The organism is Thermohalobaculum sp., from assembly GCF_058622915.1.
The window spans coordinates 1-52,302 of the sequence record NZ_JBZSYN010000132.1; the positions used below are offsets into that span (position 1 = coordinate 1).

Annotated in this window: 52 protein-coding genes; 19 read left to right on the top strand and 33 right to left on the bottom strand. The window is 68.8% G+C overall.

Annotated elements, in window-relative coordinates; translation table 11 throughout:
• Window positions 1-631 (top strand): peptidoglycan-binding protein (locus tag AC32QD_RS10120; RefSeq protein ID WP_492010374.1); only part of this gene is annotated, 631 nt, incomplete at its 5' end.
• Window positions 632-765: 134 nt separating this feature from the next.
• Here AC32QD_RS10120 and hemN read toward each other — a convergent pair.
• Window positions 766-2,127 (bottom strand): oxygen-independent coproporphyrinogen III oxidase, encoded by a 1,362-nt coding sequence (gene hemN, locus AC32QD_RS10125; RefSeq protein ID WP_492010375.1) that lies wholly within the window; start codon window positions 2,125-2,127, stop codon window positions 766-768.
• Window positions 2,128-2,228: 101 nt separating this feature from the next.
• Between hemN and fnrL the strand changes: the two genes are divergently transcribed.
• Complete coding sequence (gene fnrL, locus AC32QD_RS10130; protein ID WP_492010423.1) at window positions 2,229-2,975, top strand: transcriptional regulator FnrL; 747 nt, start codon at window positions 2,229-2,231, stop codon at window positions 2,973-2,975.
• Window positions 2,976-3,056: 81 nt separating this feature from the next.
• On the opposite strand, the gene smc is transcribed toward fnrL, so the two are convergent.
• The 3 genes from smc to AC32QD_RS10145 form a co-directional block, all read right to left on the bottom strand.
• The gene (smc, locus tag AC32QD_RS10135; RefSeq protein ID WP_492010376.1) at window positions 3,057-6,515 is read right to left on the bottom strand and encodes a chromosome segregation protein SMC; all 3,459 of its coding nucleotides are present in this window, start codon (window positions 6,513-6,515) and stop codon (window positions 3,057-3,059) included.
• A 165-nt stretch (window positions 6,516-6,680) separates the two neighbouring features.
• On the bottom strand, window positions 6,681-7,292 hold the full coding sequence (locus tag AC32QD_RS10140; RefSeq protein ID WP_492010377.1) for a DsbA family protein: 612 nt from the start codon (window positions 7,290-7,292) through the stop codon (window positions 6,681-6,683).
• 24 nt (window positions 7,293-7,316) lie between these two features.
• The gene (locus AC32QD_RS10145; RefSeq protein ID WP_492010378.1) at window positions 7,317-7,856 is read right to left on the bottom strand and encodes a DUF721 domain-containing protein; all 540 of its coding nucleotides are present in this window, start codon (window positions 7,854-7,856) and stop codon (window positions 7,317-7,319) included.
• 131 nt (window positions 7,857-7,987) lie between these two features.
• Here AC32QD_RS10145 and mutY point away from each other — a divergent pair, with 131 nt between their 5' ends.
• Window positions 7,988-9,001, top strand: a complete 1,014-nt coding sequence (gene mutY, locus AC32QD_RS10150; RefSeq protein ID WP_492010424.1) for an A/G-specific adenine glycosylase — start codon at window positions 7,988-7,990, stop codon at window positions 8,999-9,001.
• Between the two features lie 113 nt (window positions 9,002-9,114).
• Here the strand turns inward: mutY and AC32QD_RS10155 are convergent, their stop codons facing one another.
• On the bottom strand, window positions 9,115-9,585 hold the full coding sequence (locus tag AC32QD_RS10155) for an RNA polymerase sigma factor (protein ID WP_492010379.1): 471 nt from the start codon (window positions 9,583-9,585) through the stop codon (window positions 9,115-9,117).
• A gap of 311 nt (window positions 9,586-9,896) precedes the next feature.
• Here AC32QD_RS10155 and AC32QD_RS10160 point away from each other — a divergent pair, with 311 nt between their 5' ends.
• Window positions 9,897-10,268 (top strand): CBS domain-containing protein, encoded by a 372-nt coding sequence (locus AC32QD_RS10160; protein ID WP_492010380.1) that lies wholly within the window; start codon window positions 9,897-9,899, stop codon window positions 10,266-10,268.
• Here AC32QD_RS10160 and AC32QD_RS10165 read toward each other — a convergent pair whose 3' ends face one another.
• The 19 genes from AC32QD_RS10165 to AC32QD_RS10255 form a co-directional block, all read right to left on the bottom strand.
• Complete coding sequence (locus tag AC32QD_RS10165) at window positions 10,269-10,745, bottom strand: MgtC/SapB family protein (RefSeq protein ID WP_492010381.1); 477 nt, start codon at window positions 10,743-10,745, stop codon at window positions 10,269-10,271.
• Between the two features lie 95 nt (window positions 10,746-10,840).
• On the bottom strand, window positions 10,841-12,805 hold the full coding sequence (locus AC32QD_RS10170; RefSeq protein ID WP_492010382.1) for an aconitate hydratase: 1,965 nt from the start codon (window positions 12,803-12,805) through the stop codon (window positions 10,841-10,843).
• 59 nt (window positions 12,806-12,864) lie between these two features.
• Window positions 12,865-13,005 carry a hypothetical protein gene (locus AC32QD_RS10175; protein ID WP_492010383.1) on the bottom strand — a complete coding sequence of 47 codons (141 nt, stop codon included), beginning with the start codon at window positions 13,003-13,005 and terminating at the stop codon, window positions 12,865-12,867.
• 132 nt (window positions 13,006-13,137) lie between these two features.
• Window positions 13,138-13,476 carry a DUF190 domain-containing protein gene (locus AC32QD_RS10180; RefSeq protein WP_492010384.1) on the bottom strand — a complete coding sequence of 113 codons (339 nt, stop codon included), beginning with the start codon at window positions 13,474-13,476 and terminating at the stop codon, window positions 13,138-13,140.
• 2 nt (window positions 13,477-13,478) lie between these two features.
• Window positions 13,479-13,967, bottom strand: coding sequence for a CrcB family protein (locus tag AC32QD_RS10185; protein WP_492010385.1), 489 nt, complete (start codon window positions 13,965-13,967; stop codon window positions 13,479-13,481).
• A 7-nt stretch (window positions 13,968-13,974) separates the two neighbouring features.
• Entirely contained in the window at window positions 13,975-14,373 is a 399-nt protein-coding gene (gene crcB / locus AC32QD_RS10190) for a fluoride efflux transporter CrcB (protein WP_492010386.1), read from the bottom strand.
• A 13-nt stretch (window positions 14,374-14,386) separates the two neighbouring features.
• On the bottom strand, window positions 14,387-15,514 hold the full coding sequence (locus AC32QD_RS10195; RefSeq protein ID WP_492010387.1) for an ABC transporter ATP-binding protein: 1,128 nt from the start codon (window positions 15,512-15,514) through the stop codon (window positions 14,387-14,389).
• Window positions 15,515-15,519: 5 nt separating this feature from the next.
• Window positions 15,520-16,188 (bottom strand): molybdate ABC transporter permease subunit, encoded by a 669-nt coding sequence (gene modB / locus AC32QD_RS10200; protein ID WP_492010388.1) that lies wholly within the window; start codon window positions 16,186-16,188, stop codon window positions 15,520-15,522.
• Between the two features lie 4 nt (window positions 16,189-16,192).
• Window positions 16,193-16,984, bottom strand: a complete 792-nt coding sequence (modA, locus tag AC32QD_RS10205) for a molybdate ABC transporter substrate-binding protein (protein WP_492010389.1) — start codon at window positions 16,982-16,984, stop codon at window positions 16,193-16,195.
• 68 nt (window positions 16,985-17,052) lie between these two features.
• Window positions 17,053-17,418 (bottom strand): winged helix-turn-helix domain-containing protein, encoded by a 366-nt coding sequence (locus AC32QD_RS10210; RefSeq protein WP_492010390.1) that lies wholly within the window; start codon window positions 17,416-17,418, stop codon window positions 17,053-17,055.
• Between the two features lie 31 nt (window positions 17,419-17,449).
• Entirely contained in the window at window positions 17,450-18,661 is a 1,212-nt protein-coding gene (locus tag AC32QD_RS10215) for a M24 family metallopeptidase (protein WP_492010391.1), read from the bottom strand.
• A gap of 4 nt (window positions 18,662-18,665) precedes the next feature.
• Window positions 18,666-19,655 (bottom strand): cyclodeaminase, encoded by a 990-nt coding sequence (locus tag AC32QD_RS10220; protein ID WP_492010392.1) that lies wholly within the window; start codon window positions 19,653-19,655, stop codon window positions 18,666-18,668.
• Window positions 19,645-20,649, bottom strand: a complete 1,005-nt coding sequence (gene eutB, locus AC32QD_RS10225) for a hydroxyectoine utilization dehydratase EutB (RefSeq protein WP_492010393.1) — start codon at window positions 20,647-20,649, stop codon at window positions 19,645-19,647. The genes AC32QD_RS10220 and eutB overlap by 11 nt, the downstream gene beginning before the upstream one ends.
• Before the next feature lie 3 nt (window positions 20,650-20,652).
• A complete protein-coding gene (gene ehuA, locus AC32QD_RS10230; protein ID WP_492010394.1) occupies window positions 20,653-21,471 on the bottom strand; it encodes an ectoine/hydroxyectoine ABC transporter ATP-binding protein EhuA in 819 nt (272 codons plus the stop codon).
• 71 nt (window positions 21,472-21,542) lie between these two features.
• Complete coding sequence (locus AC32QD_RS10235) at window positions 21,543-22,310, bottom strand: hypothetical protein (protein ID WP_492010395.1); 768 nt, start codon at window positions 22,308-22,310, stop codon at window positions 21,543-21,545.
• A 93-nt stretch (window positions 22,311-22,403) separates the two neighbouring features.
• Window positions 22,404-23,072, bottom strand: a complete 669-nt coding sequence (gene ehuD, locus AC32QD_RS10240; RefSeq protein ID WP_492010396.1) for an ectoine/hydroxyectoine ABC transporter permease subunit EhuD — start codon at window positions 23,070-23,072, stop codon at window positions 22,404-22,406.
• Between the two features lie 3 nt (window positions 23,073-23,075).
• Window positions 23,076-23,741 (bottom strand): ectoine/hydroxyectoine ABC transporter permease subunit EhuC, encoded by a 666-nt coding sequence (gene ehuC / locus AC32QD_RS10245; RefSeq protein ID WP_492010397.1) that lies wholly within the window; start codon window positions 23,739-23,741, stop codon window positions 23,076-23,078.
• Window positions 23,742-23,812: 71 nt separating this feature from the next.
• Window positions 23,813-24,664 (bottom strand): ectoine/hydroxyectoine ABC transporter substrate-binding protein EhuB, encoded by an 852-nt coding sequence (ehuB, locus tag AC32QD_RS10250; RefSeq protein ID WP_492010398.1) that lies wholly within the window; start codon window positions 24,662-24,664, stop codon window positions 23,813-23,815.
• Between the two features lie 213 nt (window positions 24,665-24,877).
• Window positions 24,878-26,140: a Zn-dependent hydrolase gene (locus AC32QD_RS10255; RefSeq protein ID WP_492010399.1), complete on the bottom strand. Its 1,263-nt coding sequence runs from the start codon at window positions 26,138-26,140 to the stop codon at window positions 24,878-24,880.
• A gap of 209 nt (window positions 26,141-26,349) precedes the next feature.
• Between AC32QD_RS10255 and AC32QD_RS10260 the strand changes: the two genes are divergently transcribed.
• Genes AC32QD_RS10260 through AC32QD_RS10280 form a run of 5 tightly spaced genes read left to right on the top strand, consistent with a single transcriptional unit; the run spans window position 26,350 to window position 32,536 of the window.
• A complete protein-coding gene (locus AC32QD_RS10260; protein ID WP_492010425.1) occupies window positions 26,350-27,885 on the top strand; it encodes an ABC transporter substrate-binding protein in 1,536 nt (511 codons plus the stop codon).
• A gap of 55 nt (window positions 27,886-27,940) precedes the next feature.
• Window positions 27,941-28,888 (top strand): ABC transporter permease, encoded by a 948-nt coding sequence (locus tag AC32QD_RS10265; RefSeq protein WP_492010400.1) that lies wholly within the window; start codon window positions 27,941-27,943, stop codon window positions 28,886-28,888.
• The gene (locus tag AC32QD_RS10270) at window positions 28,885-30,807 is read left to right on the top strand and encodes a dipeptide/oligopeptide/nickel ABC transporter permease/ATP-binding protein (RefSeq protein ID WP_492010401.1); all 1,923 of its coding nucleotides are present in this window, start codon (window positions 28,885-28,887) and stop codon (window positions 30,805-30,807) included. Before AC32QD_RS10265 ends, AC32QD_RS10270 begins: the two co-directional genes overlap by 4 nt.
• Complete coding sequence (locus AC32QD_RS10275; protein ID WP_492010402.1) at window positions 30,804-31,784, top strand: oligopeptide/dipeptide ABC transporter ATP-binding protein; 981 nt, start codon at window positions 30,804-30,806, stop codon at window positions 31,782-31,784. Before AC32QD_RS10270 ends, AC32QD_RS10275 begins: the two co-directional genes overlap by 4 nt.
• The gene (locus AC32QD_RS10280; RefSeq protein ID WP_492010403.1) at window positions 31,781-32,536 is read left to right on the top strand and encodes a FadR/GntR family transcriptional regulator; all 756 of its coding nucleotides are present in this window, start codon (window positions 31,781-31,783) and stop codon (window positions 32,534-32,536) included. The genes AC32QD_RS10275 and AC32QD_RS10280 overlap by 4 nt, the downstream gene beginning before the upstream one ends.
• A gap of 173 nt (window positions 32,537-32,709) precedes the next feature.
• Here the strand turns inward: AC32QD_RS10280 and AC32QD_RS10285 are convergent, their stop codons facing one another.
• On the bottom strand, window positions 32,710-33,078 hold the full coding sequence (locus AC32QD_RS10285) for a DUF488 domain-containing protein (protein WP_492010404.1): 369 nt from the start codon (window positions 33,076-33,078) through the stop codon (window positions 32,710-32,712).
• Complete coding sequence (locus tag AC32QD_RS10290) at window positions 33,062-33,769, bottom strand: 5-formyltetrahydrofolate cyclo-ligase (RefSeq protein WP_492010405.1); 708 nt, start codon at window positions 33,767-33,769, stop codon at window positions 33,062-33,064. The genes AC32QD_RS10285 and AC32QD_RS10290 overlap by 17 nt, the downstream gene beginning before the upstream one ends.
• Window positions 33,770-34,270: 501 nt before the next feature.
• On the opposite strand from AC32QD_RS10290, the gene AC32QD_RS10295 reads away from it, so the two are divergent.
• From AC32QD_RS10295 to cls, 4 genes are all read left to right on the top strand, one after another.
• Window positions 34,271-35,509, top strand: coding sequence for a quaternary amine ABC transporter ATP-binding protein (locus tag AC32QD_RS10295; protein ID WP_492010406.1), 1,239 nt, complete (start codon window positions 34,271-34,273; stop codon window positions 35,507-35,509).
• Between the two features lie 15 nt (window positions 35,510-35,524).
• A complete protein-coding gene (locus AC32QD_RS10300; protein WP_492010407.1) occupies window positions 35,525-36,451 on the top strand; it encodes an ABC transporter permease in 927 nt (308 codons plus the stop codon).
• A 115-nt stretch (window positions 36,452-36,566) separates the two neighbouring features.
• Window positions 36,567-37,622, top strand: coding sequence for a glycine betaine/L-proline ABC transporter substrate-binding protein ProX (gene proX, locus AC32QD_RS10305; protein WP_492010408.1), 1,056 nt, complete (start codon window positions 36,567-36,569; stop codon window positions 37,620-37,622).
• A gap of 501 nt (window positions 37,623-38,123) precedes the next feature.
• The gene (gene cls, locus AC32QD_RS10310) at window positions 38,124-39,551 is read left to right on the top strand and encodes a cardiolipin synthase (protein WP_492010409.1); all 1,428 of its coding nucleotides are present in this window, start codon (window positions 38,124-38,126) and stop codon (window positions 39,549-39,551) included.
• Here the strand turns inward: cls and AC32QD_RS10315 are convergent.
• Complete coding sequence (locus AC32QD_RS10315; protein ID WP_492010410.1) at window positions 39,518-40,288, bottom strand: endonuclease/exonuclease/phosphatase family protein; 771 nt, start codon at window positions 40,286-40,288, stop codon at window positions 39,518-39,520. The genes cls and AC32QD_RS10315 overlap by 34 nt on opposite strands.
• A gap of 149 nt (window positions 40,289-40,437) precedes the next feature.
• On the opposite strand from AC32QD_RS10315, the gene AC32QD_RS10320 reads away from it, so the two are divergent.
• The 4 genes from AC32QD_RS10320 (at window position 40,438) to AC32QD_RS10335 (ending at window position 43,901) form a co-directional block, all read left to right on the top strand.
• Window positions 40,438-41,322: a complex I NDUFA9 subunit family protein gene (locus AC32QD_RS10320; protein WP_492010411.1), complete on the top strand. Its 885-nt coding sequence runs from the start codon at window positions 40,438-40,440 to the stop codon at window positions 41,320-41,322.
• Window positions 41,323-41,372: 50 nt separating this feature from the next.
• Window positions 41,373-41,591 (top strand): dodecin, encoded by a 219-nt coding sequence (locus tag AC32QD_RS10325; RefSeq protein ID WP_492010412.1) that lies wholly within the window; start codon window positions 41,373-41,375, stop codon window positions 41,589-41,591.
• A gap of 64 nt (window positions 41,592-41,655) precedes the next feature.
• The gene (locus tag AC32QD_RS10330) at window positions 41,656-43,122 is read left to right on the top strand and encodes an NfeD family protein (protein ID WP_492010413.1); all 1,467 of its coding nucleotides are present in this window, start codon (window positions 41,656-41,658) and stop codon (window positions 43,120-43,122) included.
• Window positions 43,123-43,124: 2 nt separating this feature from the next.
• Window positions 43,125-43,901 carry a slipin family protein gene (locus tag AC32QD_RS10335; RefSeq protein ID WP_492010414.1) on the top strand — a complete coding sequence of 259 codons (777 nt, stop codon included), beginning with the start codon at window positions 43,125-43,127 and terminating at the stop codon, window positions 43,899-43,901.
• 130 nt (window positions 43,902-44,031) lie between these two features.
• On the opposite strand, the gene AC32QD_RS10340 is transcribed toward AC32QD_RS10335, so the two are convergent.
• From AC32QD_RS10340 to AC32QD_RS10365, 6 genes are all read right to left on the bottom strand, one after another.
• The gene (locus AC32QD_RS10340) at window positions 44,032-45,333 is read right to left on the bottom strand and encodes a peptidoglycan DD-metalloendopeptidase family protein (RefSeq protein WP_492010415.1); all 1,302 of its coding nucleotides are present in this window, start codon (window positions 45,331-45,333) and stop codon (window positions 44,032-44,034) included.
• A gap of 36 nt (window positions 45,334-45,369) precedes the next feature.
• Window positions 45,370-46,071: a protein-L-isoaspartate(D-aspartate) O-methyltransferase gene (locus AC32QD_RS10345; RefSeq protein ID WP_492010416.1), complete on the bottom strand. Its 702-nt coding sequence runs from the start codon at window positions 46,069-46,071 to the stop codon at window positions 45,370-45,372.
• Between the two features lie 5 nt (window positions 46,072-46,076).
• Window positions 46,077-46,862, bottom strand: a complete 786-nt coding sequence (gene surE / locus AC32QD_RS10350; RefSeq protein WP_492010417.1) for a 5'/3'-nucleotidase SurE — start codon at window positions 46,860-46,862, stop codon at window positions 46,077-46,079.
• A gap of 66 nt (window positions 46,863-46,928) precedes the next feature.
• Window positions 46,929-48,221, bottom strand: a complete 1,293-nt coding sequence (gene serS, locus AC32QD_RS10355; RefSeq protein ID WP_492010418.1) for a serine--tRNA ligase — start codon at window positions 48,219-48,221, stop codon at window positions 46,929-46,931.
• A gap of 67 nt (window positions 48,222-48,288) precedes the next feature.
• The gene (locus AC32QD_RS10360) at window positions 48,289-49,101 is read right to left on the bottom strand and encodes an ABC transporter permease (protein WP_492010419.1); all 813 of its coding nucleotides are present in this window, start codon (window positions 49,099-49,101) and stop codon (window positions 48,289-48,291) included.
• Window positions 49,098-49,691 (bottom strand): ABC transporter ATP-binding protein, encoded by a 594-nt coding sequence (locus AC32QD_RS10365; RefSeq protein ID WP_492010420.1) that lies wholly within the window; start codon window positions 49,689-49,691, stop codon window positions 49,098-49,100. Before AC32QD_RS10365 ends, AC32QD_RS10360 begins: the two co-directional genes overlap by 4 nt.
• A 226-nt stretch (window positions 49,692-49,917) precedes the next feature.
• Here AC32QD_RS10365 and AC32QD_RS10370 point away from each other — a divergent pair, with 226 nt between their 5' ends.
• Window positions 49,918-51,015 carry an efflux RND transporter periplasmic adaptor subunit gene (locus tag AC32QD_RS10370; RefSeq protein WP_492010421.1) on the top strand — a complete coding sequence of 366 codons (1,098 nt, stop codon included), beginning with the start codon at window positions 49,918-49,920 and terminating at the stop codon, window positions 51,013-51,015.
• The coding region (locus AC32QD_RS10375) for an efflux RND transporter permease subunit (protein ID WP_492010422.1) at window positions 51,012-52,302 on the top strand (1,291 nt) is incomplete at its 3' end. The genes AC32QD_RS10370 and AC32QD_RS10375, both read left to right, overlap by 4 nt.

A 52,302-nucleotide genomic window follows, 5' to 3' on the forward strand; every position in this document is an offset into this window, starting at 1 on the left:
ACAGCGGCGCGTGGCGGCGCTGAACGCCCAGCTGCTCGAGCTTCGCAACCAGCTCGGCTCGCTGCAGTCGCTGCTCGACGACTACAAGACCCGCGACTCGAGCCAGAAGATCAAGATCGCCGACCTCGGCGCCCGGCTCAACCAGGCCCTGGCGCGAAAGGTCAGCGAGCTGAGCCGCTACCAGTCGGTGTTCTTCGAGAAGATGGACAAGGTGCTGGGCGGACGGAAGGACATCAAGCGCGTCGGCGATCGCTTCGTGTTCCAGTCCGAGGTGCTGTTCGCGCCCGGCTCGGCACAGTTGCGGCCGCAGGCGACGGCCGAGCTCGACAAGCTCGGCGAGGTGCTGCGCTCGATCGTGAAGGAGGTGCCCAAGGATCTGCCCTGGATCCTGCGCGTGGACGGACACACCGACAAGCGACCGATCGCCAGCGGCAGTCGCTATCACAACAACTGGGAGCTGAGCACCGCGCGCGCCGTCTCGGTGGTGGAGTACCTGATCGACCACGAGAACGTGCCGCCCAAGCGCCTCGCCGCGGCCGGATTCGGCCAGTACCAGCCGGTCGCATTGGGCGATTCGCCCGAGGCGCTGGCGAAGAACCGGCGCATCGAGTTCAAGTTCACCGAACGCTGAGCGGACAGGCGCGGCCGGGCGGAATTCGCCGGCGGTCCTGCCGGGTGGTCCTGCCCTGTGGTCCTGCCGGGCGGTCCTGCCGGTCCTGCCCGAAGCGCACGACGCCTCGGCGGCCGGTTACTGCTGCAAGTCCCTCACACGGCGAGGCTGTGGCGGGCCGGCGTCCGGCCGAAATAGGCGTCGAACTCGGCGGCGATCAGCCGGGTATGGCTGCGCCAGGCCTCGGCGATGGTGAAGCCGCCGCGCCAGGGTTCGAGCGCCCCGGCAGGCGCGCTGGCCACTAGCGCGGCCGCCGTCTCTGCCAGCGGATGCGCGAAATCGCCGTAGCGGCGCTCGAGCTCCTCGATGTCCAGCCGGAAGTGGCACAGAAGCTCCTCGATGGCGTCGCCGCGCACCTGGTCGTCGAGCGTCAACGCGATGCCGCGCCTGGTCGCCAGTCCCCGGTCGAGCGCGCGTAGCTGGTAGGCCGCCGTGATCGGATCGTTCTGCACGTAGCCCTGCGGCAGCAGCCCGATCGCCGAGGCGCCGAAGCCGATCAGCGCATCGCCCTCGTCGACCGTGTATCCCTGGAAATTGCGCCGCAGCCGGCCTTCGTCGCGCGCCGTCGCCAGGGCGTCGCCGGGCAGGGCGAAATGGTCGATGCCGACCGGCGTGTATCCGGCCTCGACCAGCATCCGCGCCGCCCGCGCGGCCTGCACCTGCCGCTCGGCGGGGCCGGGCAGGTCTGCCTCGTCGATCATCTTCTGCCGCTTGGCCATCCAGGGCACATGGGCGTAGCCGAACAGCGCGATGCGGTCGGGCGCCAGCGCGATCACCTGCTCGAGCGTATGAGCGAGGCTCGCTTCGGTCTGCCTGGGCAGGCCGTAGACCAGGTCGACATTGATGCCTCGAACGCCGATGTCGCGCAGCCCCTCGATCACCTCGCAGGTCAGGGCCCGGCCCTGCACCCGGCCGATGGCGTGCTGCACCGCCTCGTCGAAGTCCTGGACCCCGATCGAGGCACGGGTGATGCCGGTGTCGCGGAACGCGGCGAGCCGCTCGGGGGTCATGTCGCGCGGGTCGATCTCGACAGCGAACTCGGAATTTTCTGCGCCCGGAAATCGGCTGTGCACATGGCGCACGAGCCGACGAATGTCGCCCGGCGCAAGCACAGTCGGCGACCCCCCCCCCCAATGCACCCCCGCCACCCGCTGGCTGCCGCCGACAAGTGCCGCTACCGTATCGATCTCGCGCTCGATGGCCTGAAGGTAGCGGCTGACGGGGTAATAGGCCGTCGTGCCTTGCGTGCGGCAGGCGCAGAACCAGCAGAGCTGGTCGCAGAACGGGATATGGAGATAAAACGATATCGCCGCGTTGGCTGGAAGCTCACTGAGCCAACGCCCATATGTCTCGACATCGACTTCCGGCGAGAAGTGCGGTGCCGTCGGGTAGCTGGTATACCGCGGGACACCGCGGGCGAGTGCATTGCTGTCGAAAGGGGCGGAACGAACTGTCATCGTGTGATATTGTTCTGGATCGTCCACTAGGTCATTGATGCATGTCAATGGACATGAAATTGAGCGCTGACACGGAGAAACCTATGCCGGCAATCGCGAAGCTGAAGCTGCGCGACTCCCAAGAGTTGCGCGAACGCTGCGTCGACTGCACGATTCGTCACCGGGCAGTCTGCTCCTACGCGGCGCCGAACGAGCTGGATTTGCTGGATTCCATCAAGTTCTACAAGAGCTTCGAGCCGGGGCAGGAAATCGTTGCCGCCGGCGAGCACACCGATTTTCTCGGCTCGGTGGTCGATGGGGTGGTTGCCCTTTCGAAGACCATGATAGACGGACGGCGCCAGACGGTGGGCCTGATGTTTCCATCGGACTTCGTTGGCCGGCCGATGCGGCCCATTGCGCTTTACGATGCGACCGCCGTGACCCCGGTGAGGCTTTGCCTCTTCGTACGCAGCCGGTTCGAGCAGCTGGTGCGCCAGATGCCATCGCTCGAGAAGCGGCTTTTGGAGATGACGCTGGACGAGCTCGACGCGGCGCGCGACTGGATGCTGCTGCTGGGCCGCAAGACGGCGCAGGAGAAGATCGCGACCTTCCTGACCATTTTGGCGCGCCGCGCCGCGGCGTTGGAGAACAAGCCGGCGGAGGACGGGCTGAACTTTCAGCTGCCCTTGAGCCGCGAGGCGATCGCCGACTATCTGGGCCTGACCATCGAGACGGTCAGTCGCCAGATCACAGCCCTCAGGAAGGCCGGGGTGATCGACCTGATCGACGCCCGCAGCATCCGTGTGCCTGATTACGCGGCCCTGCTCGAGGCCGCCGGGGAGGACGCCGACGGCGGCTGGATCGACTAAGCCGAGGAGGCCGCGAAAGCGGCGGCACGAAGGGGACGGCTCGGCAAAACCGTCGGTGCGGTCCGACAGCAGCCCGTAGCCTCACGCGTCGGCCAGTTCTTCGGCCTTCTTCAGGTCCACGGAAACCAGCCGGCTAACGCCGCGCTCGACCATTGTCACACCGAAAAGCCGGTCCATCCGGCTCATGGTGATGGCGTGGTGGGTGATGATCAGGAAACGCGTCTCGGTGAGCCGGACCATCTCGTCGAGCAGTTCGCAAAAGCGGGTCACGTTGGAATCGTCGAGCGGCGCGTCGACCTCGTCGAGCACGCAGATCGGTGCGGGATTCGACAGGAAGACCGCGAAGATCAGGCTAAGCGCGGTCAGGGTCTGCTCGCCGCCCGAGAGCAACGACAGGGTCGACAGCTTCTTCCCCGGGGGCTGGCACAGGATTTCGAGCCCGGCATCGAGCGGGTCCTCGGATTCGACCATGACCAGCCGCGCCTCGCCCCCGCCGAACAGGTGGCGGAACAGGCGGGCGAACTTCTCGTTGACCTGCTCGAAGGCGGTCAGGATGCGCTCCCGGCCCTCGCGGTTGAGCTCGCCGATGGCGGTGCGCAGCCGCTGGATGGCGGCCTCGAGGTCGTCGCGCTCGGCGCCGATGCGCTCGCGCTCGGCCCGCACCTCGGCCGCGTCCTCCTCTGCCCGCAGGTTGACGGCCCCCAGCGCGTCGCGTTGCCGGCGCAGGCGGGCGACCTCGATCTCTGCCTGATCGGGCGAGGGCAGGTGGTCGGCGCCGTCGATCGAGTCGCGGAGTTCGCTCGGGGTGGCGTCGGCGTCCTCACGGATCCGATGCTCCGCTTCCTCGCGCCGCCCAGCGGCGTTCTCCAGCCGCGCGTCGAGGCGGGCCCGTGCCTCTCGACGCTCCGATGCCGTGCGCTCGGCCTCCCGCTCGGCGGCCTCGGTCTCGCGCAGCCGTGTCTCGCCTTCCGCCAGGGCATCGGCGGCGGTTCGGCGGCGGCCCTCGGCCTTGTCGATCTCGGTGGCCAGCCGTTTGCGCTTTTCGGCAAGTTCGCCCGGCACGACCCCGGCAGCCGCGCGTGCCTCGGCGGTCTCGCCGACGCGCTTTTCCAGCTCGCGCATGCGGCTTCCGGCGTTGTTCAGACGCTCGGCCCAGGAACAGCGCTCGCGATCGATCTCGGCGATCCGCTTGTCCCGCGAGAGGCCCTCGCGGCGCAGCTCGTCGGCGCGGGTGCGGGCGGCCAGCATGGCGGTGCGGGCTTCGTCCACGGCGCCGCGCTTTGCCTCGACGGCGGCGCGGGCCTCGCCGACGTCGTCGAGCTGGGCAAGGGTCGCCTCCGCCTCGGCCAGGGCATCTTCTGCATCGCTGCGCTCGGCCTGCCTGAGCGCCAAAGCGTGGCGCTGTGACTCGCGCTGGCCGCGCCGCATCTCCAACGCCGACTCGGCCTTCGAAAGCGCGCGGGCGGCATCGGCCAGCGTCTGGTCGGCAGTGCGCCGGCGCGCCCGCGCGGCGCTCTCACCGGTTGCCGCCGACTCGAGGGCGCGGCGAGCCGCGCCATGTTTCTCGGCCGCGGCCGAGCGTCGCGCCTGGTGCTCGCTGAGCGTCTTGGTCAAGGCCTTCAACCGGTTGCGCTGCTCGAGGCGCAGCGCAGCGGAAGAGGAGGCATCCGCCGCGCGCATCCGGTAGCCGTCCCAGCGCCACAGATCGCCTGCGCGGCTGACGAGACGCTGACCCGGCGCGAGCGCGGCCTGGAGGGCATCGCCCGCCTCCGGCGCGACCACGCCGACATGCGCGAGACGCCGAGCCAGCGCCGGCGGCGCCTTCACATGGCCTGCCAGCGGCTCGCTCCCCTCGGGCAGGCCGGCAGCATCGGCATAGGCGGAAAGCGTCGCCCAGCCGCTTGCCGCTGCACCGGGCTCGAGCTCGGGGGCCCGCAGGTCGTCGCCGAGCGCCGCGCCCAGCGCGGCCTCGTGGCCCGGGGAGACGGTGACACGGTCGATGAGCTGTTCGGTCTCGCCCGAGTCGTGGGCGATCAGGCGCTCGAGCGCGGTGACCTCGGAGCTGAGTGCGGCGACCTCTCCCTCGGCAGCGGACACGGCCGCGCGGGCCTCGGCCTCCGAGCTCTGGGCGGCGGCGCGGGCGGTTTCGGCGGCCTCGAGCGCCTGTTCCGCCAGGCTTGCCTCGGCGCGGGCATTTTCCTCGGTGGCGCGGGCCTTACCCAACGTCAATTCGAGATTGGCGATTTCGGCCGCCAGCGCCTGTTCGGCTTCGCTGGCCTTGGCGATGTCGGCGTCGATGTGGGCGAGCGTCGCCCTGGCCTCGTCGCGCCGGCGCTCGGCGGCAGCGGCGCGGGCAGCGAGTCGATGCGCCTCCTCGGTCAGGCGGTCGAGGTCCGACTCGTCGGAATTCAGCGCTTCGGCGGCAGCACGCGCGGCGTCCTGGGCCTCGGCCAGGGCAGCGGCGTGGCCCTCGCCGGTGGTTCGGAGTCGGGCTTCCTCGGCATCGAGCCGCTCGACTGAACCCTTGGCATCATGCTCGAGGGCCTCCTCGCGCTCGAGATCGAGCGCGAGCTGGCGGCCGCGGGCGGCGAGCGCGTCGATCTCGGCTTGAGCCTGGGCCGCGCGCTCGGCAAGCTGGTCGTGCTCGATCACAAGGCGCTGGTGCACGGCCCCCGCGACATTGGCCTCGTCGCGCAACGGGGGCATCGCCGCCTCGGCCTGCTCGCGGGCGCGCTGGGCGGCGCGGGCCGTCGCCTCGGCCGTGGCAGCGGACCGGGTGCCCTCGGCGAGCGCGCGCTCGGCCTCCGCGTGCTCGGCCTCAGCAGCTTGCCAGCGCAGGAGCAGGAGCACCGCTTCGGCGCGCCGAAGCTGACTGGCGATTTCGCGGTACCGGCGCGCCTGGCCAGCCTGCCGGTCGAGGCTGCGCAGCTGGGTATCGAGCTGCTCGATCAGGTCGGCGACGCGGGCGAGGTTGCTCTCGGCGGCGCCGAGCTTGAGCTCGGCTTCGTGGCGGCGCTGGTAGAGTCCGGAGATTCCTGCGGCCTCCTCGAGGATCCGCCGGCGGGCCTTGGGCTTGGCGTTGATCAGCTCGGCGATCTGGCCCTGACGCACGAGAGCGGGCGAGTGCGCGCCGGTCGAGGCATCTGCGAACAGCATATGCACATCGCGGGCGCGCACCGTCTTGCCATTCACCGTGAAGGCCGAGCCGATCTCACGGGTGATGCGGCGGCTGATTTCCAGCGTATCCTCGGCATTGAATGCAGCCGGCGCCAGGCGCTCGCGGTTGTCGATCAGGATCTCGACGGAGGCGGTATTGCGCGCGGGTCGCGTCTCGGAGCCGTTGAAGATCACATCTTCCATGCCCTCGCCGCGCATGGCGGTGGGCCGGTTCTCGCCCATCACCCAGCGCAGGGCTTCCAGCAGGTTCGACTTGCCGCAGCCGTTCGGCCCAACAACGCCCGTCAACCCCGGCGTAATGACGAGCTCGGCGGGATCGGCAAACGACTTGAAGCCGTCGAGTCTGAGTTTAGCGAACTGCACGCGGCCTGCCTGCCTCTGTTCTTTTGCGCAGAGTGTGCGGGAAGGCGGGCGCCCATGTCAACGACGTTGGACGTCTATCTGGGGGTTATCCACAGATGAGACACAAGACCTAGGGGAATCGGCGTCGGAACCGCGGACAGCCGTCCGGCGCTGCCCCGGCCTGCTTCAAAGCGCGGCATCGATCAGCTTGGCGAACTGGTCGTAAGGCATTTCGCCGGTATGCTTCTTGCCGTTGATGAAGAAGGTGGGCGTCGCCGTCACGTTATCCTTGGCGGCGTTCGTCTGGTACTGCTGGATCAGGGCGTGGGCGTAGTCCTGGTCCGAGAGGCACTTCTTGATTTGCGTGCTCGAGAGCCCGTTCAGGCGGCCGATCTTGGCGATTTCGTCGCCAATCTGATCCTGTGGCACCCCAAGCCAGACCTTCTGCTTTGTCAGGAAGGTCTCGGCCAGCGGGTAGAACGCCTTGGGGCCGCCGCAGCGCGCCACCATCGACGCCCACAGGCCGTACTTGTCGAAATAGACCTCGCGCAGGATGAACTTCACCTTGCCGGTGTCGATGTAGTGCTGCTTGAACTGCGGAAAGTCTTGGCGCGCAAAGTTGCCGCAGTGCGGACAGGTGAACGAGGCGTACTCGATCACGGTGACCGGAGCGTTCTTGTTCCCCAGCGGAATGTCGCCCATCACCGGGTCGGCGAGCGCCGCGACGGGCAGCGCGGCCAAAGCGCCGGCAACGGCGGCGGCGGCGAGAAGGCGGCGGCGGTCGAGCATCAGCGGCATCGGAGTCTCCTCGAATCGAACAGGTCAGGCGGAGGCGGGCCCGCGCCGGCGCGCGAGCACATGGGCGCCCAAGCGGGTCAGCGCCGCGCGCAGGTCTTCGTTCTCGATGCCGCTGGCGAGTTGCGCGGCGCGGCGCTCCTCGGCCTTGCCCGGCACGACGGCGGGCACGGCAAAAACGGGTGCCGGCTCCGCAAATCCCGGAGCGGGAGCCGTTTGGGTCAACTTGACGCGAGCGACGGCGCGGTAGCCGCAGAACTGGTTCACGCGTTCGCGCACGCGCGGCGCCAGATGCTCGGCTTCGGTCGCCCGGGCCCCCTCGGCATGGATCACAAGCGTCGCCCCGACGCTGCGGTCCCGGGCGTAGGAAACCTTCACCGGTCGGCAGAGGCCGGCCAGATGATCGCCGACGATCTCGTCCCAGCGGGTCAGCACCTGCGGCTCGGCGAAGCCGCGGCCCGCCGCCGCCTCGCCGACCGTTCGCTGGGCGCATGTGGCAGCGGCGAGGAAGCCGCCGGTGCAGCGTTTGTGGGTTCCGGACTTGCCGCGGGCCTTCGCCAAGGTCATGCTCCCGATCCCGGACTCGGTCGCCTTTTGCACGGGCGATCCGGAGGGTTCCGTCTCCGGTTACGACAGATCGCGCGCGAAGGAAAGACGGCGTGAACGAAGAGCCGATGACGAAGGCGCAGGCGCGAAACATGGCCCGGCGGCTGCTCGCCTGGTACGACCGGCAACACCGCGTGCTGCCCTGGCGCGTTCCGCCGGGCGCGGGCGTGCGGCCCGATCCGTATCATGTCTGGCTGTCGGAGGTGATGCTGCAGCAGACGACCGTCGCGGCGGTGCGCGACTATTTCCTGGCCTTCACGCAGCGCTGGCCCACCGTCGAGGCGCTGGCGGCGGCGCCCGTCGAGGACGTGCTCGGCGCCTGGGCGGGGCTCGGCTACTACGCCCGGGCGCGCAACCTGCACCGCTGTGCTGTCGAGGTGGCGCGCCGGGGCGGGAGATTCCCAAGTGACGAGGCGGAACTTCGTGCGTTGCCGGGGATCGGGCCCTACACGGCGGCGGCCGTGGCGGCGATTGCCTTCGATCTGCCCGCGACCCCGGTCGACGGCAATGTCGAGCGGGTGATGGCGCGTCTCTTCGCGCAAACCGATCCGCTGCCGGGCGTGAAGGAGGGGCTGCGGGCCCGGGCTCAGGCATTGAACCCGGAGCGACGCCCGGGCGACTACGCACAGGCCGTGATGGACCTCGGGGCCACCGTTTGCACGCCACGCCGGCCGGCCTGCGGTATCTGCCCATGGCGGGAGAGCTGCCGGGGCAGGGCGCTGGGAATTGCGGAAACCTTGCCGGTACGTGAGGTCCGACGGGCCAAGCCGGTGCGACGAGGCTGGGCCTATGTGGCGTTGGACGCGAATGACCGGGTGCTGACCGTGCGGCGGCCCGACAGCGGCCTGCTGGGTGGCATGCTGTCGCTGCCTTCGAGCGACTGGGGGGCCGAATTGCCGGAGCAGGCGCCACCCCTCGCCGCGACTTGGCACGACGCGGGCGAGGTGCGCCACACCTTCACTCATTTCCACCTGCGCCTGACGGTATTATGGGGCCGGGTCGGCCGGCTTGACGCAAACGCCGTCCCGCTGGAACAGGCGGACCAGGCCATGCCGACCCTGTTCGCAAAGGCGCTGCGACTGGGCCGCTCGGCGGCGACCGCGTGAGTGCTGCAGCCCCTGGCGGGCGGGTCGCCGCGCCCTCGCCGCAGAGGTCGGAATCCGGGCACTCGAACTCCTGCGGTTGCAGGCACGGAGACCCTGCGCCCAAGACTATGGAATCAAGCCGCCAGTGCCCGCCGCGCGCGTGAGAGACGACTCTTCACGGTCCCGGTCGCGACATTCATGCGCTGCGCGATGCCATCATGGCTGAGGCCGGAAAGCACGCTGAGCAGCACCACGCGGCGATCGCAGGGGCGAAGCTGGCGCATGCGCGCCTCGACCTCGCCCAGCCGGTAGTGGAAGTACTGGGACTCCGGCGTCGCGGTTTCTCCGTTCCAGTCTTCGATGGGCAGGTGATGGCCGCGGCGGGCCGCCTTGCGCCGGCCATCGATGTGAAGGTTACGCAGGATCGTGAACAACCAGCGCCGCAGGTCGGTGCCCGGGCGGAACTGTTGCTGGCGCGCCAGGGCACGCTCGAGGCAATCCTGCACCAAGTCTTCCATGTCGGCGCGGTTTCGGGTCAACGCGCCGGCATAGCGCCGAAGATGGGGAATTTCTTCCTGGATCTGTAGCGAGAGGTCGCTCTGCATGCTTCTTCTTTCGCCTCCGCTCGTTGTTTCTAGATGCACGGCTGCACGCCTGTGGGAGTCAGATAATCGACCAGAGGTAAAGTCAACGTATGTGCAGGGTTTCATAACGAAAATTTCATCGGCAAGTAACAATCACTGTTTGCAATACAACAAATGTATACAATGTCCCAATGTCGAAAAACGCATCTATTGTATATAATGACGCAGATTGTAAAGTTACTCATAATGTGTATGCGGGCAGGGATGGCAATCCGGAACCGGCCTGACGGGGCAACGTTTCTGCCTAACAAGAGCTGCATGCGAGGCCGAAAATGACGCAGGCGAAGGATATCATGCACCCGGCCGCCGCCATCGTTTCGGTTGATCAGGCTATTGGCGACGCCGTGGCGACGGTTCTGGGCAAAGGAGGCGGTCATGTCGTGGCCGTCGACGGTGACGAAGTGGCCGGGGTGCTCGACCCTGCGATCCTGTCTCAAGTCGATATGAGGTCGCCGCAACTCAGTCAGGAGATGGTCGGCAACCTGGTGAGCCTGACTTTCCGCACCTGCCGTCCGGACGACACCACGAGCACGATCCGGGACGTGTTCGAGCGATCCGGTGCGGGCGCCATCGTCGTCGTCGAGGGCCATGGGCACGTCGAAGGCATCATCGCGCCGTCGGATCTGCCCGGCATGGCGCGCTGATCATCTCAGTGTGCGCTCTTCGACCAGGCGCACCAGCGACAGCACGCCCAAGGCGAGGAACGCGCCCAGGAAGCCGAGCCCGAAATAGCCCCTGCCACAAGCCATGCCGAGCGCGCCGGCCAGCCACAGGCCGGCGCCTGTCGTGATGCCTCGCACGCCTTCCCCGCGTCGGATAATGGCGCCTGCGGCGAGGAAGGCGACGCCGGAGGTAATCGCCTCGAGCAGGCGCAGGGGGTCCGAGCTGACCCGGGGGGCGTTCCTTTCGACTTCCCCGTAGATCTGGAAGGCGATGATGGTGAACAGCGCCGAGGCAAGCGCGACGATCATATGCGTCCTGAGCCCGGCCGGCCGGTGACGGCTCTCGCGCTCGACACCGATGATGGCCCCGCAGGCGAGCGCCGCCATCAGGCGCAGCAGCGCGTCCGAAAAGCTCAGGTCCAGGGCCCAGACCTGATCCCATATGCTAAATGCCGGCATGGTGGCGTCCTCTTCCGCTGGGTCTCCTGCCGACGAGCCCGGCCGGGGCGGTTCGTTGCCACGGTTATTCGCTGCGCGGCCGGTGCGCCCCCGCACTACGCCTTGCCGGCCTTCCCGTCCTCTTTGGCGCGGAACCGGTTGATCACGCCGCCGGCGGCGAGGAGGGCACGCTCCTCGTCGCTGAGGTCCAGGACGAGTTCGAGCTCCTCGTCATCGGGCTTGAGCGTGACCGTGATGCGATCGGACCCGGCGATGGCGTCGTCAAGACCGGTGAACTGCAGCCGCGTCTCTTGTGACAGCCGGTCGCGGTCGTCAGGGTCGGCGAAGGTCGCCGGCAGCACGCCATAGCTGATCAGGTTGCGCCGGTGAATCCGGGCGAAGCTTTTTGCGATGACGACACGCAGCCCCAGATAGCGCGGCGCAAGAGCAGCGTGCTCGCGGCTCGAGCCCTGGCCATAGTTTTCGCCCCCTATGATCGCGTGGCCTCCCTCGTCCTTCGTTTCCTTGGCGTGCCCCACATAGTCGGGGTCGACATCGCGGAAGGCGAACTCGGCAATGCGCGGGATGTTGGAGCGGAACGGCAGCACCTCGGCGCCTGCAGGCAGGATTTCGTCGGTGGAAATGTCGTCGTCGGCAACGAGGATGACCGGAACCTCGAGCTCGTCGGGTAAGGCGTCCAGCTCGGGCAGGGTGGCGATATTCGGTCCCTTGACCAGCTCGACCTTCCGGGCCTTCTCGGGCGGCAGAGGCTCCTCGAAGGAGTCGCGCGAACGCGTCGGTGTCTCCGGCGGCTCGGTGCTGCGGATGTCAGCTTCGATTTCGCGCGGATCGGTGATACGGCCCGAAAGCGCTGAGGCCGCCGCTGTCTCCGGGCTGCACAGGAAGACACTGTCCTCGCGTGTTCCCGAGCGGCCGGGGAAGTTGCGCGGCACCGTGCGCAGGCTGTTTCGGCCGCTGGCCGGGGCCTGGCCCATGCCGATGCACCCGTTGCAGCCCGACTGGTGCAACCGCGCCCCGGCGGCCAGCAGGTCGAAGAGCTGACCGGTTTTCGCAAGATCGGTGACCAGATCGCGGGTCGTCGGATTGACGTCTAGGGAAACCTGTCTGGGAACCTGGCGCCCGTGGACCATCTCGGCCACGACAGCGAAATCGCGGAAGCCGGGATTGGCGGACGAGCCGATATAGGCCTGATAGATCTCCTCGCCTGCCGCCTCGCGCACGGTGACCACGTTGCCGGGACTGGAGGGCCGGGCGATCATGGGCTCGAGGGCGGACAGGTCGAGCTCGTCCTCGTAGTCGTAGGCTGCATCCTCGTCCGCGACAATTTCCTGCCAGTCGTCCGCCCGCCCCTCGCGCTCGAGAAAGTGGCGGGTCGCGTCGTCGGAGGGGAAGACGGTGGTCACGGCGCCCATTTCCGTGCCCATGTTGGCGATCACGTGCCGGTCCATCGCCGCGAGGCTCTCGAGCCCCGGCCCGTGATATTCGACGATGCGCCCGTTCATGCCGTCGACGTCGTGGCGGCGCAGCATCTCGAGGATCACATCCTTGGCGCTCACCCTGTCGGGCAGTTCGCCGGTCAGCCGGACGCCGTGAATTTCGGGCATCAGGATCTTGTAGGGCTCGCCGGCGATGGCCATGGCCACGTCGATCCCGCCGGTGCCGATCGCCAGCATCCCCAGCGAGCCGGCGGCGCAGGAGTGACTGTCCGAGCCCAGCAGGGTCAGCCCCGGTTTGCCGAAATAGCGCATGTGCAGCGGGTGGCTGACACCGGTTCCGGGGCGCGCGCACCACAACCCAAAGCGCTGCGCCGCGCTGAGCAGGAACAGGTGGTCGTCCGGGTTCCTGTAGTCCTCCTGGATCAGGTTGTGATCGATGTACTGAGTCGACAACTGGGTGCGCGCCCTGTCGAGGCCGAGCGCCTCCAGGGTCAGCATCACCAGGGTGCCGGTAGCGTCTTGCGTCAGCGTCTGGTCGATCGTCAGCGCGATCGGCCGACCCGCACGCATCTCACCCTCGGCGAGATGGGAGGCGATCAGCTTCTGGGCAACGCTGTGGGCCATGGTGCAGCCTCTCGTGGCTGGATTGCGGTTCGGCACGCCCGGCGCTGAGTCGGTGGCCGTCAGATCGTGTTTGCGATGGCGATCAGCGCGAAGAGGATCGAGACGAGCACAAGTCCGAACAGGCGGAATCGCCAGGCTTCGGAACTTTCTTGCTTGGTCGCTGTCTCCTGCTGCTCACCCGGTGTCACGAAGTCTTTCATTGGTCATCTCCCCAGTCGCTTCCGGAGAGGTCGTCTCGATGATTGTCCGAGAAGTGGATCCGGTTCGTGTACGACCGTCTCCATCCGTCACTGCACCAGACCAACGAGCGGGCAGGGGAGCCGGTTCCGCTGTCAGTCCTCGCCAAGCCCGTATCTGAGCACGCGGACCTTCTCGAGCGTTACAAGGCCGCTTTGCATGATGCTTTTCAGCACGGGAAGGAAGGCGTCGATATTCTTTTCGCTGTCGACGATCTCGATCACGATGGGCAGGTCATCGGATAGGCGCAGGATTTTTGCGGTGTGCAGGTGGCTGGAATGGCCGAACCCCAACGGTCCGCGCAGGACCGTGGCGCCGGCGAGATGCTGCTCGCGCGCCTTGAGCACGATGGCCTCGTAAAGCGGCGTTCCCTCGTGGCGGTCGTCCTCGCCAAGGAAGATGCGGAGCAGCACGGCGTTCTCGGGAATCTGCATGGTCATCGCCCCCCGGGTCGGTTGAGCCGCCAGGCCAGAAGGTGCCCCAGCCAGGCGGCAACGAGCCAGGCGGCGACCGAGACGACCACAGTGAGGGCCGCTCGCGCCGGCTGGCCGGAGTGAAGGAAACGCACCGTCTCGACGCTGAAGACGGAAAAGCTCGTGAAGCCGCCGCAGAAGCCGGTCATCACGAACTGGCGCTGTCGGGTCGACGACAAGAGCCGGCCGTCGGGTCCCGCCAGCGTCGCGTAGAAGCTGATGATGAAAGACCCCACGACGTTGACGAACAGCGTCGTCCAGGGAAACCAGGACGCGCCGAACGGAAGGAAGGAGGCCAGCGCACGAAACGTGCCGCCGATCGACGTGCCGAGGGCCACGAAACCGTAGAGGGCAGCGCTTTTGCGCATGGCGCGCCATCTGAGGCGGCGGATGCGGCGGCGACGCTTTGTCGCACGCCGCGCCTCGGTGTCCTGTGAGGGCCGCTGCTGCATGCCCGTCTCACCCGCCGGTCGCGGCGAGCGCCGCCGCGAGGGCAAAGCCGGTTGCGGCGGCGGTCAGGCAAAGCACGAGCGAGAGGGCGATGTTGCCCATCGCCTGTTTCAGCTCGCCATCGCGCGCCAGCGCCAGCGTCTGCAGGCTGAAAGACGAGACGGTGGTGTAGCTGCCCAGAAATCCCGCTGCGGCCAGATGCCACAACGCAGGGCCGAGCGCGCCTGCATCCGCCCAGGCCGCGAGCGCGCCCAGGGCGAGCGAGCCCGTGACGTTCACCGTCATCGTGCCCCAGGGAAAAGTCACGCCGATGGCGCGGGCGACAAGGCCGGACACGAAGAAGCGGCTCGCGCCGCCCAGCGCGCTGCCCAAGGCCACCCAGGCCAGTCCGACGATCAGGTCAAGCATGGGCCCCGACTTGTCAGAGTTTTCCCGCGTTGTCACGCGAATGTCCCGAAGCACCGGACATGACGTGGATGCCTGCGGCCAGAAGCGATACGGCTGCCGCGACGCCCGGTGCGATGCCGTTCCTCGCCGCGACGTGGCGGGGGACCGAAAAGTGGATCGGCAACCGGGGATCCGCACCGGGGCGCAGTGTGAGGTGCGCCGTCTGGCCGATCACGAGCATCGAGCCGATCGTGCCGCGCACCGGGTTTTCGCGCTCGCCGCGCGAGGGCCGATCACGGCGGTGCAGGATGACAAAGCCGTCGGGGATGGCCCACGGCACATGGGCGCCCGGGGCAAGATCCGGCCGGGGCGCGGCCTCGAGCCTCGTTCCCGCCCAGTCAAGCCATGTGCGTTCGGGTTCCTGGCCCAGGACGGTCGCCTCGAACACGTTGCGCATATCGATGAGTCGGGCCACCTCTGGCGAGGCGGGACGGGTGGTCACCTCCTCGGGCGTGCCCGTCTGCAGGATGCGCCCGCGGTGCAGGACCGCGAGCCGGTCCGCCAGCATCGTCGCCTCTTCCAGGTCGTGGGTCACCAGCACGACGGGCATGGAGAGTCCGCGGCGCAACTCGGCGATCTCGCGGTAGAGGCGCTGGCGGGTGGCGCGGTCCACGGCCGAGAAGGGCTCGTCGAGCAGCAGCACGCGCGGCTCTCGCGCCAGCGCCCGGGCCACGGCCACGCGCTGCTGCTGACCGCCCGACAGCTCGGCCGGGTAGCGCTCCTCGAGGCCCGCGAGGTGGACGAGGACGAGGATTTCGCGCGCCCGCGCGGCGCGCTTCCGGGCGGGCAGGTGCCCCATCGCGGCGGTGACGTTGGCGAGCGCCGTCATGTGCGGGAACAGGGCATAGCTTTGAAACACCATGCCGGCCGCACGGCGGTGGGGCGCCAGCCTCAGGTTGCGGGCGGTGTCGAGCCAGGTCTCGCCGTTGACCGCGACGCGGCCCGTTGCCGGGCGGTAGGTGCCGGCAATGGAGCGCAGGATCGTGGTCTTGCCGCTTCCCGAGGGCCCGACCAGCGCCATGGTCTCGCCCGGCCCGCAGTCAAAGGCGGCGGCGAGCGGGATCGGGGCGTCCTGCGCCACAGCGACCTCCAGCCCCGCCATTTGCGTCATCCCAGTCGCCGCCCGATTCGCCGTGCGAAGACGAAGGTCAGCGCGATGGTGGTGAGCGAAATGGCCATCAGAAGCGCGGACATGCGTGCCGCGGCAGCGTCGTCGAATGCCTGCACGCGGTCGTAGATGGCGATAGCGATGGTGCGCGTCTGGCCAGGGATCGAGCCGCCGACCATCAGCACGACGCCGAACTCGCCCAGCGTGTGGGCGAAGCTGAGCACCGTGGCTGTGAGGATGCCGGGCCAGGCCAGCGGCAACTCGACCCGGACGAGTGCGCGCCATGGCGACATACCGCAGCAGGAGGCGGCCTCGCGCACCTCGCGCGGGATCGCCTCGAAGGCGCGCTGGATCGGCTGTACGGCGAAGGGAAGGTTGAAGATGATCGAGGCCAGCAGGAGCGCCTCGAAGGTGAAGACGAGCGGCTGGCCGAACACCGCCTGCCAGAGCCGGCCGATCGGCGAGGCGTGGCCGAAGGCGACCAGCAGGTAATAGCCGAGCACCGTCGGCGGCAGCACGATGGGAAGCGCCACGAGCGCTTCGGCAATGCCCTTGCCGCCGAAGCTGCGATAGGCGAACGCGCGCCCCAGGGCGATGCCAACGGGAACCAGTATTAGGACCGTCAGGACGGCCAGCCTGAGCGACAGGGCGAGCGCGGTCCAGTCCACGGTGTCAACTCCCTTGGCCGGGCAGCGAAAAGCCCCAGCGCTTCAGGATGGCGCGGGCCTGTGGTCCTTCGAGAAATTTGTAGAAGGCTTCGGCCGCGGGTCCGGCTTGCCTGGTCAGTGCCATGCGCTGCCTCAGCGGGCTGTGCCAGTCCGCCGGGATCAGGGCGGAGTCCGCCTTTGCCCTGATTTTCGGCGCCATGGTGAGAGACTGGGCGACGATGCCGCCGTCGGTATTGCCCGAGACGGCGAACTGGGTCGCCTGAGCCACGTTTTCGCCAAGCACGAGCTTGGGCCGGATGGCCTTCCACAGGCCGCGGTGGCGCAGCGCTTCCTCGGCGCGCTTGCCATAGGGCGCGTGCGCCGGATTGGCGATGGCGAAGCGCGTGACGCGGCCCGCGTGCAGTGCTCGGGCGAGGTCGTCGAGGCTGCCGTCGGGCTTGAGCGGGGAGCCGTGCGGCACCACCAGCGCGATGCGGCCGAGCGCATAGACCGCGCCTTTGCCGCGCGTAAAGCCGTCTGCGGCGAGACGCAGCACGTATTGCTCATCGGCCGAAAGGAACAGGCCGAACGGCGCGCCCTGGCGGATCTGTCGCGACAGGTTGCCCGAGGAACCGAAGCTGATCCGTACGGTCTCGCCGGTCTTCTTCTCGAAGGCGGCGACAATCTCGGGCAGGGCGAACTGGAGGTCGGCGGCCGCCGCGACGATCAAGCTTCCCGCAGCAGGTGCGACCCGGGGCAACAGGGTCGCGGCGGCAGTGAAGCCGGCGGCGTGGAGGAACAGGCGGCGCGAGATCATCTTTGCCTCGGCTCGGGTTTCGACATGTTTGCTTATACATATCGGGTGAGAAAGGCCGCCCGCAACCGTCAATCGGGCAGGTCGGCGAGCAAGGCGCGCAACGCTTCCATCTCCGGCCCGACGGCCTTGGCGGTGCGCCGCTCCATGCGGCGGTAGATGGAGAGCACCTGCTCGCCGGTGGCGGTCAGCCTGGCGCCGCCATGCGAGGGGCCGCCGCGCTCGGTGGCGACCAGCGGCTCGCGAAACAGCTGGTTCATGGTCTCGACCAGCAGCCAGGCGCGCTTGTAGCTCATGCCCATGCGCCGGCCGGCGGCGGCGATCGAGCCGGTCTCGCGGATGCCTTCGAGGATGTCGGCCTTGCCCGGCCCGATGGCGATGTCCGGCTCGAGCACGACGCGCAGCCTCGCGCCTCGGGTCCTGTTTCCGACCTTCATGCGCTAAGTCTAGTCGTTGCCCGAAAGCCGGTCACCGTTCGGGGAAGTGCGGCGAGCGCGTCAGCACCTCCGGCCCGTCCGGGCCCAGCAGCACGGCGTTGGAGAGGAAGAAATCGCCCTGGCCGGTGCCCATGAGCCAAGAGAGGATGTGAAAGCTCATGCCCTCGCGGATCTCGAGATCGGAGTCGTGGCGCAGCCCCGTCACCGTGTTGCCGCCCGTCCAGGATGGTGGAAAGCCGATGCCCACGCAGTAGCCGCAGTGATGCCGGCGATAGTGCGACAGACCGGCCGCGTCCACCACGCCTTGCCAGGCGGCGTAGACGTCGCGGGCGAGGGTACCCGGGCGCAACGCGCCCAGCACCGCCTCGAAGGCCTCTTCGGCGATGCCGCCCATGCGGCGGTCGGCCTCGGGCGGCGCGCCGATGTGCACGAGCCTGCCAAGCGGCGCGTGGTAGCGGCTGATGCAGCCCGAGAGCTCGAGGAACACGGGCTCGCCGGTTCGGTAGCTGCCCTCGCCCCAGGTGGCGTGCTCCTCGCCGAGGCGCGAGCCCGGGCGGATGAAGGGGCCGAAGCCCGGCGTGTCGCCGCCGGCACGGATCATCGCGGCCACGCACTCGGCAGCGACGTCCGTCTCCTTCGCGCCGTCGTGGATGGCCGCAATGGCGGCCTGGGCCGCGGCGTCCGAAATGCGGGCGGCGGCGCGCATCAACTCCTGCTCGGCGGGCGATTTCACCCGGCGCAGGCGGTCGATCACGCCGGTGATGTCGACCCACTCGACCTGCGGGAAGGAGGCGCGGATGGCCTGCCCGAAGCCATAGCTGTGCGCGCTCGACCAGGTTTCGACGCCGATTCGGGTCGGGTGCCCGGGGTGCTGTCCGAGGGCCTCGTGGACCTCGCCCAGCACCGCCTCGCCTTGGTGGCGCGCCTTCTCAGCACGATCGAGCAGGCGGATGGTCATGTCGGCGGCGGTCTCGCTGTCCTCGTGACCGGCAAACAGCGCGTTGCGGACCTGGTGGTTGATCGAGACCCGCTCCATGGCGCGCGTGACCAGTGTCATCTGTCCCTCGGCCGGCACGACCAGCAGGTGCGTGGCGAAGTAGCCCCAGTGGTCGAGGCCGATCAGGTAGAAGATGTTCTCGGGTGTCGAGACGAGCACGGTGTCGAGGTCCTGCTCGGCCATCTCGCGCCGCACGGCAGCGAGCCGGGCCGCGAGTTCGTCGTCCGTGAAGGGGTTCTTGTGCATGGGCTCATGCCTGGATGACTGTGCCGGCACCCTGACGCTTCGCCAGCGCGAAGACATAGGCCGCGATGGCGGTGTCCTGGGCGCCGGTTCCCGTGAGGTCGGCGATGGTGATGTCGGTGGGCGCGCGGCGGCCAAGCGCGGGATCGCGGATGACCTGGCCAAGCTCGGGGATGCGCTCGGCCTGCATCAGCCTCGCGGCAAGGGCGGAGCGCAGCTCGCCCAGTTTCTCGCACTGGCTGATCCGGTCGGCAACGTAAATATCGGCGCGGGCCAGGGCCGCGGGCTCGATCTCGTTCTTGCCGGCCTGGTCCGAACCCATCGCCGTGATATGCAGACTGGGGTGCAGCCACTCGGCCTTTAGGATCGGCTCGCGCGCCGGCGTGGTCGTGACCACCAGCTGGCTTTCCGCGACGACGCGCGCCGGGTCGGCCTCGGCTGTCGCCTCGATGCCGAGGGTTGCGGAGAGGTCCTCGGCGCAGGCCCGCGCCTTGTCCGCGTCGCGGCCCCACACCAGGGCGCGGCCGAAGCGGCGCACGAGATGCGCCGCCTGCAACTGCAGCCGCGCCTGCACGCCGCTGCCAAGGACCCCGGCGCACTCAACCTCGGGCGCGAGGTGACGTGCCGCCACCGCCCCCGCGGCGGCGGTGCGCACATCCGTGAGATAGCCGTTGTCGAGCAGCAGCGCCTCCACCAGCCCGGTTTGGGCGGAGAACAGGATCATCAGCCCGTTCAGGCTGGGCAGGCCCAGCTTGGGGTTGTCGAAGAAGCCGGGGCTGACCTTGATAGCGAAGCTCTCGAAGCCCGGGATATAGGCGGTCTTGACGTCCACCTCGCCGTGGGCGTCCGGTATCTCCATCGACAGGATCGGCGGCATCACCACGCCGCCCGTGGCCAGCGCGGAGAAGGCGCGCTCGACGGTGTCGACGGCGGCGAGATCGAGACGGACCAGCGCGCGCAGCTCCGCCTCGGTCAGCACCAGGATGTCACGCGGCATAGGGTCGGCCCTTGATCGTCAGGTCTCCCAGGGCCACGTCGCGGCCCTGCATGATGTCTGCATGCACGCGCATGTCCAGGTTGCGCCCGGTCACGATCGTCGCCGCAGGGCCCGAAAGCGACAGCTTGCCGGACTGGACCGCGGCGACGCCCACCGCGCTGGCGCCCTCGCAGACGATGCGGTCCTCGTGGTAGACGGTCTGCATGGCACGGTAGATATCGTCCTCCGTGACCAGCACGATCTCGTCGAGAAGATCGCGGCACAGCCCGAAGGTCAGCCGGTTGTCCAGCCCGATGCCGCCGCCCAGCGAATCGGCCAGACTCGCCACCTCCTCGACCTCGACCGGGTGCCCGGCGCGCAGCGACTCATGCATCGCTGCGCCCCGATCCATGGTGATGCCGATGGTGCGCACCTTGGGATTGATCGCCTTGGCCGCCAGGGACACGCCGCCCGCCAGCCCGCCGCCAGAAAGCGGGATCAGGATCGCGGACAGGTCGGGTCGCTGCTCCATCAGCTCGAGCCCGATGGTGCCCTGGCCGGCGATCACCAGCGGGTCGTCGAAGGGGGAGATCTCGATCAGCCCCTCCTCCTCGACCAGGCGCAGGCTCTCGCGCAGCGCGTCGTCCTGGCTGCGGCCGACGATCTTGACCTCGGCCCCCAGCGCCCTGATGCCCTCGACCTTGGCCTTCGGCACCAGCGCGGACATGCAGATCACCGCGCGGATGCCGCGGGCGCGCGCGGCATAGGCAACGCCGCGGCCGTGGTTGCCGGTGGAGCAGCAGGTCACGCCCGCCACGCCGTCCGGCAGCCGCATCACGGCGTTCGCCGCGCCCCTGAGCTTGAACGCTCCGATGGGCTGAGTGATCTCGAGCTTGAGCAGGAAATCGTGCCCGGCAATCCCCTCCATGAAGGGGGAGGGCACCAGGGGCGTCTCGATCGCCACGCCGGCGATGGTGCGCCGCGCGGCGATCACGTCGGCCAGCGTCATTCCCATGCCTCAGCCCGCCTCCAGCACGGCGGAGAGGAACTGCTTGGTGCGCGGGTTCTGCGGCTCGGTGAAAAGCTGGTTGGGCGGTCCCGCCTCGGCGATCTTCCCGGCGAAGAAGAAGCAGATCCGGTGCGAGATCTCGCGCGCAAACCCCATCTGGTGCGTGACCATCAGCATGGTCTGCTTGTACTCGTGGGCGAGCGTGCGGATGACCTCCAGCACCTCACCCACCACCTCCGGGTCGAGCGCCGAGGTCACCTCGTCGAACAGCATCACCTTGGGCCGCATGGCCAGGGCGCGCGCGATGGCGACGCGCTGTTGCTGCCCGCCCGACAGCCGCGTTGGGTGCTGGTCCTTCTTGTCGGCCAGGCCGACCATTTCGAGAAGCTGCTCCGAGCGCTCGCGCGCCTCCTTCTTCGGCAGCCCCAGCACGTGCACCGGCGCCTCCATGCAGTTCTCCAGCGCGGTCATGTGCGGGAACAGGTTGAAGTGCTGGAACACCATGCCGATCTTGCCGCGCATGCGGCGCAGGTGCTTGTTGTTGGCGGGCACCAGCTTGCCGCCGCGCTCCATGTGGGTCAGGGGCTCGCCGTCGACGTAGATCACGCCCTCGTCGATCGTCTCGAGCGTCATCAGCATCCGCAGCACGGTGGTCTTGCCCGAACCCGAAGGGCCGATGATCGAGATGATCTCGCCCTCGGTCACATCGAGGTCGAGCTCGTCGAGAACGGTCAACTCGCCATAGCGCTTGCTGACCTTGGAGAAGCGAACCATCGGCGCGTCCGAGCCCAGCTTCGCCGGGAAGTCGTTGGTTGAGTATTCCTTCATGTCTTCTCCATCCCCCGGTCCATGGCCGGCGCGCGTCCTCGTCCGGTTGCCTTATCTCGCGACGTGGTCGGTCACTTCATCTTCTTCATGATCGCTTCGGCCTGATCGAGGCGTTGGCGCACAAGCCTCGGATCGAACACGATGGGCGGCGGCATGACGCCGGGCCATGACTGCCGGATCAGCACCACGACATTGAGCAGATCGGCCTGTCCCGGCCGCGAGGCGAGCGCGCCGGAATGGCGGACCAGCGCTTCGGCCTGGGTCACGAGGCCCCGTCCGGTCTGGTACTTTTGCAGGTTATTCACCTCGTCGTTGTTACTGACGGCCGCATCGTAGTCGGCGACGGCGTTGCGCAGGAGCCCCCCGACCAGGGCGAGCACCGACTTTGCGTCCAGCGCTCCCGTTTGCGCGAAGCTGCCGTTGATGGCGTTCACCGCCGACTCGATCGCGGGAAGCGCGCGCGTCCGTTCCAGGCTCGACGCGTTCTTGAGCTCGCGCAGCGTGCCCTCCGACAGCGGGGCATCGCGCTTGGCCAGCGGATCGGCGATTCTCTGGTAGATCTGCTCCAGGGCGGGGCCCATGTGATACTTCGCGCCCGGCAGGCCCAGCTGGACCAGCTCGCGTGCGACGCTCAGGTGTCCCCGCATCTCGAGCAAGGCCAGACGGTAGGCATTGACGGGCGAGAGCTCGACCTGTGGGGCGCCTGACTGCGCGCCGCTGCCGGCCGCGGCCGATCCGGTCTGGGCCGGAGCCAGCGCCGGCACCGCGAACAGGGCTATCGCCACGGCCGTGCCAAGCCACTTCGCCGTCGCCGCGATGCTGAACAGGCGTGGTCGCATAGCTCCTCTGCAGGCGGCTTTTCGCCGATTCCGCGTCTCGTGCCTGAGAGGGTAGTCCTGCATCAACATGGCGCAAGAACTCACTGGTTTGGTTTACTTGCTCATCCCCAGCGCGATCCGGACCCGCCGCTCGAAGGCCCGGATGGCCGCGGCCGTCGGCAGCGAGATGGCGAGGAAGATCGCCCCGACCATCGTGTAGGGCTCGAGAAAGCGGTAGCTCTCCGATCCTATCGCATTGGCTTCGTGCATCAGCTCGGCCACGCCGATCACCGAGAGCATCGGCGTGTCCTTGAAGATGCCGACGAGGTAGTTGCCCATGCCGGCCAGGGCCGGCGGTAGCGCCTGTGGCAGGACGATGCGGTAGTAGGTGCGCACCGTGCTCAGGTTCAGCGCCTTGCATGCCTCCCACTGGCCGCGGGGCACGGCGTCGATGCCGCCGCGGTAGACCTCGGAGAGGTAGGAGGCATAGTGCAGCCCGATGGCGATCAGCCCCGCGGTCCAGGGCGACAGCCGCACGCCGAACTGCGGGCCGACATAGAAGACGAAGAAGATCTGCAGCACCAGCGGCGTCGAGCGCACGACCTCGACCAGCTCGCGCACCGTACGCCCGAGCCCGGGAACCGGCGTGCGCTGGGCCAGCGCAAATATCAGGCCCAGCACCATGGCGATGCCGTAGCCGCCGCCGGCCGCGAGCAGCGTGTTCCCGGTGGCCTCGATCAGCCGGGGCAGGATCTGGAGAGCGAAGTCCCAGCGCCAATGCATGGCTCAGGCCCTCCCCATCTTGCGCGCCAGGCCATGCTCGAGCCGTCGCACGCAGGGCGAGATCACCCCCCGCGCGAGCACGTAGTAGATGATCAGCGCCGTGCCGAAGGCCTGCGCCGAGAGGAAGGTCGAGCCGTTGATCTGCTTGGAGACGAACATCAGGTCGGCGACCGAGATCAGGGCCACCAGCGCGGTGCCCTTCAAGAGCTCGATCAACAGGTTCCCCCAGGGCGGCAGCATGTTCAGCAGCGCCTGCGGGAAGATCACCCGCACCATGCGCTTCGTGGGCGACATGTTCAGCGCCGTGGTCGCCTCCCACTGGCCCTTGGGCACGGACAGGATGCCGCCTCTGACAAGCTCCGCCCCGTAGCCGGCGATGTTCATCCCGACGGCGACGAAGCCGGCGGTGAACTTGTCGAGCGTGAGCCCGAACAGCGGCAGGACGAAGAAGATCCAGTAGAGCTGCACCAGCAGCGAGGTGCCGCGAAAGATCTCGATGTAGATGGTGGCAAAGCCCCGGACCAGGATGTTGTGCGACATCCGCATCAGGCCCATGAGGAAGGCGATCGAGACGGCTACGAGGATGGCCAGCACCGTCTGCTCGATGGTCGTGACGGCGCCGGAGACGAAGCGGGTGCCGTACTGCGATAGGAAGTCGGTATAGGACATCGGCTCCCCTGTTTTCCTGTCGGCGGCCCTGCCGGGCCGCCGAACCGTTGTGACGGATCAGTCGCGCCGGGTCAGCGGTGCTCGCAGACCCACTTGGCGGTGACGTCCTTGGCCGGGATGTTCGACTTGTCGTAGCCGTACTGCTCGACCGACTTCATCATCTCGGGCGAGCCCATATAGCTGGCCAGCGCCTTGTTGAACGCCTTGAGGAATGCTGTGTCGCCCTTGCGGAAGGCGATACCCGCCCAGTTGCGCGTGTAGGCGGGCAGCTTGCTCGGATCGGTCACCTGGACGGTGCCGCCGCTCTGCTTGGCGAGGTTCTTCGCCGTGAAGTAGGTCACGCCGCCGGCGTCAGCCCGGCCGGCGCGAACGGCGGCGAGGATCTCGGTCGGCCCCGGCACCGTCATGATATGGCTCTCGGGGATACCTTCCTTCTTGGCCACCTCGATGATGTTGTAGCCGGCCCCGGTGACCAGCGTCGCACCCTTGGCCTTGATGTCCTTGTAGGTCTCGATGCCCTTCGGGTTGCCTTTGGGCACGATGAAGGCATCGCCGACCGCGGCCACGGGTGCCGAGAAGGCGACGTTCTCGCAACGGCTCTTGAGGATGTACATGCCGCCGGTGATCAGGTCGAAGCGTTTCGCCTGCAGGCCGGGGATCAGGCCGCCCCACTCGGTGACGACCGGCTCGATGTTCTTGATGCCCATCTTGTGCAACACGTCGACCGCAATGGCGTTCACGAAGCCCAGCGGCTTGTTGTTGTCGCCCGGATAGGCCCAGGGCACCTCGTTGGCGAAGCCGATGCGAATGGCTTCACCCGCCTTGGCCTTCTCCAGCAAGGTCTTGGCGGAAACCGCCGTCGCGGTGAGGCCGAGCGCCAGGCCCGTCGCCGCCGCGATGGTCTTCAGAAGGGTACGACGCATGTTTCTCTCCCTGATCGGTTGCCCTCGTTCGTCGTCGCAAGGTGCCTAGAGCAGCACAGCCGCGCCGTCCGAGTCAACGAAAGCCCCGATTTGGCCTCCGCGACGGAATGGAACGGGCCGGCGACCAGGCATTGCCCCCTTTCTTGGCGCGGATCACAGGTCGCCGGATGCCCGGGTGCGGCTATGACAGGGCCGGAAGCGACGGCCAGGGCGTCAGGCCGCGAGCCGCGCGATACCGCGGGCGAGCAATGCCGCGCCGCGCTCCACGTCCCTCCAGTCGGTGCGTTCCTCGGGTGCGTGGCTGATGCCGCGAACCGAGGGCACGAACACCAGCGCCGATCGGGTGACGCTTGCGAAGGTTTGCGCGTCATGCCCTCCGCCCGAGGGCATGGTCCTGTGCGCAAGGCCGAGCTGCCCCGCCTCCGCGCGCAGCATTTCGGCGAGCCCGGGGTCGAGTGCGACCGGCGCCAGCCAGCTGTGTTCGCGGATCGCGACGGCGAGGCCGTGCGCCTCGGCCGCGCGGTGAATCTCCTCGCGGCAGGCCTCGCCCAGGCGCCGCATCGCCTGCTCCTCGATTTCGCGGCCGATGATCGAGAACTCGGCCTCTCCGGCCACCGTGTGCGGGAAGTTCGGGCTCAGCGCCACCTTGCCGACGGTGAGCTTTGCCTCCCGCGTGCCGGCCCGCGTTACGACCCCGTCGATCGCCTCGCCGAAGGCGGCCAAACCGCGGAAGGCGTCGCGGCGCATATCCATCGGGGTCGAGCCCGAATGGTTCGCCTCGCCCGTCAGCGTCACCGTCCAGTTGAACACGCCGGAGATCACGTCGACCACGCCGACCGCCCCGCCGGCGCGGTCCAGCACCGGCCCCTGCTCGATGTGCAGCTCCAGGAACGCCGCAATCTCGGCCGGATCGCGCGCCGCGGTATCGGCGGCGTCGGGGTCCAGACCCTGGGCGCGCATGGCGTCGACCAGCCGCATGCCGGTCTCGTCCGCAGCGGCCTCGATCCAGGAGGGTGTGACCTGACCGCAGATCGCCTGCGAGCCCAGCATGCCGCCGAAGCGCCCCTCCTCGTCGGAGGTGGCGACCACCTCGACCGGCCGGGCCGGCACGATGTCCGCCTCCTTCATGGCCCTGACCGCCTCGAGCGCCGCGACCACCCCCAGCGCCCCGTCGAGCGGACCGCCCATCGGCACCGAGTCGAGGTGCGAGCCGGCCAGCACCGCCGGGCCGCCGCCGCAATCCCATCGGCCGAAGACGTTGCCGACCGCATCCATGTGCACGGAAAGCCCCGCCTCCTGAAGCCGCTGCATCAGCCAGCGCCGCCCGGCCATGTCGGCGTCCGACAGGCTCACGCGGTTGATGCCCGGCAGGCCCTCGATAGTGCCGATTCGGTTCACCGCGGCGAGGTCGGCCCGCAGCCGGTCGAGGTCGATGGCGAGAGCGTCGAGCGGTGAATTCCCTTTGCTTTCAGCCATTCACTTCCTCTCTGGGCGGCTCACCCGGCCCATGCGGCAAATTATCATGATCAATAATTGCATTTTGCGTATTTATCATGAATATTTTCAGGGTGTCCAATCACGCGCCGCAAAGACCGGCCAAGGCTAAAAACAGGGAGGCCGCCCCGATGTCCAGCATCTCCGGATTCCTCCGCCTCGTCCTCGCGCGGAGCTTCGCGCCTTGCGCGATGGCCGTCGTCGCATTCGCAGCGACCCCGGCCCGATTGCCCGCCCAGACGCCGCCCGGTGTCCTGATCGTCGCGCAGATCGCCGAGCCGAAGTCGCTCGATCCGCAGGTGGATACCGCGGTCAACGACTTCCGCATCCTGATGAACCTCTACGATGGGCTGGTGCGCTACAAGTCCGGCACGCTCGAGGTCGAGCCGGCGCTGGCCAAGGACTGGACCGTGAGCGACGCCGGCAAGGTCTACACTTTCCATCTGCGCAAGGGCGTGAAGTTCCACGACGGCACGCCGTTCAACGCGCAATCCGTGGTGTTCAACTTCGAGCGCATGCTGAACAAGGACAACCCCTACCACGACACGGGGCCTTTCCCGCTCAGCTTCTTCTTCAGCGCCGTCGACAAGGTCGAGGCAGTTGACCCGCACACCGTGCGCTTCACGCTGAAGGAGCCCTACGCACCGTTCCTGTCCAACCTCGCCTATCCCACCGGGCTGATCGTCTCGCCAGCCGCGGTGAAGAAGTACGGCAAGGAGTTCGGCCGCCACCCGTCGGGCACCGGCCCCTTCCGCTTCGTCGAGTGGAAGTCGAACGAGCGCGTGGTGGTCAAGCGCAACCCCGACTACTGGGACGGCGCGCCGAGCCTCAAGGCGGTCGTGTTCCGCCCGATCACCGACGCCAACACCCGGGTCGCCGAGATGCTTTCGGGGGGCGTCGACCTGATGGTCGAGGTGCCGCCCGACTCCGTCGCGCAGTTCCAGAAAAGCCCCAACTACAAGGTGCACGAGCAGGTCGGGCCCCATGTCTGGTTCCTGATCCTGAACTGCAAGGACGGGCCGATGGCGGACAAGCGCGTGCGCCAGGCGGTCAACTATGCCATCGACAAGAAGGCGATCGTCAACAATGTGCTGCAGGGCACTGCGGCGGTTGCCGCCGGCCCGATCGCGCCGGCCTTCTCCTGGGCCTATGACACCTCGCTGAAGCCCTATCCCTACGATCCCGCGAAGGCGAAGCAACTGATCAAGGAGGCCGGGGTCGAGGGCGCCAACCTGACCTTCTACGTCACTCAGGGCGGCTCGGGCATGCTCGACCCGGTGGCGATGGGCACGGCGATCCAGGCCAACCTCGAAGCCGTGGGCTTCCACGTCAAGATCGAGACCTACGAGTGGAACACCTTCCTCGGCAAGGTGAACCCCGGGCTCGAGGGCAAGGCCGACATGGCCGAGATGGCCTGGATGACCAACGACCCCGACACGCTGCCCTATCTCACGCTCAGGACCGGGGCCTTCCCCTCGAAGGGCGGCTTCAACTCGGGCTACTACTCGAACCCCGAGGTCGACAAGCTGCTGGAGCAGGCCCGGCGCTCGACCAATCGGGATGAGCGCGCCCGGCTGTACAAGAAGATGCAGGAGATCGTGCACGACGACGCGCCCTGGGCCTTCGTCGCCAACTGGAAGCAGAACGCGGTGACGAACGCGCGGGTGAAAGGCTTCAAGCTCCAGCCCTCCTTCTTCCTGCTGCTGCACGACGTGTCCAAGGACTGACGGGGGAGGGGGCGGCCACGGGGTCGACCGGCCCCGCGCCGCTCCCACTCGGCGCATGTGGGCCTATATCGGCAAGCGGCTGCTGGCCACGATCCCGATCCTGTTCGGGCTCTCTGTCATCGTCTTCTCGATGATGGCGCTGATCCCGGGCGACCCGGCGACGGCCATCCTCGGCGCCTACGCCACGCCCCAGAACGTGGCGCGGCTGAATGCGGAGCTCGGGCTGGATAAGTCTCTGCCCGAGCAGTACCTCACCTGGGCCGGCAACCTCTTGCACGGCGACATGGGCCGCAGCTACGCGCTCGACCGGCCGGTCGCCGACGTGGTGTTCGAGCGCTTCGGCGCGACGCTGATCCTCGCCGCCACGTCGCTGCTGCTGTGCTCCTTCTTCGGCCTGATCGGCGGCGTCGTTGCCGCGGTGCGCCAGTTCACCTGGACCGACCGCATCGTCACCTTCCTGGTGCTGATTGGCATCTCGATGCCCTCGTTCTGGCTCGGCCTGCTGATGATCATGCTGTTCGCCGTCGACCTCCACTGGCTGCCGGCCTCGGGCATGTTCGAGGTCTATGGCGGCGCCGGTCCGGCGGATCTTTTGCGCCACCTCGCCATGCCGGCCTTCACGCTCGCGGTGGTGGCCACCGGGGTGATCGCCCGGCTCACCCGTACCGCCATGCTCGAGGTGCTGCGGCAGGACTACATCCGCACCGCCCGCGCCAAGGGCGTGGCCGAGCGCGGCGTGATCTACCGCCACGCCTTCAAGGCGGCGCTGGTCAGCGTCATCCCGGTGATCGGCATCCAGGCCGGCTTCGTGATCGGCGGTGCGGTCTATATCGAGACCGTGTTCCAGTGGCCGGGCATCGGCCGGATGCTGGTCAACGCCATCTCGACGCGCGACATCCTGCTGGTGCAGGGCGGCGTGCTGGTGGTGGCGGCCAGCTACGTGTTCTTCAACCTGCTCGCCGACATCGCCCAGACCGTGCTCGACCCGCGGCTCAGGTCATGACCCAGGCCGCGAGCCTTCCCGCCGGTGCCCGGGCCGCCAGCGGCCGGCCGAGCGCCTTGCGCCTCCTGGTGCGCAACCGTCTGGCCGCGCTGGGTCTCGTCGTGCTTGCCGTGATCGTGCTCCTGGCGCTGCTCGCGCCCGTGCTGCCGCTCGCCAATCCCGACGCGACCGCGCCGGCCGACCGCCTGCTGCGCCCCGGGGCCGCGGGCCACCTGCTCGGCACCGATCAGCTCGGCCGCGACCTGCTCTCGCGGCTCCTGTGGGGCACCCGGGTCTCCATCGCCGTGGGGCTCAGCGCCACCGCGATCGCGGCGCTGATCGGGTCGCTGATCGGGCTCGTCGCGGGCTATGCCGGCGGGCGGGTCGACGGCATCCTGATGCGCTGCATCGACCTGGTGATGGCCTTTCCCTACATCCTCCTGGCGCTGGCCATCGTCGCGGTGCTCGGCCCCGGCCTGCTCCACGCGCTCTACGCCATTGCCATCGTCAACATCCCCTTCTTCGCGCGCAGCATCCGCGGCGTCACGCTGGGCTTCGCCCGGCGCGAGTTCGTCGACGCCGCCCGCCTCTCGGGCGCGCGGCCCAGCCTGATCCTGTTCGGCGAGATCATGCCCAACGTTCTGCCGACCATCGTCATCACCATGACCACCACGCTCGGCTGGATGGTGCTGGAGACCGCGGGCCTCAGCTTTCTCGGGCTGGGCGCCCAGCCGCCGCAGGCCGATCTCGGCTCAATGCTGGGCGAGGGCAGGAAGCTCCTGTTCACCGCGCCATTCGTGTCCATCGTCCCCGGCCTGATGATCTTCGCGCTGGTGATGAGCGTGAATCTCCTGGGCGACGGCATCCGCGACTTTCTCGACCCACGGCTCAAGTCCGGCGCGCTGGTCGCGCCCAGCGCGGCCACCGCCGTCGCCCGCGGCCGCGCCGCGGGCAAGCCCGCCGGCGACGGCCTCCTCGTCGTCGACGGCCTCCGCACCGAGTTCCACGTCGGTCCGCGTGTCCACAAGGCCGTCGGCGGGGTCGATTTCACCATCGCTCCGGGCGAGCGCCTCGGCCTCGTCGGCGAATCCGGCTCGGGCAAGTCGGTCACGGCCCTCTCGCTCATGCGCCTGGTGCCCACGCCGCCGGGCATGATCGTCGGGGGACAGGTCCTGTTCGACGGCTCCGACACGCTGACACTGGGCCGGCGCGAGCTGCGCCGCCTGCGCGGCGGGCAGGTGGCCTATGTGTTCCAGGACCCGCTGACCACGCTGCACCCGCTGTTCACCGTGGGCGAGCAGATCGCCGAGGCGCTGCGCGCGCACCGCCCGCTGTCGCGCCGCGAGGCCGGCGAGGCCGCGGTCGACCTGCTCGAGAAGGTGCAGATCCCCGCGGCCCGCCGGCGCTTCGGCGCCTATCCGCACGAGCTCTCGGGCGGCATGCGCCAGCGCGTGTGCATCGCCATGGCGCTGGCCAACGACCCCGACCTGATCATCGCCGACGAGCCCACCACCGCCCTCGACGTCACCGTGCAGGCCCAGGTGCTGGAGTTGATGCGCCGGCTGGCCGCCGAGCGGGGCTCGGCCGTGCTCTTCATCACCCACGACTTTGGCGTCGTCTCCGAGCTGTGCGACCGCGTCGCGGTAATGTATGCCGGCCGCGTCGTCGAGATCGGCCCCACCGAGGCCCTTCTTCGGGCGCCTTCGCACCCCTACACCGAGCGCCTGATCCGCTGCGTCCCGGTGCTCGGCGATCCCGGGCGGCGGCTGGAGGCCATCGAAGGCATGCCGCCTGCCGTCGACCGGCTCCCCCAGGGCTGCCACTTCGCTGACCGCTGCCCCTATGCCGAGGCGCGCTGCCGCGAGGGCGAGATCGCTCTCGACAAGGTGGGCGAGGGCCGCGCCGCCCGCTGCGTCAAGCCGCTGTCGAGCCAGGCATGACCGCGGCCGTCGAAACCAACGGGCTCACCCGTGTCTTCGGCGGCGGCCGCACGCTTTGGGGCACCGAGCGCCAGGCAGTGCACGCGGTGACCGACGTGGACCTCGCGGTGGCCCGGGGCGAGACGCTCGGCATCGTCGGCGAGTCCGGCTGCGGCAAGTCCACGCTGGCGCGCATGCTCATCGGCCTCGACCGCCCCACCGGCGGCAGCATCCGTCTCGGCGGCGACGACATGGCCGAGCTGGTCCGACGCGAGCCGCGCTCGATCCCGCGCCGGGTGCAGTATGTCTTCCAGGACCCGGTCTCCTCGCTCAACCCGCGCAAGACCATTCGCCAGGCGCTCGAGGCGCCGATGCGCCGCTTGCTCGGCCTGCCGGCCCCGAAGCGGCGGGTTCGCCTCGCCGAGCTGATGCACGCCGTCGGGCTGCGCGAGGAGTTCCTGGTGCGCTACCCGCACGAGTTCTCCGGCGGCCAGGCCCAGCGCATCGCCATCGCCCGCGCCCTGGCGGCGCAGGCATCCACCATCGTGCTTGACGAGCCGGTCTCCGCCCTCGATGTCTCGATCCAGGCGCAGGTCCTGAACCTGCTGGCCCGGCTGAAGAGGGAATATGGCCTGACCTATATCTTCATCAGCCACGACCTCAGCGTGGTCGAGAGCGTCTCCGACCGCGTCGCGGTGATGTATTTCGGCCGCGTGGTCGAGACCGGCCGCGCCCGCGACCTGTTCCGCAGCCCGCGCCACCCCTACACGGCGCTCCTGATGCGCTCGGCACCGGTGCCCGGCTCCCGCCGCATCGAGCCCGAGCGCGCCCCCGCCGAGTTGCCCGACCCGACGCAGCCGCCGCCGGGCTGCTCGTTCGCCTCGCGCTGCCCGCGCGTGGTCGAGCGCTGCCGCGCCGAGCGGCCGGCCCTGACGAACGGGGAGGGCCGCACCGAGGCCGCCTGCTGGCGCCCCCTCGACCAGGGGGGCGCGCGATGACCGAGGCCGCCATCCCGCGTCCTCGCCGCCACGACTCGATCTCCGAGAAGATCAAGGAAATGATCGTCGCCGACGGCCTGAAGCCGGGCGAGCGGCTGCCCACCGAGCGCGCGCTGATCGAGATGTTCGGGGCCTCGAAAAGCTCGGTCCGCGAGGCGCTCTCGGCGCTTTCCGCCCAGGGCCTCGTGCGCTCGCGCACAGGCCCCGGCGGCGGCCTGTTCCTGGCCGAGATTGCGCCCGCGCGCGCTATGGAGCTCCTCTCCAACCTGTTCGTCTTCGACCCGCCCAGCATCGCCGAGATCTACGCCGTGCGGCGCGAACTCGAACCGCTGATGGCCGCGGCGGTGGCCGAGACCATCGCCGAGGCGGACTTCGCCCGCCTCGAGCGCGTCATGCACCTCTACGACGCGCCGCCCAAGGACGCCGGCGAGGAATACGCCCAGCGCCTCGCCGAGCTTGACTTCCACACCGTGCTGGCCGAGCTGTGCCCGAACCGGCTCCTGGGCTTCTTCTGCGGCTTCCTGCAGACGATGCTGCGCGAGATGGCCGTGTGCCGGCGCATCTATGACGCCCCGAACCCGGAGCTGCGCGACACCGCGCTGCATTACCAGCTCCGCCTGCTTCGCGCCCTGCGTGCCCATGATGCCGCCGCCGCGCACGAGATCATGCGCGAGCACATGCTGGCGGCGCAGGCCTACATGGAGCGCGTCGAGGCCGAGGTGAAGCCGCGGTTCCTGCGGGTGCGGCGTTAGGAAAATCGGTGTTCGCTAGGCCGTATGAGCGTTAACCATAAATGCCGTCCAAATGCGGACTGTAATGAAATCAATGGCTTGACCTATTGTCCACGTGTGGACACTTTCGGCGGCGGCCGAGACGATGGCCTTGCCCGCCTCCGTGGCGGGCATCGGGTAGATCTGGCCGAGAGTCATTCCTTGCCCTTGTGCTCTAGGTACTCCTTCAGCGCCACGGCGTTATTGTAGCGCGCCTCCCGCGACGAGAAGACCAGCGTTGCCGGGCCCGCGCCGACCGCCGCGCGCAACTCGGCGACGGCCTCCAAGTTGCCGTCGAGCTCGGCGAAATAGCGCCGCCGGAACTCCTCCCAGTGCTCGGGGTCGTGGCCGTACCACTTGCGCAGTTCCGTGCTCGGGGCCGCTGCCTTCGACCAGTGATCGATCGCGGCCTTCTGCTTGGTCAGGCCGCGCGGCCAGATCCGGTCGACCAGGATGCGCCGCCCGTCTCCCGGCGCGGCGTCCTCGTAGGCCCGCTTCACGCGGATGTCAGCCTTGCCCGCCATGGCCACCCCCGACACCCGCGCGCCAGCGCACCGCGCCCGCGCCGGTCACGATCACGTCCATCGGGATGTCGTGCGGCTGCGGATGGATCGTGCGCAGCGCCGTCAGCGGCAGGCCGACGCCGATCACCAGCCGCGGCCTGGGGATCGCCGCCAGCGTCCGGTCGTAGAACCCGCCGCCATAGCCGAGCCGGTAGCAGCCCGGGTCGTAGCCGACCAGCGGCGCGATCACGATGTTGGGAACGATCTGCGGGCTCTCGGCCGCCGGGATCGGGATGTTCCACACCCCGCGCTCCATCTTCGTGCCAGGTCCCCATTCGCGGAACACCAGCGGCTGTCCCTTCGCGACTACCAGCGGCAGCGCCGCCTTTGCGCCGCGCCCGATGGCGCTCCTCAGCCATCCCCGCAGGTCCAGCTCGCCGCGGAACGGCCAGTAGGCGCTGACCACCGCTCCCGCGGAGATCTCCACCAGCCGGTCCAGCTCGTGCCCGATGGCATCGGCCGCCTCTGCCCGCTCGGCCGCCGGCACGGCCAGGCGCGCCGCAATCAGCCGCTCCCGCTCGGCCCTGCGCCAGCGCGCCACCTCGCGCGGGTCGCTCAGGCTCTCCCCGCCCGCCGCGTAGCCGCGGTCCACCTCGTGCAGGGAACAGGCAGGCGAGGCGTAGCCCTTGGCGTCGTCGCTCTCATGCGTCATCTGGCCAATCCTCCAAGGGTCGGTCCCACCCGATGCCTAGCGCATCCGCCCGCCGCAGACGAGCCTCGGCGGGCGCGACGGATCGGCGCGAGCCTCGCGCCCAACCGGCGGTTGACAGCCGCGCCATCCCCATTACCTAGTCCGACATCGGCGAGCGTGTCTGTCTCGCAGCGGGTGCCCGAGAGGGGCCGCTGCGTCTCAAGGCGGACGTCGGCGAGGGGCCGGGCACCCATGGTGCGCCTCCGGTTTCCGTCGCTCGAAAGCGGCGGTTATGCCGCGAGCCCCCATTTCGCCCGGTCCGAGCCCCGAACTTCCGCCAACGTCATAGGCCGCACCGTGCTGCGCGACCAGTCCCTCCGCCGGTCGCCCGTTCACTTTGGGGCGGGCAGCGCGCGACCCCGTCGACCGTAGCCTACGGAAGGTTCCGTTCCGGGCGACGTCGGTCGGCGAAACGAAGAAACAAGACGGCAGGAGACCTGCCGCGAAGGCGAGAAGAAGCGAATGACCAAGAAGGTATCGGCCAGGAACGTCTACAAGATCTTCGGCTCCGATCCGAAGCGCGCCCTCGCGATGCTCGAGGAGGGCCGCAGCAAGGACGAGATCCTCGCCCGGACCGGAATGACCATCGGCGTTCAGGGTGTCTCGTTCGACGTCGAGGCGGGCGAGATCTTCGTTGTGATGGGTCTCTCCGGTTCGGGCAAGTCGACGCTGGTGCGCATGCTCAACCGGCTGATCGTGCCGACGTCGGGGGAGATCCTGATCGACGGCGAGGACGTGGTCAGCGCCGATCGCGAGACGTTGCGCAGAATCCGCCTCGAGAAGGTCTCCATGGTCTTCCAGCACTTCGCTCTTTTCCCGCACATGTCGGTCTGCGAGAACGCCGAGTACGGCCTGAAGATCCGCGGCGTCGCCTCGGACGAGCGGCGCGAGCGCGCACTCAAGGCCCTGGACCAGGTCGGCCTCAAGGCATGGGCCGACCGTCTGCCGAAGGCGCTCTCGGGCGGGATGCAGCAGCGCGTCGGACTGGCGCGCGGGCTGGCGACCGATGCCGAGGTCCTGTTGATGGACGAGCCCTTCTCGGCGCTCGACCCGCTGATCCGGCGCGACATGCAGCACGAGCTGCTGCAGCTCGAGCAGGAGTTGCAGAAGACCATCATCTTCATCACCCACGACCTGCACGAGGCGCTGATCTTGGGCGACCAGATCGCCATCATGAAGGAAGGCCGCTTCGTTCAGGTCGGCACCGCCGAGGACATCGTGGCCAACCCGGCGGACGACTACGTCGCAGACTTCACCCACGACATCGACCGCTCGCGGGTCTTCACCATCGACAGCGCCATGGTCGAGCCGGAGGCGCTCGACCTCGCCAGCGACACCGTTCAGACCGCGCTCGCCCGCATGGAGAAGCTGAAACGTGACGCGCTCTACGTCATGGAGGGAGACAAGCTCGCCGGGCTCGTCACCTACCGCGACCTCGCCCGGGCACAGCGCGAGCACGGCGGCGGCCTGGCCGGGGCTGTGATCCGCGATTACCCGCGAGCCGAGACCGGCACGCATCTCTACCGGCTCTACCGGCTTTGCGCGAATGGACTACCGGTCGCGGTGTTCGACGGGAACGGCAGCCTTGCCGGAGTTGCCGAACCCGACGCGGTCTTCGCCCAGATCGCCGCTCAGGACAGGCGAGGTGAGGAAGACCCCGAGACCGACCAGCCCCCGGTTGCCATCGCGGCCAGCGGATAAAGGGGAGGCTTGGACATGTGGAGACCCTCGGACTACGTCCAGATCCCTTTAGGAGACTGGGTGAACAGCTTCGTCAACGGATGGCTGGTGCCGAATTTCCGCGGCGCCTTCCATGCCATCGAGTGGCCGGTGGCGCAGGTGCTCGATGCGCTGAACTACTTCCTTCAGGCGATCCCGATGCCGTTGTTCACGGTGGTCGCGGCGCTGATCGCCTGGGTCGCTGCGGGACGCGGCGTCGGGATCTTCACCTTCGTCGCCCTGATCTTCCTCGACCTGATCAACGTGTGGGACCAGACGATGACGACGCTGGCGATGATCGTCACGGCGGTGGTGTTCTGCGCCGTCGTCGGCATTCCTATGGGGATTGCCGCGGCGGGCAGCGACCGCTTCGCCAAGATCATGCGGCCGATCCTCGACATCATGCAGACGATCCCGTCCTTCGTGTACCTGGTGCCCATCGTCATGCTGTTCGGCGTCGGGATGGTGCCCGGGATCATCGCCACGATCATCTTCGCGCTGCCGCCGATCATCCGGCTGACGAACCTTGGCATCCGCAACGTCTCGGGCGAGCTGGTGGAGGCGGCCTATGCCTTTGGCTCAACCCGCCGGCAGGTGCTGTGGGACGTGCAGATCCCGCTGGCGCTGCGCACGATCATGGCGGGCCTGAACCAGACGCTGATGCTGGCGCTGTCGATGGCGGTGATCGCCGCCTTGATCGGCGCCGGCGGGCTGGGGCTGACGGTCTATACCGGCCTGGGTCGGCTCGATGTCGGCGCGGCCACCAAGGGCGGCGTGGGCATCGTGCTGCTGGCGATCATCCTCGATCGCATCACCCAGGCGCTGGGCGAGCAAAGCGAAGTCAAGACGCCGTCGCTTTTGGAGACGCTGAAATCCTTCTTCCGGACGGGCCCCGGGCGCGCGGACGCTCGCGCGCGCAAATAGCCGGGGACCCGGGGGAGGACCGCCGCGGCGCGGTTGCCGCGGGACCGGCTTCTCGCCGCCGGCAGATTCTGGCGAGGCCAAAGTAAACACGCCGACGAGCGAAAGGAGGTCAGACATGACTATCGGCAAGCTGATCGGCCGAGCAGCCGCAACCGCGGTTGCTGCCGCGCTGTTCGCCGTGCCGCTCTCCAGCGTGGCGCAGAACACAAACATGCCCGGCAAGGGCAAGACCATCAAGATGGCCCGTGCGACCTGGGATACCGGCTGGTGGCAGGCCGAGGTCTACCGGCAACTGTTCGAGAAGCTGGGCTACAGTGTTCCGCGCATCACCACGCTGGACAATCCGCCTTTCTACCAGGCGGTGGCACAGGGCGACATGGATCTGTGGGTCAACGGCTGGTTCCCGCTGCACAACACCTATGAGAGCACCTTCAAGCACGGGGCCCAGAAGATCGGCTACGTCGCCAAGGGCGGTGCGCTTCAGGGCTACCTGATCGACAAGAAGACGGCGGTGAAATACGACATCAACTATGTCTCCGACCTGACCAAGCCGAAGATCCAGAAGCTGTTCGATTCCAATGGCGACGGAAAGGCCGACCTGGTCGGCTGCCCGCCCGGCTGGGGCTGCGAGAAGATGATCGCGTTCCAGATGAAGGCCTATGGCTGGGACAAGCACTTCAACGTCATCAAGGCCGGCTACGCCGCCTCGATGGCCGATGCGATCGGGCGCTACAAGAACGGCAAGCCGATCTTCTTCTACACCTGGACGCCGAACTGGACGGTCGGAATCCTCAAGCCGGGCAAGGACGTCGTCTGGCTACAGGTCAAGAAGACCAAGCTGCCGCCCGACGAGGCGAACCTGGTGAACGACACCAAGGTCGCGCACCTCAAGGGCTGCCGCGGCCCGCAGCCGTGCAACCTGGGCTGGCCGGCCAATGACATCCGGCCGGTGGCGAACACCAAGTTCCTCAACGCGAACCCGGCGGTGAAGAAGCTGCTCGAGGAGGTCCGTATCCCGATCCAGGCCATCTTCGCGCAGAACGCCAAGATGAATGCGGGTGCCGACAGCCCGCAGGACCTGCACAATCAGGCCGCCGCCTGGATCCAAAAGAACCACGACAAGGTCCAGAAGTGGCTCAATGACGCGCGTGCCGCGGCGGAAGCATCGTGATGACCCGCCCGGCGCAAGCCGACTGGAGCCCGGCTGTCCGCAGCCGGGCTTCTCTTGCCGCACGGCTGGCCGCCAGGGCGAAGTGGTCCGCCGCCGCCGAGCGGCAGCGCCCGCCAGGGATCCGGGCGCGAGCATTGGGGAATCATGCTGTGCACATTGCACAAACTAGCAAGCAATTGAATTAAATAGATTTTTTATTAACCACTTGGCCTGCACACATGCACCCCGTGGCGCCTCGAGCGGACGCGCAGGGGCTGGGGCGCTCCCGGCCCCGGCGATTCGCGCGCTTGTCCTTTGGGCCATGTCCCGCGCGTCGGCGGGACGAAACGGATCGGGGTGGCCGCATGCGCGCATTGCGCTGCCTGCGGCCAGCATTGCCATTTCCGCCCAGTTCATGTCTTGAATGGCAGGCCGCCGGGGCAGGTTTGAGCGGCCGGCCCCGATCGATCGGTCCGAGGCCCCGTTCGGCGCGGCCCGAGCCCACGCGAAGGGACGCGCGACATGGATGTTTCGTCGTTTCTCCTGATCTTGGCCCCGGTGGTCTACGGGCTTGGCATCGCGGCGTCGGTCCACGCAGTGATGACGGCGCGGACCTCGCAGGGGGCGGTGGCCTGGGCCTTGTCGCTGGTCTATGTGCCCATCGTCGCGCTGCCGCTCTACGCGATCTTCGGACGCGGCCGCTTCGTCGGCTATGTCGAGACCCGGCGCTCGTCGAGTGACGAGTTCGAGGCCTACGGTCGCTCGCTCTCAAAGGCGGCGCTCGACCTGCGCACCCCAAAAAACGAGGGCTTTACCGGGATCGCGGCCTGCGAACGGCTGGCGGGCATGCCGGTGATGTCGGGCAACCGCGTCGGGCTGCTGATAGATGGCGAGGCGACCTTCGATGCGATTTTCTGCGCCATCGCGGAGGCGCGCGAATACGTCCTGCTGTCGACCTACACCTTGCGCGACGATCGCATCGGCCAGGCACTCAAGGAGCGGCTGTGCGAGCGGGCGCGCGACGGGGTGGCGATTTACGTGCTCTATGACGAGATGGGCAGCCACAGGCTCGGCCAGGCCTATCTCGAGGGCCTGGCCGCCGCCGGCATACGTGCCTCGGCCTTCAATTCGACCAAGGGCCCCACCAACCGGCTGCAGCTGAATTTTCGCAATCACCGCAAGATCGTGATCGTCGACGGGCGGATGGCCTTCATCGGCGGCCACAATTTCGGCGACGAGTATCTGGGCAGGACTCCGTCGCTGTCGCCCTGGCGCGACACGCATATCCGTCTGGAAGGGCCGGCGGCGCTGGCCTGCCAGCTGGTGTTCGCGGAGGATTGGAAATGGGCGACGGGCGAGCTTCTCGAGCTCGACTGGACCACGCGCCTCGCGCCGGAGGGGCGCCAGGACGTCTTGACCCTTCCCTCGGGTCCGGCCGACCAACTTGAGACCTGCGCCCTGTTCTACTCCCATGCCATCAGTCAGGCGCAGCGGCGCGTGTGGCTGGTCAGCCCGTATTTCGTGCCCGACATCGACGTGGTGACCGCGATGAAGGTGGCGGCATTGAGGGGTGTCGACGTGCGCCTGCTGGTGCCCGAGATCCCCGACCACTGGATCGTCTGGCTCGCAGCCTTCGCCTATTTCCGCGAAGTTCAGGAAGCGGGCGTGCGCATCTATCGATACACCAATGGATTCCTGCACCAGAAGGTGATGCTGATCGACGACGCCGCGGCGTCCGTGGGCACGGTCAACCTGGACAACCGATCGTTCCGGCTGAATTTCGAGATCACGGCGCTGATCCTCGACCGGGACTTTGCCGCGGAGGTCGAGACGATGCTCGAGCGCGATCTCCAGAACAGCTATCTCTACGATCACGCCACGTTCAGGCACCGGCCGCTGTGGGTGCGGCTGGGCGCTCAGATCGCGCGGCTCGCCTCGCCCGTGCTGTAATCGGCTTCCTGGCGGTGGCCGCGCCGCGCGCCGATGCGCTCGGCGAACGAGAGCTCGGCCCACACCGGCAGGTGGTCCGAGGCGATCCGGGCGGTCTCGGAGCGATGCACGCCGGCGATGTGCACCACCAGACCCGGCCCGGTGACGATGCGGTCGAGGCTGATCGCGGGAAGCGGCGCGGGAAAGCTGCGGCCGGGCGAGATGATGCGGTAGCGCGGGTGCAGGATCTTCATGCTGTCCGACCACTCGCGCCACTCGTTCATGTCGCCCAGAATGACGGTCGGCATGTCGGCGCCGCGCTCGCCGTGGAGCTGGGTGGTCAGCGAGTCGATCTGGCGCTTGCGGAAGGCGCCGACCAGGCTCAGATGCGTCGCGACCACGCGCAACGGCCGGCCCGAGACCTCGACCACGGCCATCACCGCGCCGCGCGGCTCGAGCATCGGAAGGTGCAGCCGGCGGCATTCCACCACCCGAATGGCGTGGCGCACGAGAATCGCGTTGCCGTGCCAGCCCAGGCTCGCGCCGTTCACCGACAGCGGCGCCGCCTTGTAGTCGGTGCGCGCGGCAATCAGCGCGGGCGGCAGGGTGCTCTGGCGGCGGCCGTAGCGCCGGTCGACCTCCTGCAGCGCCAGGATGTCCGCGTCCAGTTCGCCCAGCACCTCGAGGATCCGCTCGGGCTGGCGGCGCCCGTCTAGTCCGACGCTTTTCTGGATATTGTAGGTGGCAACGCGAAACATGGTCGAAATATGCCCATGACACACCCCCGGAGGCAAGGGTATTGCGGCGATTTGGCCAATTTGGCCACCGTGGCGCAAGCTGGCGCCGGGTCGTGCTACCCTGCGGCGAGGTGGCGCCCGCGGGCAGGGCTGGAACCTCGGAGGTGGGCATGAGCGCGGCACAGGCACGCACCGTCGTCGTGCTGGGCGGCACCGGCTATCTTGGCCGGCGGGTCGCCCGCGCCCTCGTCGCCAGCGGCTACGACGTCGTCACCGGCACCAGGGCACCTGAACGGGCAAGGGACGCGCCCTGCCCGATCCGTATCGAGCTGGCGGAGCGGGCGAGCCTGGAGCGCGCCTTTTCCGAGGTCTTTGCCGTGGTCAACTGCATCGGCCTTTATGTCGAGCGGGGCGTCGACACCTTTCAGGCCGTGCATGTCGAGGGCGCGGGCAGGGTCGCCGACGTGGCTGCCCGGCAAGGGGTGGCGCGGCTCGTCCACATCTCCGGCGTCAACGTCGATGCGGCGTCGCGGTCGTCCTATGTGCGCGCCCGTGCGCAGGGTGAGGAGGCCGTGCGTGCGGCCTTCCCCGCGGCCACCATCCTGCGCCCCAGTGCCATGTTCACCGAGGACGCGGGCTTTTTCGCCGTGCTTGAGAACGTCGTGCGCTCCGCCCCGGTGATGCCGTTGTTCGGCGACGGCGCGACCCGGCTGCAGCCGGCCCACGCCGATGACGTGGCCGAAGCCGTGGTGCGCGTGCTCGGCAGCGACGTCGCACCGGCCACCACCTACGAGCTGGGCGGCCCGGACATCATGACCTATCGCGAGATCGTCGAGCGCGTGGCGGCGCGAGCCGGGCTTCGGCGCCTTTTGCTGCCGGTTCCGTTTCCGCTGTGGCACGCCCTGGCCTGCGCTGCCAGCGTGCTGCCCAGCCCGCCGATCGTGCCCGGACAGGTCGCGCTGATGGAGCATGACAATGTCGCCGGCCCCGGGATGCCCGGCTTCGCCGAGCTTGGCATCTCGCCGCGCAGCGCGAGCGCCCTCGGCTTGGTGTGACCCCGGGCGGCGCTACATCTTCACCGGTTGCGCAACACAGGGAGGCAAGCATGGACCGCGTCTATCCGGTGACCGAGATCTACGGCTCCTCGACCGAGTCGATCGACGATGCCATCCGAACCGCCGTGTCCTCGGCGCAGGAGAGCATTCGCAACCTCGAGTGGTTCGAGGTGACTGACATCCGCGGCCATATCGGCGAGGGCGGCGAGATAGAGCATTTCCAGGTTGGCGTGAAGCTGGGCTTCAGGCTCGAGCGCCGCGGCGGCTGACCCCGCGCCCGCGCCATTGTTCGCCTGCGCGGGGCGGCATATACTTCCCCGTAAGGAGGCGAATATGCAGACCGCCCAAAAGCTTGGCGGCCTCTTGCTCGCTGCCGCGGCGATTTTCGCCGCCACGCTGCTCGGCCATGCCCAGGAGCAGGGGAAGGGCGCCGCCCGGCCGCTGGTGCTGCTCGCCGCCATCGAGGGCCCGATCGGGCCCGCCACCACGCGCCATGTCGAGAAGGTCATCGCCAAGGCGGAGGCACGCCACGCCGAGGCGCTGGTCCTGCGCCTCAACACGCCCGGCGGCCTCGCCGACGCCATGCGCCAGATCATCAGCCGGATCCTCACGTCCCGGGTGCCCGTGATCGGCTATGTCGCGCCCCCGGGCGCACATGCGGCAAGCGCGGGCACCTATATTCTCTATGCCTGCCAGATCGCCGCCATGGCGCCGGGCACGAATCTCGGCGCCGCCACGCCGATCCAGATCGGCGGCCTGCCCGGCGCTCCCGGGCCCGGCAGCGGCGACAAGGGCCAGGGGCAGGGCGGCACTGGCAAGGGTGGCGGGGAAAGCTCCGGCAAGGGCGCGCAGAAGGCCCCGCTCGCGGGCTCGAACGCGCTCAGCCACAAGATGATCAACGATGCCGTCGCGCTGATCCGCAGTCTCGCCGAGATGCATGGGCGCAATGCCGACTGGGCCGAGAAGGCGGTGCGCGAGGCGGCCAGCCTCTCGGCTAGCCAGGCGCTGAAGCAGAACGTTATCGACCTGATGGCCGATAACGTCCACGACCTGCTCCAGAAAGTGGACGGCCGCACGGTCACGGTGCTGCGTGCCAAATACACGCTGCATACCGCGAACGCCGTGGTCGAGAAGATCGCGCCGGACACGATCACGCGGCTTCTGGGCGTGCTGTCGAATCCGAACGTCGCGTTCATCCTGATGATGATCGGCGTCTACGGGCTGATCTTCGAGTTTGTCAATCCCGGCGCCGTGCTTCCCGGCGTGCTCGGCGGGGTCTGCCTCGTGCTCGGGCTCTATGCACTCAACCAGCTGCCGCTCGATTACGCCGGGCTTGCGCTGGTCCTGCTCGGCATCGCCCTGATGACGGCCGAGGCGTTCACGCCGACCTTCGGCATCCTCGGCATCAGCGGGCTGGCCGCCTTCGTGCTGGGCGCGGCGATGCTGTTCGACACCGACGTTCCGGCCTACCAGCTCTCATGGTGGCTGATCGGGGTGGTGGCTGCGTTCAGCGGCGGGTTCCTGGTGCTGGTTCTGGGCTACACCGTCCATGCCTATCGACGCGGGCCGGTCTCGGGCCGGTCGCGCATGATCGGGGCGCCGGCGCGCGTGCTCGAATGGTCCGACGGCGACGGCTATGTCTGGACCGAGGGCGAGCGCTGGCGCGCCACTGGGCCAAACGGACTCGCGCCGGGCGAGACCGTGCGGGTGCGCCACCTCGACGGTCTCACGCTGACCGTCGAGCGCGACAGCCTGAGTAAAGCGGAAGCCGCCGCGCTGCGGTGCGGCACAGGGGGGTAGTCATGCCGTTCATATCGATAAACCTGATCCTCTTCGGCCTTGTGGCCGTGCTGCTCATTCTTTTCCTGGCCAACGCGATCTTCGTCTTTCGCGAGTACGAGCGCGGCGTGATGTTCACGCTGGGGCGCTTCACCCGCGTCTGCGGACCGGGCTTCGTCATCATGATCCCGGTGGTCCAGCAGGTCGTGCGCACCGACCTGCGCCTGTTCGTCGAAGACGTGCCGCCGCAGGACGTGATCTCGCGCGACAACGTCTCGGTGAAGGTCAACGCGGTCATCTATTTCCGCATCGTCGATCCCCAGCGCGCCATCATCAACGTCGCCGATTTCCGCATGGCGGTCAGCCAGCTGTCGCAGACGACGCTGCGCTCGATCCTGGGCAAGCACGAGCTCGACGAGATGCTGGCCGAACGCGACAAGCTCAATAACGACCTGCAGGAGATCCTCGACCGCCAGACCGACGCCTGGGGCATCAAGATCGCGAATGTCGAGATCAAGCACGTCGATATCGACGAGAGCATGGTCCGCGCCATCGCCCGGCAGGCCGAGGCCGAGCGCCACCGCCGCGCCCGCATCATCAACGCCGAGGGCGAGCAGCAGGCGGCACAGAAGCTGGTCGAGGCCGGCGAGATGCTGGCGGCGCAGCCGAATGCCATGCAGCTGCGCTATTTCACCGCGCTGCTCGACGTCGCCAACGAACGCACCTCGACCATCGTTTTCCCGCTGCCGGTCAATCTGCTCCAGCGCATCGAGCAAGGCAGCAACAAGACGACGGAGTGAGGCCGCTCAGCGCCTTATGCGCCAGGCCCCGGGGCCGTCGGCGCCGAATCGACCACTGTCGGCCGGGGCCGGCCGGCCCACCGCGTGAGCGGCGGGCGTCGTGGGACGCAGCGGGGGCCTCGAGGACGGCTCAGCCGCTGCGAAAGAACTGGGTCGGATCCAGGCTCTCCGCGCCCTTGCGCACCTCGAAATGCATGCGCGGGGGCGAGTTCGCCGCAACGACTCCGATCTGCTGGCCCTGGGTCACCACGTCGCCCTTCTTCACGGTGACGCGATCGATGCGCCCATAGACCGTCAGATAGCCACCGGGGTGGCGCACCAGCACGATGGTGCCGAGCCCGCCCAGCGACTGGCTGACCAATGCCACCTTTCCGGCCGCGGCCGCAACCACGGGCGAGTCGGCGGGCGAGGCGAAGTCGACCCCGTCATTGCCGGTGCGGCCGCCGCCCTGGTGGTAGCCGATGACAATCGGGCCCGCGGCAGGCCGGATCAGCGACAGGCCGCCCGCCGGCGGGGCGGCGGAGGCGACCTGGGTCTGTGCCGGCGCGGCTTGTGGTGCCGGTTGAGGCTGCGGTGCAGGCGCCGGTGCAGGCACCTGCGCGGTTTGCTCGGCCGGAGTGGTGATGTTTTGCGCGGGCCGCGGCGCCGGCGCCGGCGTGTGGGTGCCCGACCGCGTCTGGTACTGGTCGAGATGCGGCGACGCCAGTTGCGGCGCCGGTTTGGGCGACGGCGGCAGCGGCTTGCCGGCGCTGGGAGGCGGCATCACGTTTCCCTGCTGGTCGAAGCCTTGCCACCGGTTGATGGCGGCGGCGGCCTGGTCCGGGCTCCAGCCATCCGATTGCTGGCCCGACGTGCCGCTCGGGGAACTGCCGAGCGGCGCCTGCTGGATGCCCGCCGTGGTGCCCGACGAGCCCGAGATACCCGACGAGCCCGACATACCCGACGTGCCCGACATTCCCGACGTGCCGGCGGCCCCGGGTTCCATCGCCGGCGCGGCCTTGGCGACCTGCGTCTGGGTCTGGGTCTGGGTCTGAGCTGTCGGCTGGCTCGGTGTCGTGGCGTAGCCGCCCGGCCGCGGCGGCAACACCAGCTCGTCTCCCGGCCTGAGCTTGTGGTCGGGCGTAAGCCCGTTATAGGCGGCCAGCTCGGAGGCCGAGAGTCCGATTCGCGCCGCCACGCTCGAAACCGTGTCGCCCTGGCGCGCGACGGCCGCCTGATAGCTCTCGTAGCTGACGATGCCCTCGGGGCTGGCCGGAGCGGTGGGCGTCGCGGCCTGGGGCGACACGGCCGCGGGGCTGCCGGCCTGGGGATTGGTTCCCTGATACACGACCGATGCCCGGTCGGCCGGCTGGCGGCCGCTGCAGGCGGCGAGCCCAAGGAGCATCGCTCCCAGCGCCAGCCCTTGCGCGGTGGAAATTGCAGTCCTGCTCATGCCTTCATCCTGCCTTGCTCCGGCCGTTCCCGGCCGTCAGTTTCCCTGCTCTTCGGGCAGCCCTTCCACGAGCGGCACGAAGAGCACGTCGCAGAGCTCGGAATATGTCGGACCCTGTTCGGTCTTCTCGATCCTGATGAGCTGCTGCACCTCGTCGGTCTGCCCGACCGGCAGTACCATTATGCCACCCGGCCGCAGTTGTTCCAACAACAACGCGGGCGTGTCGTCCGCGGCCGCCGACAAAAGGATGCGGTCGAAAGGGGCCTGTTCGGGCCAGCCCCGGGTGCCGTCGCCCGACCGGATGGTGACGTTCGAGATATCCAGCCGCGCGAGGCGCTCGCGCCCCTCGACCGCCAGCGCCTTGTGCCGCTCGATGCCGTAGACGCGGCGCGCCAGCCGCGAGAGGATGGCGCAGACATAGCCCGACCCAGCGCCGATCTCGAGCACCTTGCAGCGCGGCGTCACCTCCAGCGCCTGGATCATCATCGCGACGACGGACGGTTGCGAGATCGTCTGCCCGCACGGGATCGGCAGCGCCCGGTCCTCGTAGGCGCGCTCGCGGAAGGCGCGCTCGACGAAGACCGAGCGCGGGGTCTTCTCGATCGCCTCGAGCACGCGCTTCTCGGTGACGCCGGCCTGTCGCAGGCTCAGCATCAGCTGCATCAGCTTCTCGCGGCTGTCGGGCACTCCGTCTCTCTCCGCAGGCGCAACCGGCAGGACACTAGACCCTTCGTGCATCGCTGTCAGCCGGTCGTGCGCGCGAGCACGGCCCGGGCGCCGTCGATCAGGTCCTCCGCCGTCAAGCGTGGCCTCAGCGGCGTCACCGTCACCCAGCCGTCGAGACAGAGCCGCGCGTCGGTCCCGGGCTCGGCCGAGCTGTTCGCGGTATTGTGGCGGGTGAACAGAAAATCCCGCCCGTTCGGGGCCCGGTAGGGCAGCACCTCGAAGGTGGCATCGGCGCGCATGCCCTGCGGGCAGACGGTGATGCCGCGCACCTTCTCCGGCCGGACCGCGGGAAAGTTCACGCTGTAGAAGCATCGGTCGGCGAAGGGCATCTCGAGGACCGCGCGCAGCGCCGTCAGCCCCCAGGCCCGCGCCGGGGCCCACAGGTCCTCGGGCCGATCGGGGCCGGCCGAGTAGAACTGGCTGAGCGCGACCGAGGGGATGCCGCTGAGCCCGCCCTCCATGGCCGCCCCGGCGGTGCCGGAATAGACCACGTCCTCGGCCACGTTGTGCCCGCGGTTGACGCCGGCTATGATCAGGTCGGGCGGCGCCTCCTTCATCAGCACCTGCAGGCCGACGAGGATGCAGTCGGCCGGGAACCCGTCCACCGAGTAGCGCCGCTCGTCGAGCCGCGTCATGCGCATCGGTGCGGTATACGAGATGGCGTGGCTGACGCCCGAGCGCTCGAAATCGGGCGCCACCACCCAGACCTCGCCGCCCGGCCCCGCGAGTTCCGCGGCGATCTCCTCGGCGAGCTTCAGCCCCGGCGCGGTGATGCCGTCGTCATTGGTGATGAGAATCCGCAACGGCCCGTCTCCCACCTGCTTGATGGGCCTTCTAGGGGCAGTGCGGCCCTGCGTCCACAGTCCTCGTCAAACGAGGCTGCCGTCAGCCTCGATCCGCTGCGCGCCGCCCATATAGGGGCGCACGGCGTCGGGCAGCGCGATGGCGCCGTCCTCCTGCTGGTAGTTCTCCATCACGGCGATCAGCGTGCGCCCGACGGCCAGCCCCGAGCCGTTCAGCGTGTGCAGGAACTCGGGCCGCTTTTCGCCGGCGCGGCGGAAGCGGGCGTTCATGCGCCGGGCCTGGAAGTCGCCGCAGACCGAGCAGGACGAGATCTCGCGATAGGTGTTCTGGCCCGGCAGCCACACCTCGACATCGTGGGTGCGCCGCGCCGCGAAGCCCATGTCGCCGGTGCACAGCACCACGGTGCGGTAGGGCAGACCGAGCCGCTCGAGCATGTCCTCGGCGCAGCGCGTCAAGCGCGCGAGCTCGGCCTCGGACTCCTCGGGCCGCGTCAGTGAGACCATCTCGACCTTCTCGAACTGGTGCTGGCGCAGCATGCCGCGGGTGTCCTTGCCCGCCGCGCCCGCCTCGGCGCGGAAGCACTGGGTGTGGGCCGTCAGGCGCATCGGCAGCCGCGCCTCGTCGAGGATCTCGCCCGCGGCGATGTTGGTCAACGTCACCTCGGCGGTGGGGATCAGCCACCAGCCGTTCTCGGTGCGGTAGAGGTCGTCGGCGAATTTCGGCAGCTGCCCGGTGCCCACGAGCGCCTCGTCGCGCACCAGCACCGGGGTCCAGACCTCGGTGAGCCCGTTCACGTCGACCTGCGTGTCCAGCATGAACTGGGCCAGCGCCCGGTGCAGGCGTGCCAGCGCCCCATTGAGCACCATGAAGCGGGCGCCGGAGAGCCGGGCGGCGAAATCGAAATCCATCGCCCCCATCACCTCGCCCAGCTCGAAATGCTCGCGCGGGCCGAAGCCAAAGTCGCGCGGCGTGCCCCAGCGGCGCAGCTCGACATTGTCGCGCTCGTCGGCGCCGTCGGGCACGCTCTCCAGCGGCAGGTTCGGGATCGTCAGAAGCAGGTCGCCCAGCTTCCGGTCCTCGTCGGCCGCCTCGGCCTCGAGCCGCGCGATCTCCTCCTTCTTCGCCGCCAAGAGGCCCCTGAGGCGCTCGAACTCGGCCTCGTCGCCGCGCTTCTTGGCCTCGCCGACCTCCTTCGAGGCCGCGTTCCGCTCGGCCTGCGCGGCCTCCGCTGCGGTGATCCGCCCCCGGCGCGCCTCGTCGATGGCGAGCACGCGCTGCGAGACAGGCTCCAGCCCGCGCCGAGCCAGCGCGGCATCGAAGGCTTCCGGGGTCTCGCGGATCAGGCGGATATCGTGCATGGCGCTGCCTCGCTTGGCGCAATCGGCGCGGTTTATGCCCGATCGGGCCGGGGTTTTCCAGCGGCCGTCAATCGCCGGAGCGCGGCGCCCCCAGCCGATCCAGCCGGAGCCGGTGCCGCTCGTCGGTTAACCGCCACAGGCCCGTGGTTATTGCCAGCAGCACGCCCAGCCCGGTCGCTCCCGCGATCAGGAACATGATCAGGAGCTGGTACTTCACAGCCTGCGTGGGATCGACGCCCGACAGGATCTGGCCCGTCATCATGCCCGGCAGCGCGATCACGCCCGTCGCCGCCATGGCGTTGATGATCGGCGTCAGCCCCGAGCGCATGGCGCGGCGCGCGAACGGCCGGGTTGCCTGCCACCGGGTGGCCCCGAGCAGCAGCCGCGCCTCGACGGCCGCCGATTCGCGAAACAGCGCCGTCGAAAGCGTGTCGAGCCCCAGGCTCACCCCGGTCATGGTGTTGCCGAGGAGCATGCCGAACAGCGGCAGCGCGAAGCGCGGCGCCCACCAGGGCTCGGCATCGATCAGCCGCGTCAGAGCGATCAGGATCACCACGCTGCCGGCAACCGTCATTGCCGCCGCGCCCAGGCCCGGTCCCCAGGCGCCGCGCATCGGCCGCTCCTGCCGGGCCCAGACCTCGCGCCCGGCGAAGCCGGCCATGAAGACCGCCAGCGCCAGGGTCAGCCAGGGCGACGCGACGGCGAAAACGGCCCGGAGCACCAGCCCGATCAGCAACAGCTGCACGACCATCCGCGCGCTCGCCACCAGCATCTGCCGGGCCAGCCCGAGCTGGAGCCACAGTGACAGGCCGGCGTTCAGGATCACGAACAGCGCAGCCAGCGCCACGTTCCAGTAGGAAAGGACCACATAGCCGCTCATGCCGCCTCTCCCGCAGCCTCCAGCCGCCCGGCCTGCATCAGCAGCGTGCGATCGCCGAGCCGCCGGGCCTGCTCCGCGTCATGCGTGACCACCAGGATCGCCGCCCCCTTCGCGCGGCCCTCGCGCAAGAGCGCCTCGACCTGCTCGCCGGCGGCGGGATCAAGGGCGCCCGTCGGCTCGTCGAGCAGCCAGACCTGCGGCTCCATCGCCAGCGCCCGGGCGATGGCGAGCCGCTGGCGCTCGCCCGTGGAAAGCCGCCGCACCTCCCAGTCGAACGCCGCCGGGTCCAGCCCCAGCGCGGCGACGATCTCGGTGCCGCCCGAGAAATGCGGGCGCACGCGGTCGGCCCACCAGCCCGACTCCGCCGGCACATAGGCGACCCGGCGGCGCCAGTCCGGCGCGGCAATGGCCGCGCGCGGCGTGCCGTCCAGCGTGATCTCGCCCTCGGCCGGGTCGAGATCGGCCAGAGCCCGCAGCATCAGCGACTTGCCGGCGCCCGAGGCGCCGCGGACGCACACGATCTCGCCGCCGGCGAGGTCGAGGTCGGCCGGCCCGCCGGCCTTGGTCATCAGTCCCCGAACCCTGAGCATCGGGTTTTTCCCTCCGTTCTCGCCAGGAACATGGCCCGGGCCAGCGCGGCCCAGGGCGTGGCGCGAAGGTCGCAACGGTGCCTGCGGCGGGGCGCCGCCTCTTTTCCGCGTGACGGAAGAAATCTATCATGGCGTTCAATCCGTAACACCCGGGGCGCCGCGTGCCATGCGGCGCGACCAGGCAAAGAAAAGGCTGGCGAGAGACACGCGGGCCGGTGAGGTCCTGATGCGCCTGACATCGCTGCTCCTTGCGGTGCTGCTCGCTGGCAGCCTGTACTGGTGGTTCGGGCTGCGCGAGCGGCCCCAGCCGCCTGCAACGGCGGCCGCGGTGACGGAGGCGCCGGCCAGGGCGAAGGCCGACCAGCCGGTCCAGGTCGTGGTGATGCCGAGCCGCGCCGAGACGGTGGTCAACACGCTGACGCTGCGCGGGCAAACGCTTCCCAATCGCCGCGTCGTTGTGACCGCCGAGACCGAGGGCCTGGTGATTTCCCGGCCGCGCCGCAAGGGCGAGCGCGTGGCCAAGGGCGACGTGCTGTGCCGGCTCGACCCCGGCGCCCGGCCCGCCGCGCTGAAGGAGGCGCAGGCCAAGCTGGCCGAGGCGCGCGTCGAGGCCGATGCCGCCGAACGGCTCAGCCAGAAGGGCTTCACGCCCGAGACCACGCGCGTGGCGCGCAAGGCGGCGCTCGAGGCGGCGCAGGCGCGGGTCGATCAGATCCAGCTCGACATCTCGCGGCTCGAGATCCGCGCACCCTTCGCCGGAACGCTCGAGACGGACGCCGCCGAGACCGGCGCGCGCCTTGGCGTCGGCGCCACCTGCGCCACCGTGGTGGACCTGTCGAAGCTCAAGGTCGCGGGCTATGTCTCCGAGCTCGAGGTCGAGAAGATCCGCGTCGGCCAGCCCGCCACGGTTCACCTGGTGACCGGCGAGCAAGTCGATGGCCAGGTCTCCTACATCTCGCCGGTCGCCGACCCCGACACCCGCACCTTCGAGGTCGAGGTCGCGCTGCCGAACCCCGATCGCAAGATCCGCGCCGGCATGACCGCCGAGACGGCGATCGGGCTGCCCGGCGTCAAGGCGCACCGCATTCCGCAGTCGGCCCTGACGCTGGACGACGCGGGCCGCATGGGCGTGCGCGTCGCCCAAGGAAAGGGGCCCCAGGCGACCGCCCGCTTCTTCCCCGTGGACATCGTGCGCGAGAGCCATGACGCGATCTGGGTCACCGGTCTGCCCGACGAGGCCCAGGTGATCGTGACGGGGCAGGAATACGTGCGCGACGGCCGCGCCATCCGCCCGGTGCCGATCGACAAGACGGCGCTGAAATGACCCATATCGTCGACTGGGCCACGGCGCGCGCGCGCATGGTGCTCGCCCTGATCGTCGTCTCGATCGGGGCCGGGCTGATCTCCTATTTCACGCTGCCCAAGGAGGGCGCGCCGAACATCGACGTGCCGGTCCTCTATGTCTCGGTGCCCCTCGCGGGCGTCTCGGCGTCCGATGCCGAGCGCCTGCTCGTCAAGCCGATGGAGACCGAGCTGCGCGGGCTCGAGGGCCTCAAGCGCATGACCGGCATTGCGTCGGAGGGCTTCGCCTCGGTGCTGCTCGAGTTCCACTTCGGCTGGAACAAGGAAGCCACGCTCGCCGAGGTCCGCGACCGCATCAACCGTGCCCAGGCGAAGTTCCCCGCCGAGGCCGACCAGCCGGTGATCAGGGAGGTCAACCTCTCGCAGTTCCCGGTGGTCGTGGTGTCGCTGTCAGGCCAGGTGCCGGAGCGCACGCTCCTGCACCTTTCCAAGGACTTGCAGCGCGATATTGAAGCCATTCCTCAGGTTCTCGAGGCCAATCTAACCGGTCAGCGCGACGAGATGGTCGAGGTGCTGGTCGACCCCCTCAAGCTGGAAGCCTACAACGTGACCCCGGCCGAGCTTCTGGCCACGGTGTCGCGCAACAACAAGCTGGTCGCAGCAGGGCAGATCCAAAGCCAAAGCGCCCAGTTCTCGGTTACGGTTCCGGGCGCCTTCGACAGCCTCAGCGACATCTACAACATCCCCATCAAGGTCAACGGCGACCGGGTCGTGCGCCTGTCCGACATCGCCCAGATTCGCCGCACCTTCGAGGACGCCCAGGGCCGGGCGCGCTTCAATGGCCAGAAGACCATCGCGCTGCAGGTCAAGAAGCGCGTCGGCGAGAACATCATTCAGACGGTCGATGCCGTGCGCGCCAGCGTGAACCGGGCGGTGGCCGCCTGGCCGAAGCCGTTGCAACAGGCCGTCGAGGTCTCGTTCTCCATGGATGAGTCGCAGCGCGTGCGCGACATGGTCGGCCAGTTGCAGTCGAGTGTGCTGACCGCGATCACGCTGGTCATGATCGTGGTGCTTGCGGCGCTCGGCTTCCGCTCGGCGATCCTGGTGGGGTTGTCGATCCCGGCCTCGTTCCTGCTCAGCTTCGGGCTGATGGGGGCGCTTGGCATGGGCATCAACAATATGACCATGTTCGGCCTGATTCTCGCGGTGGGCATGCTGGTGGACGGCGCCATCGTGGTCGTGGAATACGCCGACAAGCGCATCGCCGAGGGCACCGGGCCGATGACCGCCTATGGCGAGGCAGCCCGGC

What these genes read in the sequence shown, in the direction of transcription:
- AC32QD_RS10320 (WP_492010411.1), top strand. Translation starts at nt 40,438, where the DNA reads ATGAGCGCGGCACAGGCACGCACCGTCGTCGTGCTGGGCGGCACCGGC.
- ehuA (WP_492010394.1), bottom strand. Translation starts at nt 21,471, where the DNA reads ATGAAGGAATACTCAACCAACGACTTCCCGGCGAAGCTGGGCTCGGAC.
- AC32QD_RS10155 (WP_492010379.1), bottom strand. Translation starts at nt 9,585, where the DNA reads ATGCAGAGCGACCTCTCGCTACAGATCCAGGAAGAAATTCCCCATCTT.
- AC32QD_RS10170 (WP_492010382.1), bottom strand. Translation starts at nt 12,805, where the DNA reads ATGGCCCACAGCGTTGCCCAGAAGCTGATCGCCTCCCATCTCGCCGAG.
- AC32QD_RS10340 (WP_492010415.1), bottom strand. Translation starts at nt 45,333, where the DNA reads ATGAGCAGGACTGCAATTTCCACCGCGCAAGGGCTGGCGCTGGGAGCG.
- AC32QD_RS10260 (WP_492010425.1), top strand. Translation starts at nt 26,350, where the DNA reads ATGGCCGTCGTCGCATTCGCAGCGACCCCGGCCCGATTGCCCGCCCAG.
- ehuB (WP_492010398.1), bottom strand. Translation starts at nt 24,664, where the DNA reads ATGCGTCGTACCCTTCTGAAGACCATCGCGGCGGCGACGGGCCTGGCG.
- ehuC (WP_492010397.1), bottom strand. Translation starts at nt 23,741, where the DNA reads ATGTCCTATACCGACTTCCTATCGCAGTACGGCACCCGCTTCGTCTCC.
- AC32QD_RS10295 (WP_492010406.1), top strand. Translation starts at nt 34,271, where the DNA reads ATGACCAAGAAGGTATCGGCCAGGAACGTCTACAAGATCTTCGGCTCC.
- AC32QD_RS10330 (WP_492010413.1), top strand. Translation starts at nt 41,656, where the DNA reads ATGCAGACCGCCCAAAAGCTTGGCGGCCTCTTGCTCGCTGCCGCGGCG.
- AC32QD_RS10270 (WP_492010401.1), top strand. Translation starts at nt 28,885, where the DNA reads ATGACCCAGGCCGCGAGCCTTCCCGCCGGTGCCCGGGCCGCCAGCGGC.
- ehuD (WP_492010396.1), bottom strand. Translation starts at nt 23,072, where the DNA reads ATGCATTGGCGCTGGGACTTCGCTCTCCAGATCCTGCCCCGGCTGATC.
- AC32QD_RS10255 (WP_492010399.1), bottom strand. Translation starts at nt 26,140, where the DNA reads ATGGCTGAAAGCAAAGGGAATTCACCGCTCGACGCTCTCGCCATCGAC.
- AC32QD_RS10325 (WP_492010412.1), top strand. Translation starts at nt 41,373, where the DNA reads ATGGACCGCGTCTATCCGGTGACCGAGATCTACGGCTCCTCGACCGAG.
- AC32QD_RS10175 (WP_492010383.1), bottom strand. Translation starts at nt 13,005, where the DNA reads ATGAAAGACTTCGTGACACCGGGTGAGCAGCAGGAGACAGCGACCAAG.
- AC32QD_RS10315 (WP_492010410.1), bottom strand. Translation starts at nt 40,288, where the DNA reads ATGTTTCGCGTTGCCACCTACAATATCCAGAAAAGCGTCGGACTAGAC.
- AC32QD_RS10275 (WP_492010402.1), top strand. Translation starts at nt 30,804, where the DNA reads ATGACCGCGGCCGTCGAAACCAACGGGCTCACCCGTGTCTTCGGCGGC.
- AC32QD_RS10290 (WP_492010405.1), bottom strand. Translation starts at nt 33,769, where the DNA reads ATGACGCATGAGAGCGACGACGCCAAGGGCTACGCCTCGCCTGCCTGT.
- crcB (WP_492010386.1), bottom strand. Translation starts at nt 14,373, where the DNA reads ATGCTTGACCTGATCGTCGGACTGGCCTGGGTGGCCTTGGGCAGCGCG.
- serS (WP_492010418.1), bottom strand. Translation starts at nt 48,221, where the DNA reads ATGCACGATATCCGCCTGATCCGCGAGACCCCGGAAGCCTTCGATGCC.
- AC32QD_RS10265 (WP_492010400.1), top strand. Translation starts at nt 27,941, where the DNA reads ATGTGGGCCTATATCGGCAAGCGGCTGCTGGCCACGATCCCGATCCTG.
- AC32QD_RS10300 (WP_492010407.1), top strand. Translation starts at nt 35,525, where the DNA reads ATGTGGAGACCCTCGGACTACGTCCAGATCCCTTTAGGAGACTGGGTG.
- AC32QD_RS10220 (WP_492010392.1), bottom strand. Translation starts at nt 19,655, where the DNA reads ATGCCGCGTGACATCCTGGTGCTGACCGAGGCGGAGCTGCGCGCGCTG.
- AC32QD_RS10370 (WP_492010421.1), top strand. Translation starts at nt 49,918, where the DNA reads ATGCGCCTGACATCGCTGCTCCTTGCGGTGCTGCTCGCTGGCAGCCTG.
- AC32QD_RS10165 (WP_492010381.1), bottom strand. Translation starts at nt 10,745, where the DNA reads ATGCCGGCATTTAGCATATGGGATCAGGTCTGGGCCCTGGACCTGAGC.
- modA (WP_492010389.1), bottom strand. Translation starts at nt 16,984, where the DNA reads ATGATCTCGCGCCGCCTGTTCCTCCACGCCGCCGGCTTCACTGCCGCC.
- AC32QD_RS10365 (WP_492010420.1), bottom strand. Translation starts at nt 49,691, where the DNA reads ATGCTCAGGGTTCGGGGACTGATGACCAAGGCCGGCGGGCCGGCCGAC.
- AC32QD_RS10345 (WP_492010416.1), bottom strand. Translation starts at nt 46,071, where the DNA reads ATGCACGAAGGGTCTAGTGTCCTGCCGGTTGCGCCTGCGGAGAGAGAC.
- AC32QD_RS10215 (WP_492010391.1), bottom strand. Translation starts at nt 18,661, where the DNA reads ATGCACAAGAACCCCTTCACGGACGACGAACTCGCGGCCCGGCTCGCT.
- proX (WP_492010408.1), top strand. Translation starts at nt 36,567, where the DNA reads ATGACTATCGGCAAGCTGATCGGCCGAGCAGCCGCAACCGCGGTTGCT.
- AC32QD_RS10285 (WP_492010404.1), bottom strand. Translation starts at nt 33,078, where the DNA reads ATGGCGGGCAAGGCTGACATCCGCGTGAAGCGGGCCTACGAGGACGCC.
- AC32QD_RS10140 (WP_492010377.1), bottom strand. Translation starts at nt 7,292, where the DNA reads ATGCCGCTGATGCTCGACCGCCGCCGCCTTCTCGCCGCCGCCGCCGTT.
- AC32QD_RS10210 (WP_492010390.1), bottom strand. Translation starts at nt 17,418, where the DNA reads ATGAAGGTCGGAAACAGGACCCGAGGCGCGAGGCTGCGCGTCGTGCTC.
- AC32QD_RS10160 (WP_492010380.1), top strand. Translation starts at nt 9,897, where the DNA reads ATGACGCAGGCGAAGGATATCATGCACCCGGCCGCCGCCATCGTTTCG.
- AC32QD_RS10145 (WP_492010378.1), bottom strand. Translation starts at nt 7,856, where the DNA reads ATGACCTTGGCGAAGGCCCGCGGCAAGTCCGGAACCCACAAACGCTGC.
- eutB (WP_492010393.1), bottom strand. Translation starts at nt 20,649, where the DNA reads ATGGGAATGACGCTGGCCGACGTGATCGCCGCGCGGCGCACCATCGCC.
- cls (WP_492010409.1), top strand. Translation starts at nt 38,124, where the DNA reads ATGGATGTTTCGTCGTTTCTCCTGATCTTGGCCCCGGTGGTCTACGGG.
- mutY (WP_492010424.1), top strand. Translation starts at nt 7,988, where the DNA reads ATGGCCCGGCGGCTGCTCGCCTGGTACGACCGGCAACACCGCGTGCTG.
- AC32QD_RS10235 (WP_492010395.1), bottom strand. Translation starts at nt 22,310, where the DNA reads ATGCGACCACGCCTGTTCAGCATCGCGGCGACGGCGAAGTGGCTTGGC.
- AC32QD_RS10195 (WP_492010387.1), bottom strand. Translation starts at nt 15,514, where the DNA reads ATGGCGGGGCTGGAGGTCGCTGTGGCGCAGGACGCCCCGATCCCGCTC.
- AC32QD_RS10185 (WP_492010385.1), bottom strand. Translation starts at nt 13,967, where the DNA reads ATGCAGCAGCGGCCCTCACAGGACACCGAGGCGCGGCGTGCGACAAAG.
- AC32QD_RS10180 (WP_492010384.1), bottom strand. Translation starts at nt 13,476, where the DNA reads ATGCAGATTCCCGAGAACGCCGTGCTGCTCCGCATCTTCCTTGGCGAG.
- AC32QD_RS10335 (WP_492010414.1), top strand. Translation starts at nt 43,125, where the DNA reads ATGCCGTTCATATCGATAAACCTGATCCTCTTCGGCCTTGTGGCCGTG.
- hemN (WP_492010375.1), bottom strand. Translation starts at nt 2,127, where the DNA reads ATGACAGTTCGTTCCGCCCCTTTCGACAGCAATGCACTCGCCCGCGGT.
- AC32QD_RS10280 (WP_492010403.1), top strand. Translation starts at nt 31,781, where the DNA reads ATGACCGAGGCCGCCATCCCGCGTCCTCGCCGCCACGACTCGATCTCC.
- AC32QD_RS10360 (WP_492010419.1), bottom strand. Translation starts at nt 49,101, where the DNA reads ATGAGCGGCTATGTGGTCCTTTCCTACTGGAACGTGGCGCTGGCTGCG.